The 57329-nt window shown below is 30.9% G+C and carries 62 protein-coding genes, 2 tRNA genes and 1 pseudogene (1 of these 65 running past the window's edge); 44 read left to right on the top strand and 21 right to left on the bottom strand.

Annotated features, from left to right (window positions below):
- From secY to map, 10 genes are all read left to right on the top strand, one after another.
- Positions 1–1258, top strand: partial view of a preprotein translocase subunit SecY gene (secY, locus tag L8X50_RS03185; protein WP_133319135.1) — the 3' portion only. It extends 5 nt beyond the left edge of the window; the window shows 1258 of its 1263 coding nt (coding positions 6–1263); the start codon falls outside the window, past its left edge; it ends in the stop codon at positions 1256–1258.
- A gap of 41 nt (positions 1259–1299) precedes the next feature.
- The gene (gene murI, locus L8X50_RS03180) at positions 1300–2040 is read left to right on the top strand and encodes a glutamate racemase (protein ID WP_263660381.1); all 741 of its coding nucleotides are present in this window, start codon (positions 1300–1302) and stop codon (positions 2038–2040) included.
- A 114-nt stretch (positions 2041–2154) separates the two neighbouring features.
- On the top strand, positions 2155–3186 hold the full coding sequence (locus L8X50_RS03175) for a type II asparaginase (protein WP_263659249.1): 1032 nt from the start codon (positions 2155–2157) through the stop codon (positions 3184–3186).
- Between the two features lie 85 nt (positions 3187–3271).
- Positions 3272–3919: a ferritin family protein gene (locus L8X50_RS03170; protein ID WP_220567003.1), complete on the top strand. Its 648-nt coding sequence runs from the start codon at positions 3272–3274 to the stop codon at positions 3917–3919.
- Positions 3920–3973: 54 nt separating this feature from the next.
- Positions 3974–4447, top strand: coding sequence for a DNA-deoxyinosine glycosylase (locus L8X50_RS03165; RefSeq protein WP_263660380.1), 474 nt, complete (start codon positions 3974–3976; stop codon positions 4445–4447).
- Positions 4447–4998 carry a ribonuclease HII gene (locus L8X50_RS03160; protein ID WP_263660379.1) on the top strand — a complete coding sequence of 184 codons (552 nt, stop codon included), beginning with the start codon at positions 4447–4449 and terminating at the stop codon, positions 4996–4998. Before L8X50_RS03165 ends, L8X50_RS03160 begins: the two co-directional genes overlap by 1 nt.
- Before the next feature lie 160 nt (positions 4999–5158).
- Complete coding sequence (locus L8X50_RS03155; protein WP_220567006.1) at positions 5159–6187, top strand: tRNA-dihydrouridine synthase; 1029 nt, start codon at positions 5159–5161, stop codon at positions 6185–6187.
- 98 nt (positions 6188–6285) lie between these two features.
- Positions 6286–7569 (top strand): aromatic amino acid transport family protein, encoded by a 1284-nt coding sequence (locus L8X50_RS03150; protein ID WP_133319191.1) that lies wholly within the window; start codon positions 6286–6288, stop codon positions 7567–7569.
- A gap of 11 nt (positions 7570–7580) precedes the next feature.
- A complete protein-coding gene (locus L8X50_RS03145) occupies positions 7581–8948 on the top strand; it encodes an L-serine ammonia-lyase (protein ID WP_133319140.1) in 1368 nt (455 codons plus the stop codon).
- A gap of 89 nt (positions 8949–9037) precedes the next feature.
- Positions 9038–9793 (top strand): type I methionyl aminopeptidase, encoded by a 756-nt coding sequence (gene map, locus L8X50_RS03140; protein ID WP_263660377.1) that lies wholly within the window; start codon positions 9038–9040, stop codon positions 9791–9793.
- A gap of 16 nt (positions 9794–9809) precedes the next feature.
- On the opposite strand, the gene L8X50_RS08310 is transcribed toward map, so the two are convergent.
- The 4 genes and pseudogenes from L8X50_RS08310 to L8X50_RS03125 form a co-directional block, all read right to left on the bottom strand.
- The gene (locus tag L8X50_RS08310) at positions 9810–10436 is read right to left on the bottom strand and encodes a methyl-accepting chemotaxis protein (protein WP_263665375.1); all 627 of its coding nucleotides are present in this window, start codon (positions 10434–10436) and stop codon (positions 9810–9812) included.
- 501 nt (positions 10437–10937) lie between these two features.
- Positions 10938–11612, bottom strand: a pseudogene (locus L8X50_RS08305) (DAHL domain-containing protein); the annotation flags it as partial.
- Positions 11596–12519, bottom strand: coding sequence for a cytochrome-c peroxidase (locus L8X50_RS03130; RefSeq protein WP_243705637.1), 924 nt, complete (start codon positions 12517–12519; stop codon positions 11596–11598). The pseudogene L8X50_RS08305 and the gene L8X50_RS03130, both read right to left, overlap by 17 nt.
- Positions 12520–12573: 54 nt before the next feature.
- A complete protein-coding gene (locus L8X50_RS03125) occupies positions 12574–13863 on the bottom strand; it encodes an MFS transporter (RefSeq protein WP_263660375.1) in 1290 nt (429 codons plus the stop codon).
- Positions 13864–13998: 135 nt separating this feature from the next.
- Here L8X50_RS03125 and infA point away from each other — a divergent pair, with 135 nt between their 5' ends.
- From infA to flgE, 16 genes are all read left to right on the top strand, one after another.
- Entirely contained in the window at positions 13999–14217 is a 219-nt protein-coding gene (gene infA / locus L8X50_RS03120; protein ID WP_012660842.1) for a translation initiation factor IF-1, read from the top strand.
- Between the two features lie 173 nt (positions 14218–14390).
- Positions 14391–14504, top strand: coding sequence for a 50S ribosomal protein L36 (rpmJ, locus tag L8X50_RS03115; protein ID WP_002781429.1), 114 nt, complete (start codon positions 14391–14393; stop codon positions 14502–14504).
- 3 nt (positions 14505–14507) lie between these two features.
- The gene (gene rpsM, locus L8X50_RS03110) at positions 14508–14873 is read left to right on the top strand and encodes a 30S ribosomal protein S13 (RefSeq protein WP_012660843.1); all 366 of its coding nucleotides are present in this window, start codon (positions 14508–14510) and stop codon (positions 14871–14873) included.
- Between the two features lie 9 nt (positions 14874–14882).
- Positions 14883–15275: a 30S ribosomal protein S11 gene (gene rpsK / locus L8X50_RS03105; protein ID WP_133319145.1), complete on the top strand. Its 393-nt coding sequence runs from the start codon at positions 14883–14885 to the stop codon at positions 15273–15275.
- A 30-nt stretch (positions 15276–15305) separates the two neighbouring features.
- On the top strand, positions 15306–15932 hold the full coding sequence (rpsD, locus tag L8X50_RS03100) for a 30S ribosomal protein S4 (protein WP_263659172.1): 627 nt from the start codon (positions 15306–15308) through the stop codon (positions 15930–15932).
- 14 nt (positions 15933–15946) lie between these two features.
- Positions 15947–16960 (top strand): DNA-directed RNA polymerase subunit alpha, encoded by a 1014-nt coding sequence (locus tag L8X50_RS03095; protein ID WP_039627711.1) that lies wholly within the window; start codon positions 15947–15949, stop codon positions 16958–16960.
- 3 nt (positions 16961–16963) lie between these two features.
- The gene (gene rplQ / locus L8X50_RS03090; RefSeq protein ID WP_012660847.1) at positions 16964–17317 is read left to right on the top strand and encodes a 50S ribosomal protein L17; all 354 of its coding nucleotides are present in this window, start codon (positions 16964–16966) and stop codon (positions 17315–17317) included.
- A gap of 116 nt (positions 17318–17433) precedes the next feature.
- Entirely contained in the window at positions 17434–18333 is a 900-nt protein-coding gene (gene hisG / locus L8X50_RS03085) for an ATP phosphoribosyltransferase (RefSeq protein WP_115644829.1), read from the top strand.
- A gap of 9 nt (positions 18334–18342) precedes the next feature.
- Positions 18343–19623: a histidinol dehydrogenase gene (gene hisD / locus L8X50_RS03080; RefSeq protein WP_263660373.1), complete on the top strand. Its 1281-nt coding sequence runs from the start codon at positions 18343–18345 to the stop codon at positions 19621–19623.
- Complete coding sequence (hisB, locus tag L8X50_RS03075) at positions 19620–20687, top strand: bifunctional histidinol-phosphatase/imidazoleglycerol-phosphate dehydratase HisB (protein ID WP_263660371.1); 1068 nt, start codon at positions 19620–19622, stop codon at positions 20685–20687. The genes hisD and hisB overlap by 4 nt, the downstream gene beginning before the upstream one ends.
- Complete coding sequence (hisH, locus tag L8X50_RS03070; RefSeq protein ID WP_263660370.1) at positions 20684–21265, top strand: imidazole glycerol phosphate synthase subunit HisH; 582 nt, start codon at positions 20684–20686, stop codon at positions 21263–21265. The genes hisB and hisH overlap by 4 nt, the downstream gene beginning before the upstream one ends.
- A 6-nt stretch (positions 21266–21271) precedes the next feature.
- A complete protein-coding gene (locus L8X50_RS03065; protein ID WP_263660369.1) occupies positions 21272–22003 on the top strand; it encodes a 1-(5-phosphoribosyl)-5-[(5-phosphoribosylamino)methylideneamino] imidazole-4-carboxamide isomerase in 732 nt (243 codons plus the stop codon).
- A complete protein-coding gene (locus tag L8X50_RS03060) occupies positions 21988–22953 on the top strand; it encodes an HTH domain-containing protein (RefSeq protein WP_047207868.1) in 966 nt (321 codons plus the stop codon). The genes L8X50_RS03065 and L8X50_RS03060 overlap by 16 nt, the downstream gene beginning before the upstream one ends.
- Positions 22954–23721, top strand: a complete 768-nt coding sequence (hisF, locus tag L8X50_RS03055) for an imidazole glycerol phosphate synthase subunit HisF (RefSeq protein ID WP_263660368.1) — start codon at positions 22954–22956, stop codon at positions 23719–23721. It begins immediately after the preceding gene.
- An 11-nt stretch (positions 23722–23732) separates the two neighbouring features.
- A complete protein-coding gene (gene hisIE / locus L8X50_RS03050) occupies positions 23733–24359 on the top strand; it encodes a bifunctional phosphoribosyl-AMP cyclohydrolase/phosphoribosyl-ATP diphosphatase HisIE (RefSeq protein WP_133319155.1) in 627 nt (208 codons plus the stop codon).
- 223 nt (positions 24360–24582) lie between these two features.
- Entirely contained in the window at positions 24583–27054 is a 2472-nt protein-coding gene (gene flgE / locus L8X50_RS03045) for a flagellar hook protein FlgE (protein WP_263660367.1), read from the top strand.
- A gap of 345 nt (positions 27055–27399) precedes the next feature.
- Here flgE and L8X50_RS03040 read toward each other — a convergent pair whose 3' ends face one another.
- Positions 27400–28641: a multidrug effflux MFS transporter gene (locus tag L8X50_RS03040; protein ID WP_263660366.1), complete on the bottom strand. Its 1242-nt coding sequence runs from the start codon at positions 28639–28641 to the stop codon at positions 27400–27402.
- 122 nt (positions 28642–28763) lie between these two features.
- Here L8X50_RS03040 and L8X50_RS03035 point away from each other — a divergent pair, with 122 nt between their 5' ends.
- The 12 genes from L8X50_RS03035 to L8X50_RS02980 are packed head-to-tail and all read left to right on the top strand — an operon-like array spanning position 28764 to position 38765.
- Positions 28764–29033, top strand: coding sequence for an iron-sulfur cluster biogenesis protein NfuA (locus L8X50_RS03035; RefSeq protein ID WP_039619526.1), 270 nt, complete (start codon positions 28764–28766; stop codon positions 29031–29033).
- The gene (locus L8X50_RS03030; protein WP_133319159.1) at positions 29020–29559 is read left to right on the top strand and encodes a histidine kinase; all 540 of its coding nucleotides are present in this window, start codon (positions 29020–29022) and stop codon (positions 29557–29559) included. The genes L8X50_RS03035 and L8X50_RS03030 overlap by 14 nt, the downstream gene beginning before the upstream one ends.
- The gene (locus tag L8X50_RS03025) at positions 29543–30826 is read left to right on the top strand and encodes a UDP-N-acetylmuramoyl-L-alanyl-D-glutamate--2,6-diaminopimelate ligase (protein ID WP_263660365.1); all 1284 of its coding nucleotides are present in this window, start codon (positions 29543–29545) and stop codon (positions 30824–30826) included. The genes L8X50_RS03030 and L8X50_RS03025 overlap by 17 nt, the downstream gene beginning before the upstream one ends.
- Complete coding sequence (locus L8X50_RS03020; RefSeq protein WP_039667857.1) at positions 30827–31132, top strand: YbaB/EbfC family nucleoid-associated protein; 306 nt, start codon at positions 30827–30829, stop codon at positions 31130–31132.
- The gene (locus tag L8X50_RS03015) at positions 31129–32208 is read left to right on the top strand and encodes a PDZ domain-containing protein (RefSeq protein ID WP_133319161.1); all 1080 of its coding nucleotides are present in this window, start codon (positions 31129–31131) and stop codon (positions 32206–32208) included. The genes L8X50_RS03020 and L8X50_RS03015 overlap by 4 nt, the downstream gene beginning before the upstream one ends.
- Complete coding sequence (locus tag L8X50_RS03010) at positions 32208–33053, top strand: polyprenyl synthetase family protein (protein WP_263659247.1); 846 nt, start codon at positions 32208–32210, stop codon at positions 33051–33053. The genes L8X50_RS03015 and L8X50_RS03010 overlap by 1 nt, the downstream gene beginning before the upstream one ends.
- Positions 33054–33056: 3 nt before the next feature.
- The gene (tkt, locus tag L8X50_RS03005) at positions 33057–34961 is read left to right on the top strand and encodes a transketolase (protein ID WP_263660364.1); all 1905 of its coding nucleotides are present in this window, start codon (positions 33057–33059) and stop codon (positions 34959–34961) included.
- Position 34962: 1 nt separating this feature from the next.
- Positions 34963–36063, top strand: a complete 1101-nt coding sequence (locus L8X50_RS03000; protein WP_393921358.1) for an MlaE family lipid ABC transporter permease subunit — start codon at positions 34963–34965, stop codon at positions 36061–36063.
- Entirely contained in the window at positions 36060–36782 is a 723-nt protein-coding gene (locus tag L8X50_RS02995; protein WP_263659156.1) for an ABC transporter ATP-binding protein, read from the top strand. Before L8X50_RS03000 ends, L8X50_RS02995 begins: the two co-directional genes overlap by 4 nt.
- Positions 36782–37609 carry an MlaD family protein gene (locus tag L8X50_RS02990; RefSeq protein ID WP_263659155.1) on the top strand — a complete coding sequence of 276 codons (828 nt, stop codon included), beginning with the start codon at positions 36782–36784 and terminating at the stop codon, positions 37607–37609. The genes L8X50_RS02995 and L8X50_RS02990 overlap by 1 nt, the downstream gene beginning before the upstream one ends.
- 1 nt (position 37610) lies before the next feature.
- The gene (locus L8X50_RS02985) at positions 37611–38201 is read left to right on the top strand and encodes a hypothetical protein (RefSeq protein ID WP_133319167.1); all 591 of its coding nucleotides are present in this window, start codon (positions 37611–37613) and stop codon (positions 38199–38201) included.
- 42 nt (positions 38202–38243) lie between these two features.
- Positions 38244–38765, top strand: coding sequence for a flagellar FLiS export co-chaperone (locus tag L8X50_RS02980; RefSeq protein ID WP_133319168.1), 522 nt, complete (start codon positions 38244–38246; stop codon positions 38763–38765).
- 28 nt (positions 38766–38793) lie between these two features.
- Here the strand turns inward: L8X50_RS02980 and L8X50_RS02975 are convergent, their stop codons facing one another.
- Positions 38794–39333, bottom strand: a complete 540-nt coding sequence (locus L8X50_RS02975) for a superoxide dismutase family protein (RefSeq protein WP_133319169.1) — start codon at positions 39331–39333, stop codon at positions 38794–38796.
- A gap of 109 nt (positions 39334–39442) precedes the next feature.
- On the opposite strand from L8X50_RS02975, the gene L8X50_RS02970 reads away from it, so the two are divergent.
- Positions 39443–40324, top strand: a complete 882-nt coding sequence (locus tag L8X50_RS02970; protein ID WP_133319170.1) for a helix-turn-helix domain-containing protein — start codon at positions 39443–39445, stop codon at positions 40322–40324.
- Between the two features lie 66 nt (positions 40325–40390).
- The gene (locus tag L8X50_RS02965) at positions 40391–41227 is read left to right on the top strand and encodes an ATP-binding protein (RefSeq protein WP_263660362.1); all 837 of its coding nucleotides are present in this window, start codon (positions 40391–40393) and stop codon (positions 41225–41227) included.
- Positions 41228–41247: 20 nt separating this feature from the next.
- On the opposite strand, the gene L8X50_RS02960 is transcribed toward L8X50_RS02965, so the two are convergent.
- From L8X50_RS02960 to L8X50_RS02935, 6 genes are all read right to left on the bottom strand, one after another.
- On the bottom strand, positions 41248–41502 hold the full coding sequence (locus L8X50_RS02960; protein ID WP_133319172.1) for a zf-TFIIB domain-containing protein: 255 nt from the start codon (positions 41500–41502) through the stop codon (positions 41248–41250).
- Positions 41503–41550: 48 nt separating this feature from the next.
- On the bottom strand, positions 41551–42240 hold the full coding sequence (ung, locus tag L8X50_RS02955) for a uracil-DNA glycosylase (protein ID WP_220567033.1): 690 nt from the start codon (positions 42238–42240) through the stop codon (positions 41551–41553).
- Between the two features lie 8 nt (positions 42241–42248).
- The gene (locus tag L8X50_RS02950; protein ID WP_133319174.1) at positions 42249–43556 is read right to left on the bottom strand and encodes a sensor histidine kinase; all 1308 of its coding nucleotides are present in this window, start codon (positions 43554–43556) and stop codon (positions 42249–42251) included.
- The gene (locus L8X50_RS02945; protein WP_263660361.1) at positions 43546–44232 is read right to left on the bottom strand and encodes a response regulator transcription factor; all 687 of its coding nucleotides are present in this window, start codon (positions 44230–44232) and stop codon (positions 43546–43548) included. Before L8X50_RS02945 ends, L8X50_RS02950 begins: the two co-directional genes overlap by 11 nt.
- Position 44233: 1 nt before the next feature.
- The gene (locus L8X50_RS02940; RefSeq protein WP_258108242.1) at positions 44234–44659 is read right to left on the bottom strand and encodes a DUF1104 domain-containing protein; all 426 of its coding nucleotides are present in this window, start codon (positions 44657–44659) and stop codon (positions 44234–44236) included.
- A gap of 62 nt (positions 44660–44721) precedes the next feature.
- On the bottom strand, positions 44722–45474 hold the full coding sequence (locus L8X50_RS02935) for an SIMPL domain-containing protein (RefSeq protein ID WP_263660360.1): 753 nt from the start codon (positions 45472–45474) through the stop codon (positions 44722–44724).
- An 89-nt stretch (positions 45475–45563) separates the two neighbouring features.
- Here L8X50_RS02935 and mutY point away from each other — a divergent pair, with 89 nt between their 5' ends.
- Both mutY and L8X50_RS02925 read left to right on the top strand, forming a co-directional pair.
- On the top strand, positions 45564–46592 hold the full coding sequence (mutY, locus tag L8X50_RS02930; protein WP_263660359.1) for an A/G-specific adenine glycosylase: 1029 nt from the start codon (positions 45564–45566) through the stop codon (positions 46590–46592).
- Positions 46582–47433, top strand: a complete 852-nt coding sequence (locus L8X50_RS02925) for a radical SAM/SPASM domain-containing protein (RefSeq protein ID WP_263660358.1) — start codon at positions 46582–46584, stop codon at positions 47431–47433. Before mutY ends, L8X50_RS02925 begins: the two co-directional genes overlap by 11 nt.
- Here L8X50_RS02925 and L8X50_RS02920 read toward each other — a convergent pair.
- From L8X50_RS02920 to L8X50_RS02905, 4 genes are read right to left on the bottom strand one after another with little or no spacing between them, the layout of a single operon-like run.
- Entirely contained in the window at positions 47423–48100 is a 678-nt protein-coding gene (locus tag L8X50_RS02920; RefSeq protein ID WP_263660357.1) for a class I SAM-dependent methyltransferase, read from the bottom strand. The two genes, L8X50_RS02925 and L8X50_RS02920, sit on opposite strands and share 11 nt — an antisense overlap.
- A 1-nt stretch (position 48101) precedes the next feature.
- On the bottom strand, positions 48102–48977 hold the full coding sequence (locus L8X50_RS02915; RefSeq protein WP_259443361.1) for a CsgG/HfaB family protein: 876 nt from the start codon (positions 48975–48977) through the stop codon (positions 48102–48104).
- Positions 48971–49591, bottom strand: a complete 621-nt coding sequence (gene lpoB / locus L8X50_RS02910; RefSeq protein ID WP_263660356.1) for a penicillin-binding protein activator LpoB — start codon at positions 49589–49591, stop codon at positions 48971–48973. Before lpoB ends, L8X50_RS02915 begins: the two co-directional genes overlap by 7 nt.
- A gap of 9 nt (positions 49592–49600) precedes the next feature.
- Positions 49601–50947 (bottom strand): hypothetical protein, encoded by a 1347-nt coding sequence (locus L8X50_RS02905; RefSeq protein ID WP_263660355.1) that lies wholly within the window; start codon positions 50945–50947, stop codon positions 49601–49603.
- Between the two features lie 53 nt (positions 50948–51000).
- Between L8X50_RS02905 and L8X50_RS02900 the strand changes: the two genes are divergently transcribed.
- Positions 51001–51088: transfer RNA gene (locus tag L8X50_RS02900), tRNA-Ser, on the top strand.
- Here the strand turns inward: L8X50_RS02900 and L8X50_RS02895 are convergent.
- Positions 51089–51739, bottom strand: a complete 651-nt coding sequence (locus tag L8X50_RS02895) for a putative metalloprotease CJM1_0395 family protein (RefSeq protein WP_220567041.1) — start codon at positions 51737–51739, stop codon at positions 51089–51091.
- Between the two features lie 126 nt (positions 51740–51865).
- On the opposite strand from L8X50_RS02895, the gene L8X50_RS02890 reads away from it, so the two are divergent.
- Positions 51866–51942, top strand: a tRNA-Met gene (locus L8X50_RS02890).
- Positions 51943–52187: 245 nt separating this feature from the next.
- Here the strand turns inward: L8X50_RS02890 and L8X50_RS02885 are convergent.
- The 4 genes from L8X50_RS02885 to L8X50_RS02870 all read right to left on the bottom strand — a co-directional run bounded on the left by L8X50_RS02885 (position 52188) and on the right by L8X50_RS02870 (position 57028).
- The gene (locus L8X50_RS02885; protein WP_133319183.1) at positions 52188–52829 is read right to left on the bottom strand and encodes a potassium channel family protein; all 642 of its coding nucleotides are present in this window, start codon (positions 52827–52829) and stop codon (positions 52188–52190) included.
- Positions 52826–54169, bottom strand: a complete 1344-nt coding sequence (locus L8X50_RS02880) for a TrkH family potassium uptake protein (RefSeq protein WP_263660354.1) — start codon at positions 54167–54169, stop codon at positions 52826–52828. Before L8X50_RS02880 ends, L8X50_RS02885 begins: the two co-directional genes overlap by 4 nt.
- 93 nt (positions 54170–54262) lie before the next feature.
- Positions 54263–55597 (bottom strand): anaerobic C4-dicarboxylate transporter, encoded by a 1335-nt coding sequence (locus L8X50_RS02875; RefSeq protein ID WP_133319185.1) that lies wholly within the window; start codon positions 55595–55597, stop codon positions 54263–54265.
- A gap of 18 nt (positions 55598–55615) precedes the next feature.
- Complete coding sequence (locus tag L8X50_RS02870) at positions 55616–57028, bottom strand: aspartate ammonia-lyase (protein ID WP_220567042.1); 1413 nt, start codon at positions 57026–57028, stop codon at positions 55616–55618.
- Positions 57029–57329: the final 301 nt, after the last annotated feature.

Genomic DNA, 57329 nt, shown 5'->3' with positions numbered 1-57329 from the left:
TAAAGCATTGACAAATAAAATTCTCATAACATTAGCTTTTTTATTTGCTTATAGAATATTAGCTTATGTTCCAGTTCCGGGGGTTAATGTCAGTGTTATCAAGGAATTTTTTGATTCTAATGCATCTAATGCATTAGGCTTGTTTAATATGTTTAGTGGGGGTGCTGCTGAAAGACTTAGCATCATCTCTCTAGGCATTATGCCTTATATTACTGCTTCGATTATTATGGAGCTTTTAGCGGCAACTTTTCCTAACATAGGAAAGATGAAAAAAGAACGCGATGGTATGCAAAAATATATGCAAATTATCCGTTATGCTACTATAGCTATCACTTTGATACAAAGTATAGGCGTTTCTATAGGCTTGCAAAGTCTTCATGGGAAAGCAGGTCAGTCAGCTATTATGATTGATATGAATACTTTTATTGCACTTTCTGCTATTTCTATGCTTGCAGGTACCATGCTTTTAATGTGGATAGGTGAGCAAATCACTCAACGCGGTATAGGAAATGGTATTTCTTTGATCATCTTTGGCGGTATTGTTTCTACAATTCCAGGTGCAATTAGTGGAACAGTAAATTTGGTAAATACAGGTGAGATGAATTTCTTGACTATCATTGCTATTTTAGTTGTAATTTTACTTACTATTTGGGCTATTATAGTAGTAGAGCTTGGAGAAAGAAGAATTCCTATTTCTTACTCAAGAAAAGTAATCATGCAAAATCAAAACAAACGCATTATGAATTACATACCTATTAAAATAAATTTAAGTGGAGTAATTCCTCCTATTTTTGCAAGTGCGATTTTGATGTTTCCAAGCACTATTTTGCAAACAAGTACAAATGAGTATGTGTTAAAAATTTATGACTTTTTAAATCCAAATGGATTTTTCTTTCATTTTTTAACATTCTTACTTGTTATTTTCTTTGCGTATTTTTATGCATCAATTGTATTTAATGCAAAAGATATAGCTGAAAATCTTAAAAGACAAGGCGGTTTCATACCAGGTATTAGACCAGGTGAAGGAACTGCAAATTATCTTAATGAAGTAGCATCAAGACTTACCTTGTCAGGTTCTATTTATTTAGGGCTTGTAGCTACATTACCATGGCTTATTGTGAAGTTGTTTGGTGTGCCTTTTTATTTTGGTGGAACTTCTGTTTTGATCGTAGTTCAAGTAGCGCTTGATACAATGAGAAAAATTGAAGCTCAAATTTATATGAATAAATACCAAACCTTAAGTGCAGTAGGCTTATAAGAAAGTAGATTTTCTACTTTCTTCTCTTTTTAAGGATTTTGATGAGACTAGGCGTTTTTGATAGCGGTGTAGGTGGGCTTAGTGTTTTAAAATCTTTACTTCAAGCAAAACTTTTTAAAGAATATATTTACTATGGAGATACCGCAAGGGTACCTTATGGGGTTAAAGATAAAGAAACTATCATTAAATTTTCCCTAGAAGCTTTAGAGTTTTTCAAAGAAAAAAAAGTCGATATGCTTATTATTGCGTGTAATACAGTTAGCGCGCATGCTTTAGAAATTCTAAAAGCAAATGCACCATTTCCAGTTCTTGGAGTTATAGAAGCAGGGGTTTTAGCGGTTAAAAACTCTTTAGAAGATAAAAACTCTAATATATTAGTCATTGCAACACAAGCTACCGTGGATTCTCACGCTTATAAGCAAGCTTTAATCAAAGAAGGTTTTTTAAAAGTGGAAGAAAAAGCAACTGGGCTTTTTGTACCTATGGTTGAAGAAGGGATTTTTCAAGGAGATTTTTTAAAAGCTGCTTTTGAGTATTATTTTAATAAGCTTAAATTTCATCCTAATGCTCTAATCTTAGCATGCACGCATTTTCCTTTAATCGCCCATTCTTTGGAAGAGTATTTTGGCAAAAATACAAAACTTATTCATTCAGGCGAGGCTATAGCTTTGCAATTGCAACAAGAATTTAACTTAACATCAATCCAAGAAGAAGCTAACATTCAATTTTATGCTTCAAGCGATGTGGAAAAACTAAAAAAAATTGCAAATTTATGGCTTTAATTAATGAATATTTACTAAAGTATTTTTTATATTAATAATTTATTTTTATTTAAACATAGTTGCATTATAATTTTTATCATTTCTAATGAAAGGACTAACATGAAAAAAATGTTAATGTGCGCAGCTATGGCACTAAGTTTAGGAGCAGGAATTTTGGAAGCAAAACCAAAAGTTGCAATTTTAGCTACAGGTGGAACTATTGCAGGCTCGATTGATAGTTCGGTAGCTACAACAGGTTATACAGCGGGTGTTTTAGGGGTTGATGCTTTGATTAAAGCAGTGCCTCAAATTCAAGATTTAGCAGTAATTAGCGGGGATCAAATTGCAAATATTGATAGTAAAGATATGACAAATGAAATTTGGCTAAAACTTGCTAAAGAAGTCAATAGGCTTTTAAAATCTGATGTAGATGGAGTTGTGATTACTCATGGTACTGATACCATGGAAGAAACTGCATATTTCCTAAATTTAACCGTAAAAAGCGATAAACCTGTTGTTTTAGTTGGTGCAATGCGCCCATCAACTGCAATTAGTGCAGATGGTCCTAAAAATCTTTACAATGCTGTAGCGTTAGCAGCAGATCCACAAGCAAAAAATAAAGGTGTAATGGTGGCTATGAATGATAGAATTCAAAGCGCTAGAGGCGTTATGAAAACTCATAGTTTAAATGTAAATGCATTTAGTTCACCGGATATGGGTGATGTGGGTTATATAGTAGATGGAAAAGCATTCTTCTACAATACTAATACAAAATTACACACCAAAAAATCTCCATTTGATGTTAGCAAGCTAAAAGAATTACCAAAAGTAGATATTCTTTATAGTTATGCAAATGATGGTAGCGGTGTTGCAGCAAAAGCTTTGTTTGAAAATGGAACTAAAGGTATAGTTGTAGCTGGAACAGGTGCTGGCAGTATTCATGATTATCAAAAAGATGTATTAAAAGAATTGCTTAAAAAAGGTCTTAATGTAGCGGTAAGTTCACGCGTAGTAGCTGGTAGAGTTGCAGTAAGTGATGCTGATGCAAAACTTGGTTTTATTGATACAGGTGATATGAGTCCTCAAAAAGCTAGAGTATTATTAATGCTTGCTTTAACTAAAACAAGTGATCCTAAGAAAATTCAAGAATATTTCTTAAAATACTAAAATCTTTTAGCGCCCAAATGCTACAATAACATTTGGGTGAGTTTTTCAATCAAAATCTTACTTAAATTAATCACAAGGATATTAAATGAGACAATATGAAAGCTATAAATGCCAAAAATGCGGCAATGAAGTAGAAGTGCAAAATGTAGGTGGTGGAAAGCTTAGTTGCTGTGGTCAAGAAATGGAGTGCATTACTAAAGATTTAACAGCCATAAATTTGATGAAAGCTTTCGCAGGTGAATCTATGGCAAGAAACAAATATGATTTATTTGCAGATATTGCTCAAGAAGAAGGTTGGCATGCTATTGCAAAGCATTTTAGAGAAGCTGCAGAAAATGAAAAATGGCATGCAAGAGCTGAGTTTAAAGCTTATCATGAATTAGTAGATGGTAAAGCTTTAGAAGAAACTGCTAAAAATTTAATCTGTGCAGCAGAGGGTGAAAATTACGAGCATACTACCATGTATCCAAATTTTGCACAAATTGCAGAAGATGAAGGCAAGAAAAACATAGCAAGATTATTTACTGCTATTGGTAAAGTAGAAATTGAGCATGAAAGAGAATATTTAGCACTTAAAAAAATGCTTGAAGAAGAAGATTTCTTTAATTCAGAGGTAGAAGAATTATGGGTTTGTGAAGTTTGTGGGCATATACACCGTGGTAAAAAAGCACCAAATGCCTGTCCTTTGTGTAAAGCTCCAAAAGAATACTTCAAACGAGAATTTTTAGGATAATTTTAAAAATCTTGATAAAAATGATAAAATATTTTATTTTTATCAAGGCCTAATATGCAAATTCTAACTCATCCTTTTGAACCTTTTTTTGATGAAAACTCAAAAGTTTTGATACTAGGTTCTTTTCCATCTATTAAATCAAGAGAAGAAAATTTTTATTATCAACATAGTAAAAATCGTTTTTGGCGTATTTTTGAAATATTATTTGAGCGTGAGTTAAAAACAGTGCAAGAGCAAAAGGCTTTTTTAAAAGCAAATCATATAGCACTTTGGGATGTTATAGCAAGTTGTAAGATAAAAAATTCAGATGATAAAACTATTTCTTATGCCAAAGCAAATGATATAAGTATTATTTTAGATAAGGCAAATATAGAAAAAATTTGTGTATTAGGTAAAGTTGCAAGTAAATATTTTGCTAAATTTTATCCTGAGCAAGAATTTTTTGAACTTCCTTCAAGCTCACCTGCCAATATAAATTATTCTTTAGAAAATTTAGTAGAAAAATATACTATTATAAAGGAAAAATAATGGCTTTAGTTGGAGTAGATGAGGCTGGGCGTGGAGCTTTAGCTGGAGATATGCACTTGGCAGCTTGCAAGCTTTTAAAAAATATTGATGGTTTAGCTGATTCTAAAAAATTAAGTGCAAAAAAAAGAGAAGAATTATATGAGCAAATTCTTTCTAATTCAAATTTTTTAATCCTTGCTTTTTCACCTTTGCAAATTGATATTTTAGGACTTAGTCAGTGTTTAAATTTGGGCTTAAAGATAATAAAAAAACATTTTAACCAAGATGAGATTTTATATGATGGAAATTTAAATTATGGTGTTTTGGGTATTAATACTATGATTAAAGCTGATATGAAAGTGCAAGAAGTTTCAGCCGCTAGTATATTAGCTAAGGTAAGTCGTGATCAAAAAATGTGTTATTTTTCTAAATTATATAATAATTATGATTTTGATAAACACAAAGGTTATGGTACAAAAGCTCATATAGAAAAGATTAAAGTATTTGGTTATTCACCTTTGCATCGCAAAAGCTTTATGTTAAAGTGTTTTGAGAAAAGCTTATTTGATTAGATTGTGTTTTGTAGTTTTAATAATGAAAAAATATAATTAAAAACTATTTTTTTAATAATAATCTATTAAAAATTATAATATTGGTCTAAAATACTCTATGTTTTAAGAAAAATTAATTTTTTTCTATTATAGTAATATAAAAAATATTTTAAGGGGTATTATGTCTTTACTTTTGAGTGAGCTAAAGATTGGAAATTTTTATGTAAAAAATCGCATCGTAATGCCTCCTATGGATATGTATGAAACACAAGTTTTAGATGGTAAGATTAATCAATTTCACTTGATACATTATGGAGCTAGAGCTTTGGGTGGTGTTGGGCTTATCATAGTTCAAGCTTGTGCGATTAATGAAAATGCAAAAATTGCTGATAATGATATAGGCCTTTGGGGAGATTTTCAAATTCGAGGACATAAGGAGCTTGTCGATCTTTGTCATCATTTTGGTGCTAAGGTTGCTATCCAACTAAATCATAGTGGTCGTAAAAATTCATGCAAACAAGCTATATCAAAAGCCCCAAGTAATATCGCTTTTAGTGAAAAATTTTCTAAACTTCATGTTTTAAGTAAAGATGAAATTTTACAAATTGAACAAGAATTTATCCAAAGTGCTAAAAGAGCTAAAGAAGCAGGCTATGATGCGATAGAGCTTCATAGTGCTCATGGGTATTTGCTTAGTTCATTTTTATCTCCTTTATCAAATCAAAGAGATGATGAATATGGTGGTAGTTTTGAAAATAGAGCGCGTCTTTTGTGTGATATCATTAAGCGTATAAAAAAAGAAGTTGATATTACTTTATTTGTAAGAATTTCAGCTACAGAGTGGCAAGAGGGTGGTTGGAATTTGGAAGATAGTAAAAAACTTGCCTTGATTTTAGAAAATTTAGGCGTTGATATGTTAGATATTTCAGCAGGAGGAAATATCAACAAACCTTCTTTAGTGCCAAATATAGCACCACTTTATCAAGCTCCTTATGCTAAGGCTTTAAAAGAAGTTGTTAAAATTCCTATATCTTGTGTGGGTCTTATAAATAGTGCTAGCGAAGGTGAGGCTTTGCTTTTGGGTGAGGTGTGTGATTTAGTTTGTTATGGTAGAAAATTATTAAGAAATCCAAATTTTGCAAATGAAGCCGCAGTTGCTTTAAATGAAAGGGAAAAAATCACGCCAAACTACTCAAGAGCATATTTGTAAAATAATACAAAAAGTTTTTAGGTAAAAGCTTTTTTTATTATTTTATACAAGGAGAAAATGTGGATAATCTTAAGTGGAATTCTTTTGATACGCGTTGGATGCTTTCTCTTTTTGGGACTGCAGTTGGTGCGGGGATTTTATTTTTACCTATTAAAGCAGGTGTTGGTGGTTTTTGGCCAGTTGTTGTAATGGCTTTGATTATTTTTCCAATGGTGTATTTAAGCCATAGAGCCTTAAGTCGTTTTGTATGTCAAGCAAATGGTAATGATAAAGATATTACTCATGCGGCTGAAGAGTATTTTGGTAGAAAAGTAAGTATTTTTATTTCTGTGCTTTATTTCTTTGCAATTTTCCCAATTTGTTTAGCATATTGTGTAGGTATAACTAATACTTTTGAGAGTTTTATTTATAATCAATTCTTACCACTTTTAGATCCAAATGGTTCTTTCGCAAACGCAATTAGTGCTATGTATCAAACAAGTGTAAATGAGCAAGGAAAAACTATAGCTAATTTACTTCCTTTTTATAGAGCGCTTTTTGCTTTTGTTTTAGTAAGTATTTTTATGCTTATTATGCTTTTTAGTGAAGAATTAATTACCAAAGTATGTGAGTGGCTTGTATATCCTTTATGTGCTATTTTATTTTTATTTTCTTTATATCTTATCCCGCAATGGTCGTTTGAAAGTTTTAGTGCTATTCCTGGAACAAAAGAATTTATTACTATAGTATGGCTAACTTTACCGGTTTTAGTGTTTTCATTTAATCACTCACCAGCGATTTCTACTTTTTCTTTAAGTGTAAAAAGGCAATATCCTGAAAATTCAGTACAAAAAGCAAATCAAGTGTTATTTAGAACTTCTGTAATGTTACTTGCTTTTGTAATGTTTTTTGTGGTATCTTGCGTGCTTTCTTTAACTCCTGCAGAACTTGCTGAAGCTAGAGCACAAAACATACCTGTACTTTCTTATTTTGCTAATAAACTTGATAATCCATTTATTTCTTATGGTGGTCCACTAATCGCATTTTTAGCAATTTCTAGTTCATTCTTTGGGCATTATTTTGGTGCTAGGGAAGGTGCTTATGGTATAGTTAGAAAATGTTGTAAATTAGCAGGTAATGATAATCCGGATTTGAAAAAAATCGCAGTTTATTCAACTTTGGTAATGTATATTGTTATGTTAATTACTGCTTATGTAAATCCAAGTATTTTAGGTTTTATTGAAAGCTTAGGTGGTCCAATCATTGCCGCAATCTTATTTTTAATGCCTATGATTGCAATTTACACTGTATCTAAAATGAAAAAATTCCAAAACAAAGCTTTAGATGCATTTGTGTTTATCACAGGTATTTTGACAATCATCACTGTAATTTATACTTTTTAAGGTGCTGATGAATGAGTAGTAATTTAAGTATATTTAAAGTTGGTGTCGGTCCTTCATCTTCTCATACTTTAGGACCAATGCTAGCAGGGAATATGTTTTGTGAAAAAATCAAAGATAAAATCACACAAATTACAAAAATTCAAATCAAACTTTATGGCTCTTTATCGCTTACTGGTAAAGGCCATTTAAGTGATAAAGCTATTATATGGGGGTTGAGTGGCTTAAGAGCAAAAGAATTAAATATTGCTTTGCAAGATCGTGTGTTTAATAAAATTTTGCAAGATAAAATTTTGGTTTTAGATGCTCAAAAAGAATTAAATTTTGATTATGATAAAGATTTGATTTTTGAAAAAGACTTTTTACCTTTGCATGAAAATGGATTGAAAATAAGTGCTTATAATGAAAATGGAGAAATCATTGCTGAAGAAATTTATTATTCGGTAGGCGGTGGTTTTGTTATGAGTGAAGCTGAACTTCAAAAACACAAAGATGGAGCTTGTGAGCAAAAACATACTAAATTAGAACTTGATATTAATAATGCAAGCGATGCTTTAAGAATTTGCGAAGAAAATTCATGGGATCTAGCAAAACTCTCTTATGAATATGAGCTTCAATTTCACACTAAAGAAGAAATTAGAGCTTATTGTTTAGAAATTTGGGAAGTAATGCAAGAAGTTTATTATAATGGTATTCATCCAAGCTCAGATTTTCTTCCAGGGAATTTACATTTAAAACGCCGCGCCAAAGGACTTAATGAGCGTTTGGCTATGACAAGTGATCCTTTAGGAATTATTGATTTTATTTCTTTATATGCTATTGCTATTGCAGAGGAAAATGCAAGTGGAGCTAGAGTGGTAACTGCACCAACTAATGGTGCATGTGCTGTTGTGCCTGCTGTAATGCTTTATCTTAAAAATCATACTATTGGTTTTAACGATGAAAAAGCCATTAATTTTTTACTTACTGCTATGTTAATAGGCTCTTTTTATAAGAAAAATGCAAGTATAAGTGGTGCTGAAGCTGGCTGTCAAGCTGAAATTGGTAGTGCAAGTTCTATGGCAGCAGGAGCTATGGCTACTGTAATGGGTTTTGATGCAAAGATAGCTTGTAATGCTGCTGAAATTGCAATGGAGCATCATTTAGGTTTAACTTGTGATCCAGTAAGTGGTTTAGTGCAAATTCCTTGTATAGAAAGAAATGCCTTTGGAGCGATTAAAGCAATTTCAGCTGCTAGAATGGCAATGAGTAGAAAATCAACTCCAAAAGTAAGTCTTGATGAGGTTATAAAAACTATGTATGAAACCGGCAAAGACATGAATTCAAAATACAAAGAAACTTCTTTAGGTGGCCTAGCTACTAATCTTACAAGTGTATGTTAAAACCTTAAGTTTTAAAACTTAAGGTTTTTCCTTAAAGCTTTTAAAAGCGCATAAATGCTAAATTTTTAAAAATTTTAAGGAAAATATAAATGATAGAAATCAAAAAACTAGCAGAAATAGAAAAACTACGCAAGGCAAATGAACTTGTAGCTAGAACGCTTGACTATCTAGAGGGCATTATAGTTCCGGGTATGAGTTTAAAAGAAATTGACATTAAAGCAGAAGAATTTATACTTGATCATGGTGCAAAACCATCTTTTAAAGGCTTATATGGTTTTCCAGGCAGTATTTGTATCTCGCTTAATCAAGCTTGCATTCATGGTGTAGGGGATGAGCGTATTTTAAAAGAAGGCGATATTTTAGGGCTTGATGTGGGTACTTGCATAGATGGATATTATGGAGATGCAGCAAGGACTATACCTATAGGTCAAATTTCAGCCACTGATGAGGCTTTGATTGCTTGTGCTAAAGATGCTTTGTATTATGCTATAGATATTATCAAAGAAGGTATGCGTTTTAAAGAGCTTTCATATGAGCTTGGCGAGTTTATCACTAAAAGAGGATTTGTACCTTTGAAAGGTTATTGTGGTCATGGTATAGGTAAAAAGCCACACGGTGAGCCTGAAATTCCAAATTATTTAGAACCAGGTGCTAGTGCAAAAAGTGGACCTAAAATCAAAAATGGCATGGTATTTTGCATAGAGCCTATGGTATGTCAAAAAGATGGCACACCGGTACATTTAAAAGGTAATTGGGAAGCAGGAAGCAAAGATGGATTAAATGCTGCTCATTATGAGCATTGTGTTGCAATTATAAATGGCAAAGCAGATATTTTATCTAAGTAAGAAAGTTTAAACTTTCTTACTCAAATGTTTTTAGTTTTTCTGAAAGTTTAGAAGCATTTTCTAAAACATCTTGTGAAATTTGTGTTAGCTCGAGTGAATAGTTTTTAACACAATTTGCAAGTTCAGTCACTTTTTCTACATTTTGTTCTAACTCATTCATTTTAGCTTTTGACTCATCACTTTTTTCTTCCATAATTTTAGTAGAATGGATACTTGTTTTTAATTTTTCTATAGAAGCACCGACTTCACCTTGTAAGATATTAGCTTTGTTGGAAGTATCACTCATGGATTGATGAATTCCATCCATCAAGCTTTTGTTGTCATTGATTTGTTGTACTATGGTTCTTACAGTAGTTTCTATAGCGACTAAAGATTTTGTAGTTTTATCAGCTAAGTTTCTAACTTCATCAGCAACAACAGCAAAGCCTCTACCATGTTCTCCTGCACGAGCTGCTTCAATAGCTGCATTTAAAGCTAGCAAGTTAGTTTGATCGGCTATATCTTTAATAGCTGCTGTAACTTCTACAATACTATCAGCACTTTGTACTAGTATATCCATAGCACTTAAAACACTTTGTTCTTTTTCTCCACTTAGTAATATAAGCTCTACTAGCTCTTTAAGCGTTTTTTCAACTTCTCCCATAACTTCTTGCATATCATGCATATCTTTTATAGTATTTTTAGCTAGATTTTGAGTTAAGTCTATATGACTTTCTAAAACAGAACTTATTTCATGGACATTAGAAATTTGCTCATGCTGTAAAAGTGAACTTTGCTGTAAAATTTCAGCATTTTGGGAAAGTTTTTGTGAGCTTTTGTGGCTTGAATTTGCAGTTTGTATGGCTTCTAAAACTGAATTTTGCACTATCTGTATGAAAGAATTAATATAGCTAGCACTTGTAGCTAATTCACTTTTTTTATCAATGTCTAATCTTGCACTTAAATTCGCATGTTCTCCCGCTAGATTTGCACTTAGTTTTTCAAGTAAAGATATAGGTATGATTACTTTTTTTAATGTTAAAAGTATGAAAAAAATCAATACAACTAAGGTAAATAGGAAAATTCCTATAGCTGTATAAAGATTATATTTATTTTGTAGATTGATATTTTTAGCAATTAAATTTTGGTGTGCTAGAATTTGTTTTTGCAGTTCTTGATCAAGAAAACTTTGAGAATTGTCTTTTAATATTTTAATTTGACTTAATATCATCTTACAATGTGTATTAAAAAGCTCAAATAACTCTTGTGGTAATTGAGAATCTTTTGCGTTTAAATTTGTGACAAGATTTTGTAATCTATTTTGTGCTAAAGGTTCTAATATATCCATAGTTCCTATAATGCTTAAAATATTTCCTATATATTCTATTTGTTTAGCCTCTTGAGTAGTGAGTGCTAATTGATTTGTTTGTTTGATGATTTCTTGTTGAATTTCGTAAAGATAAAGCTTTGAATTTATAGCAATAGAATTGGCTGATTTAAAATGTTGTAGTTGTGTATTTTTTTTCTGAAAAATTGCTTCTAGCTTTTTAGTATCTATTTCATTGGCTTTTAAAATAGCTAAAGTATTTTCAAAATCTCTTACTAGTTTGACGCTGATGTCATAGTTTTGTAGATTTAGTTTATTTTTAAAAATTTCATCTATTTTAGTATCTAGAATTTCTAATTTTTGAAAAGAATCCATAATAAGTGAATTTCTTTTGGTGGTATTATAAGTATTAAAAATAAATAAAGTCAAAGTTAAAAGCAATACCAAAACCACTATGGATAAAGTGATGAATTGTTTTAAAAAAGAGAAAGTTTTTTTATTTGAGTGGATCATGGTATTCTCCTGTTAAAGAATTTAAAAATGCAACTATATCATCAACTACATCTTGCTCTAAAAATTTACCAAGCTGATAATACGCCATAAATTGTACGCAAGCATCAAGTGTTGGCATAGAACCATCATGAAAATAAGGAGCAGTTTTGGCTATGTTTCTAAGACTTGGCACTTTTACTACAAATTGATCGTGAGGATCTTGAGTGATCTCATAGCGTCCTTTCCAATTTGTTCCATTATCATAAGGAACAAATACCCCCATTTTTTGATACATATTTCCACCTATATTTTGTCCTTGATGGCACGCTATACAACCATTTGATAAAAAGGCATTATAGCCTCTTTTTGCTTGTTCGCTTATAGCATTTTTATCTCCCTTTAAGTAGCGGTCAAATGGGGAATTTGGCGTAAGTAAGGTTTTTTGAAATTCAGCTAAAGCATCTGCTATATTATCAAAGGTAACTTCTCCGTAAAGTCTTTTAAATTCTTTTTCATAAATTGCGTTAGTTTTTACTATTTGCACCACTTCATCTGCATCTTTTAACCCCATTTCTTTAGGGTTTAACAAAGGATGTTTGGCTTGTTCTTGTAAATCTTTTGCATTGCCTCTCCAAAATTGTGCTAGGCTAAAAACGGCATTAAAATTTGTAGGAGTATGGAATGGCTCATCTATTATGCCATTAATACCTGTTGAAAAAGTTTTATTATCTACTCCAAAATTTGCAATATCATGACAACTATTGCAAGATACTTTTTTATCTTTTGATAAACTTGTATCCATATAGAGTTTTTTTCCTAAAATAGCTTTTTCTTTATTATAAGGAATGCTTTCTGGTATAGGTGTAATCATTTCAAATGCTAAAAGTGGCAACAAAGAAAGTATTAAAACAATAAAAATTTTCATAATCATTTTCCTTTAATTTTATAAATTTTTAATTAATAATTTTTTTTAATTATAACATTAAAATCTTAACCTCTTATAAGTAAATATGGTAGTTATCAGTGTTATCAGGGATAAAAACAAAATATAAATAAAAATTCCATACACGAAAGGATTTTCAGGTTTTATAGCCAAAGAATGTAATGCAAATACAAGTTGAGGAGTGAAACCACCCGCTATTGCATAAGCTATATTATAAGAAAAAGAAATTCCACTAAAACGAATACTTGGCTTAAAAATTTTACACATTAAAATAGGTGCTAAAGCATTAATACCACCAAAAAAACACGCTATAAAATAAAAATATATACTCAAATGCAAAATTTGAGCATAGAAAAAATAAAAATAAAAAAAGCACGATAAACTAAATCCTATGGTAAAAATTAAAGCGGTAACTAAAAAACCAAATTTATCAACCCAAATTCCAGCAAGTAAAGTTCCACAAGATAAAATTACTATTGCAAACATTTGGATTAAAATCGCATCTGTTTTATCAAGAATCAAAACTTCTGATATAAAATTGGGCATAAGTAAAATAAGTATTATCACGCAGGCTGTGAGCATCCAAGTTAAAAGCATAGAAGCAATGATGTCTAGATAAATATTTTTTTCTTTAAAAAGTGTTTTTAAAGGAAATTTTTCCAAATCATTTTCTTGTCGCATTTTTTGAAAAACAGGTGTTTCTTCTAAAAATTTTCTAAGATATATAGAAATGATACCAAAAAATCCACCTATAGCAAATGGAATACGCCAAGCATATTCATAAATTGCTTCTTGATCAAAGTAATGATTAATCGCTAAGGCAACAATACAACCTAAAAGAATTCCAAAAGCCATAGAAGCATTAATAGCGCTAATATAAAAACTATCTCTTCCATCGGGTGCATGTTCTTTTACAAATACCCAAGCACCAGGGAGTTCTCCGCCTATAGCTATACCTTGAGCTATTCTAACAAGTAGTAAAAAAATAGGAGCAAAATATCCTATAGTTTCAAAAGTAGGTATAAAAGCTAGAGAGAAAGTTGGAAGCACCATGAGTAATATACTAAGCATAAACATCTTTTTGCGACCCATTTTATCTCCAAAATGTGCCATAATTATACCACCGATTGGTCTAGCTAAATATCCTGCTGCGAAAGCCCCATAAGTGTTTAAAAGTTTCCAAAAATCACTTAAATCACTAGGAAAAAAATTTCTTGAAATATAATTAGCAAAAAATACAAAAATAACAAAATCATAAAATTCTAAAGCTCCACCCAAAGAAGATAAGGAAAGAGTTTTAAAATCACCTCTTTTTAAAGTTTTTGACATCTATAAATACTTTCTTTTTGTAGTAATTTTGTAATTATAGTAAAAATATTATAGTTTGTAAAAAAATATTAAAAATTTAAAAAGAAAAATTGTGATAAAATAATAGCTTTGTATTTTATAGAAAGGAGAGAAATATTGGCAAAAGATGATATTATCGAAATCGATGGTAATGTAATCGAAGCTTTACCTAATGCGACTTTTAAAGTTGAATTAGATAATAAACATGTGATACTTTGTCATATTGCAGGTAAAATGCGTATGCATTATATTAGAATTATGCCTGGCGATAGAGTTAAAGTAGAGCTAACGCCTTATAGTCTTGATAAGGGTCGTATTACATTTAGATACAAATAAGTCTAAGTTGTTTAAAAGCAAAAGTAAAGTATAATTAGCACTTTTGCAGAAATTGCAATAAAACTGTATGAAGAAGTATTTTCAAAATCACCACTTATTTTGAAAATAGTTGGTTGCTCTAAAAACCTGGTGCAGTTGTAAAAAAGTGGAATTTACAATAACAGGAGTAAAGCATGAAAGTTAGACCATCTGTTAAAAAGATGTGTGACAAATGCAAAGTAGTTCGTCGTAAAGGCGTAGTTCGCATTATTTGCGAAAATCCAAAACACAAACAAAGACAAGGATAATTTATGGCTCGTATTGCAGGTGTAGATTTACCAAAGAAAAAAAGAATTGAATATGGTTTGACTTATATTTATGGTATAGGTTTGCATACTTCAAGAAAAATCTTAGATAAAACCGGAATTTCTTATGATAAAAGAGTTCATGAGTTAAGTGAGGACGAAGCAGCGGCTATCCGTAAAGAAATTCAAGAAAACTATATGGTTGAGGGTGATCTTAGAAAACAAGTTGCTATGGATATCAAAGCATTAATGGATCTAGGAAGCTTTAGAGGCTTAAGACATAGAAAAGGCTTACCGGTTCGTGGTCAAAAAACAAAAACAAATGCCAGAACTAGAAAAGGTAAGAGAAAAACCGTTGGTGCAAAATCATAAGGATAGAAAATGGCAAAAAGAAAAGTTGTTAAGAAAAAAATAGTTAAAAAAAATATAGCTAAAGGTATAGTTTATATCAGTGCAACATTTAATAATACTATGGTTACTGTAACTGATGAAATGGGAAATGCTATTGCATGGAGTAGTGCAGGTGGTTTAGGATTTAAAGGTTCTAAAAAATCAACTCCTTATGCGGCGCAACAAGCAGTAGAAGATGCTTTAAATAAAGCAAAAGAGCATGGTATTAAAGAAGTAGGCATTAAAGTACAAGGGCCAGGAAGTGGTCGTGAAACAGCAGTTAAAAGTGTAGGTGCTATGGAAGGTATCAAAGTAACTTTCTTAAAAGATATTACCCCATTAGCTCATAATGGTTGTAGACCACCAAAACGTCGTCGTGTCTAAGAATAAGATATAAGATTTAGGAGAATTATAATGGCAAGATATAGAGGACCAGTAGAAAAATTAGAAAGACGACTTGGCGTAAGCTTGGCAATGAAAGGCGAAAGAAGATTAGCAGGTAAAAGTGCTTTAGATAAACGCCCTTACGCACCAGGTCAGCATGGACAAAGAAAAGCTAAAATTAGTGAATATGGACTTCAATTAAGAGAAAAACAAAAAGCTAAATTTATGTATGGTGTTAGTGAAAAACAATTTAGAAGATTATTTAGTGAAGCTGCTAGAAAAGATGGCAATACCGGTGCGCTTTTGATCCAGCTTTTAGAACAAAGACTTGATAATGTTGTTTATAGAATGGGTTTTGCTACAACACGCCGTTTTGCTAGACAACTTGTAACTCATGGACACATTTTAGTAAATGGTAAAAGAGTAGATATTCCTAGTTATAGAGTAGAAGCAGGCCAAAAAGTTGAAGTGATTGAAAAAAGCAAAAACAATCCTCAAATTTCAAGAGCGATCGAACTTACTGCTCAAACTGGTATAGTTGCTTGGGTTGATGTAGAAAAAGATAAAAGATTTGGAATTTTTACAAGAAAACCTGAAAGAGAAGAAGTTATCATTCCAGTTGAGGAAAGATATATCGTTGAGTTGTACTCTAAATAATAAAGGTTTTTGATATGAGACATATTACAACTTCTGCTTATACACCAACAGAGTTTAGTATTGAAAATATCAGTGATACAGTAGCAAAAGTAAGTGCATGGCCTTTTGAAATTGGTTATGCTATTACTTTGGCGCATCCTTTGCGTCGTTTGCTTTATTCAAGCACAGTAGGTTTTGCTCCAACAGGAGTTAAAATCAAAGGCGTAGCACATGAATTTGATAGTATGCGTGGTATGCTTGAAGATGTAGCATTGTTTATTATCAATCTAAAAAAATTAAGATTTAAACTAAAAACAGATTCTGAAAAAGAAATCGTAACTTTTAGTTTTAAAGGACCAAAAGAAATTTGCGGAAAAGACTTAGACAATGAAGTTGTTGAAGTTGTGAATGCAGATAGCTATCTTGCAACGATTAATGAAGATGCAGATTTAGAATTTACTTTAATCATTGAAAAAGGTATAGGTTATGTGCCTTCTGAAGAAATTCAAAATTTCTTAGATCCTGAATTTATAGCACTTGATGCGTTCTTTACTCCGGTAAAACATGCGGTTTATGATATAGAAAAAGTGCTTTTTGAAGATAATCCAGATTATGAAAAAGTTGTTTTTACAATCACAACTGATGGTCAAATTTCACCAAGTGACGCTTTTAAAAATGCTTTAGAAGCAATGTATAAACAATTATCAGTGTTTGATAAAATCACTAATGCACAAAGCGTTGTAAGAAGTCAAACACCAAATAATGAAGTAGAACATGTAAAATTACTTCAAAATATAACTGAGTTAAATTTAAGTGCAAGAAGTTTTAACTGCTTAGAAAAAGCAAATGTAGTTTATATTGGTGAACTTGCCTTAATGAGTGTTAGCGAACTTGCAGATTTAAAAAATCTTGGTAAAAAATCTTTAGATGAGATTAAAAGTGTAATGGAATCTATAGGTTTCCCTATAGGAAATTCAAAACTCAGTGATAGTGCAAAAGAAACGCTAAAGAAAAAAATTACAGAATTAAAAGCACAAAATGAAGGATAATCAATGAGACATAGACATGGATATAGAAAGTTAGGTCGCACTTCTACTCATCGTGCAGCCTTATTAAAAAACCTTACCATTGCTATTATTAAAGCAGGTAAAATAGAAACAACATTACCTAAAGCAAAAGAATTAAGAGGTTATGTTGAAAGATTGATCACTCGTGCAAGAAAAGGTGATTTCAATGCTCACAGAGCAGTTTTTGCTAGCTTGCAAGATAAAGAAGCTACAAATAAACTTGTAACAGAAATTGCACCTAAATTCGCAGATAGAAATGGTGGTTATACAAGAATTATCAAAACAAGAATCCGCCGTGGCGATGCTGCAGAAATGGCTTTCATCGAATTCGTAGCTTAATTTTTAGCCTTTTAAAGGCTAAAAACTTCTTATTTTTATTTATTTACTTACTATTTTTTGTATTTTTATCCATTTTTTGCTACTATTAATCTTTTTAACTACAAAAAAGGAAAAAAATGCAAGAAAATTCAAGATTACGCATAGCTATACAAAAATCAGGTCGTTTAAGTAAAGATTCTATTGCCTTGCTTGAGTCTATAGGCGTAAAACTTCGCATACACGATCAAAGTTTAATTGCTTTTTCTACAAATTTACCTATTGATTTACTTAGAGTAAGAGATGATGATATACCAGGGTTAATTTTTGATGGAGTAGTAGATCTTGGCATAGTTGGGGAAAATGTTTTAGAAGAAAATGAGTTAGAAAGAAAATCAAAAAACGAAAATGCAGATTTTATAATGCTTAAAAAGCTTGATTTTGGTGGGTGCCGCTTGTCTTTAGCATTACCAGAAAATAGTGAGTATAAAGGTATAGAAAGTTTTAAAAATTTACGCATAGCAACTTCTTATCCACAGCTTTTAAAGCGTTTTATGGAAGAAAATAGCATTCCTTATAAAACTTGTATGCTAACAGGCTCAGTTGAAGTAGCACCAAGTGCAAATTTAGCTGATGGAATTTGTGATTTAGTTTCAAGTGGAGCTACTTTAAAAGCAAACGGACTTAAAGAAGTTATGGTGATTTATAAGTCAAAAGCTTGCATTATCCAAAGAAAAGAAAGTTTAGCTTCACACAAACAAGAATTAATCGATAAATTACTCATTAGAATTCATGGAGTTATGCAAGCAAGAGAGTCAAAATACATCATGTTGCATGCTCCTATTGAAAAGCTAGAAAAAATCACAGCCTTGTTGCCAGGTGTTGAAAAACCTACAATTTTACCTTTAGAAAATGATAAAGCTAGAGTGGCATTACATATGGTAAGTCAAGAAAATTTATTTTGGGAAACTATGGAAGCTTTGAAAAAAGAAGGTGCAAGTGCGATTTTAGTTTTACCTATTGAAAAAATGCTCTCTTAAAGGATAAAAATGCAAATACTTGATTTTGAAAAATTAAACCAAAGCGAACAAGAATTAGCACTCAAGCGTCCTGCTATGAGTGCTAATGCGCAGGTTAAAACCATAGTAGAACAAATCATTGAAGATGTCAAAACAAATGGCGATGAAGCTTTAAAACAAATGGCTATAAAATTTGATAAAGTAGAGTTAAATTCCATCAAACTAAGTGATGAAGAGCTTAGTAATTTAGCAGAGCAAATTGATGATGAGTTAAAACAAGCTATCAAAATAGCTTATGAAAATATCTATAAATTCCACAAAGCTCAAGAAAGTCAAACCATAGAGGTTCAAACCTTTGAAGGGGTAACTTGCAAGGTGCTAACAAGAGCCATTGAAAAAGTAGGGCTTTATATACCAGGAGGCTTAGCACCACTTTTTTCAACCGCACTTATGCTAGCTATCCCTGCTAAAATTGCAAAATGTAAATTCATAGCCTTAGCTTCCCCAGCGCCATTACATCCTGCCATTGCTTTTGTGGCAAAACTTTGTGAAGTTGATGCAGTGTATCAAATAGGTGGAGCAGGAGCTATAGCAGCGCTTGCTTATGGAACGCAAAGTGTGCAAAAAGTAGATAAAATTTTTGGCCCAGGAAATGCTTTTGTAACTGAAGCCAAAAAGCAAGTTAATAATCATGGAGTAGCTATTGATATGCAAGCAGGGCCTTCTGAAGTGTTAGTTTTAGCAGATGAGTTTGCTAATGCTAAATTTATAGCTTCAGATTTACTCTCGCAAGCTGAACATGGAGCAGATTCTCAAGCGATTTTAGTTTGCACAAGTGAAAAATTAGCTAAAGAAGTAGATAATGAAGTTGCTTTACAGCTTGAAAAACTCTCGCGTAAAGAAATTGCTTCAAAATCTTTAGCACACTCTAAAATCATTCTTGCAAAAGATATAAAACATGCCATAAGTATTTCAAATGACTATGCACCCGAGCATTTGATCATTCATACACAAAATCCATCTAGCTTGCTTGATGATATTATGCATGCAGGTTCGGTATTTTTAGGTGAGTATTCTCCAGAATCTATGGGAGATTATGCAAGTGGAACAAATCATGTATTGCCAACTTATGGTTTTACCAAGTCTTATTCTTCACTAGGGCTTGCTGATTTTATGAAAAGAATGACTGTACAAGAACTTAGCAAAGAAGGCTTTAAAAAGCTTGGTCCTGTGGTGGAAATTTTAGCAGCAGCTGAAGGGCTTGATGGGCATAAAAATGCCGTGAGTTTAAGATTAGAAAGTCTAAAATGAGTGCAAAAATTTTATTTATCGATAGAGATGGCACGCTCATTGATGAGCCAAAAGATGATTTTCAAATCGATTCTTTGGAAAAACTTGAGTTTGAAAAAGGTGCTATCAATGCGCTTTTAAAGTTAAAAAATTTTGGTTTTAAATTTGTTATGGTAAGTAATCAAGATGGTCTAGGCACAAATTCTTTTCCTAGGGAAAATTTTGACAAGGCTCATGAAAAAATGCTAAGTGTTTTTCAAAGTTGTGGCATAGAATTTGAAGATATTTTTATATGTCCGCATTTTGAGCATGAAAATTGCGCCTGCAGGAAGCCAAAAACTGCCATGCTTGAAAACTACATCAAAAATAAACTTTATGACAAAAATAAAAGTTTTGTTATCGGCGATAGAGACAGCGATATGCTTTTGGCACAAAATCTTGAAATTCAAGGTTTAAAATATGACAAAAACGACTTTAATTGGGAGCAAATCGCTGATTTTATTTTGCAAAATTACCGCAGCGCCTGTATAGAGCGTAATACCAAAGAAACTCAAATTCAAGTTAAAATAGCTTTTAATGAAAAAGCAAAAGCTAATATAAAAACAAATATCGCATTTTTTGATCATATGTTAGAGCAAATTGCTACGCATGCAAATATATCTTTAGAGATAAAATGCAAAGGGGATTTAGAAGTTGATGAACATCACAGCGTAGAAGATATCGCACTTGCTTTGGGCGAGGCTATTAAAAATGCACTTGATCAAAAAATAGGTATTGCAAGATATGGCTTTGTTTTACCTATGGATGAGTGCTTGGCAAGTTGCGCGATTGACTTTTGTAATAGACCGCATTTAGTTTATAAGGCTAAATTTAAAAAAGAAAAGCTTGGAGAATTAAGCACAGAAATGATAGAGCATTTTTTCTACTCACTAAGCTATGCTATGGGTGCGAGTTTGCATTTAAAAGTTAAAGGCAAAAACGATCATCACAAAGCCGAAGGGCTTTTTAAAGCCTTTGCAAGAGCTTTAAAAATGGCTATAAAAATAGAAAATGAAAATCTAGCAAGCTCAAAAGGAGTGATATGAAACTAGCTATTATAGATACAGGTTGTGCGAATTTAGCTTCACTTGCTTTTGCACTCGAGCGTTTAGGACAAAAAAGTATTATCACGCATGATTTAAAAGAACTCTCACAAGCAGATAAGCTTTTACTTCCTGGGGTTGGCACAGCAGCTAAAGCAATGGCTAATCTACAAGCACTTAATTTAGAAAATTTTATCCAAACTACCACGAAACCACTTTTAGGCATTTGTCTTGGTATGCAAATTTTGGGTAAATTTTCAGAAGAATTACACCAAAAAACACTTGGTATTATGCCTTTTGAGACACAAAAATTCCAAGAAAAAACAAATTTTACTTTCCCGCATATGGGGTGGAATCAAGTCTTTAGCTCTCATGAGCTTTTTAAAGGCTTAGATGGAGCTTATTTTTATTTTGTGCATAGTTATTGTGTGAGTTTAAATGAATACACCATCGCAGAGTGTGAGTATTCTGCTAAATTTAGTGCAAGTTTAAATAAAGACAATTTTTATGGCGTGCAGTTTCACCCTGAAAGAAGCGGCGAAGCGGGCGAAGTATTATTAAAAAATTTCATAAATATGTAGGTAAAAATGCAAACTCAAATCATTCCAGCATTAGACTTAATAGATGGTAAAGTAGTAAGGCTTTATAAAGGAGATTATACTAAAAAGCAAGAATACAGCTTTGATCCTTTGGCTAAATTTCAAGAGTATGAGGCTCAAGGCATTGCTTGGCTTCATTTGGTGGATTTAAGTGGTGCAAAAGATCCTAGTAAAAGACAACTAAAACTCATAGAAAACCTAGCTTCTAAGATTAGAGTAAATCTTCAAGTAGGTGGAGGAATTCGCACTAAAGATGAGGTTAAAGCTTTGTTTGATAGCGGTGTTAAACGCGTAGTTATAGGCTCTTTAGCGGTTAAAAATAAGCCCCTTACACAAGAGCTTTTAAATGAATTTGGTGTAGAAAGTATAGTCTTAGCGCTTGATAGTATTTGCGTTAAAGATGAGTTTTTTGTGGCTGTTGATGCATGGAGTAAAACAAGCGATGAGAGTTTGTTTGGGCTTTTAAATTTTTATAAAGATGTAAAACATATCTTATGCACAGATATTTCTAAAGATGGCACGATGAGTGGAGCAAACATCACTTTATACAAAGCTTTGCATGAGAAATTCCCACATTTGCAAACCCAAGCAAGTGGAGGCGTGGCGAGCTTAGAAGATTTTAAAAAGCTAAATGGCATAGTAAGTGGTATCATTGTAGGTAAAGCCTTGCTTGATAAAGAATTTAGCATAAAGGAGGCAATGAGATGTCTAATAAACTAACTTATAAGGATTTGATTTTAGAAGTTTTAAAACATGCTAAAAAACCTTTAGGAGTAAATGAAATTTGGAAAGAAGCTTGTGATAAAGGCTTAGATAAAAAGCTTCCTAGTGTAGGACAAACACCCATAGCTACATTGGGTGCTAGAATTTATGTGGATATAAAAGAATTTCAAGAAAATTCTCTATTTATTAAAATAACAAAAAAACCTACTACATTTTGGTTAAGAGAAAGACAAAATGAGCTTTTGAATATTGATTTTTCAAATCAAACTGAAAAAGACTTAGAAAAACAAGAAAAAAACAAATTTTATGAAAGGGATTTGCATCCTTTACTTGTAAAATACTTATATGAAAATTCTGATTTTAGATTAAATTGCAAAACAATCTATCATGAAAAAAGCAAAAAAAGCGAAAGCGGTAAAGATAAATGGAACTATCCTGATGTAGTGGGGGTATATTTTCCCTATGATGATTATCAAAAAGAAACATTAGGACTTTTGGAAGGTCTTAAACAAAACAGCTATAAAATATTTTCTTTTGAACTTAAAATAGGTATTAATTTTTCAAATTTAAAAGAATATTATTTTCAAGCTGTTAGTAATTCTAGTTGGGCAAATGAGGGTTACTTGGTAGTATTAAAAGAAATCGATAGTGAGGTTTTAAGTGAGCTTAGAAGGCTTAATCAAAGTTTTGGTATAGGTGTAATAAAGCTTGATAGTGAAGATATTTTAAATTCAAAAATTCTTCTTAATGCAAAAGAAAAAGAACTAGATATACAAACCATAGATATGCTTGTAGAAAAAAATGAAAATTTCAAAGATTTTATTGATGATATTAATAAACAAATAAAAGTTGGGGTAGAGGTAAAAATTCATGCAAAATTTGATGAGGTTAAGAATGATGATCAAATGCAAAAATATCTTAAAGAAAAGTGTATTTTGGAGAAATAAATGCTTACAAAACGCATAATCGCATGTTTAGATGTAAAAGATGGTAGAGTAGTTAAAGGGGTACAGTTTAAAAATCATGAAGATATGGGAGATGTTATAGAACTTGCTAAATTTTACTCACAAAATGGCATTGATGAGCTTGTGTTTTATGATATTACAGCTTCAACCAAGAATGAGCGTATCAATAGAGCTTGGGTAAGCAAGGTAGCACAAAATATCTCTATACCATTTTGCGTCGCAGGGGGTATAAAAAGCGAAGATGACGCAAAAGAACTTTTAGCAAATGGTGCTGATAAAATTTCTATTAATTCCCCTGCTTTAAATGATCCTGATTTAATCTCACGCCTTGCAAAAAGCTTTGGAGTTCAATGCGTAGTCGTAGGTATAGATACTTTTAAAGATGAAAACAACGAGCTTTTAGTCTATAAATACACTGGAGATGAGAGCAAATCTCATCATAGTGGTAAAAAAACACTAGAGTGGGTAAAGCAAGTATGCGAGCTAGGAGCTGGCGAAATCGTGCTAAATATGATGAATCAAGATGGCATGAGAAAGGGTTATGATCTAGATCAACTTACTAAGGTTAGACAAATTTGTCCTGTGCCTTTAGTGGCAAGCGGTGGTGCAGGAGCTAAAGAGCATTTTTTGGACGCTTTTAAACTTGGTGTTGATGGAGCTTTAGCAGCTTCAGTGTTTCATAAAAAACTTATAGATATTAAAGAATTAAAACTATTTTTAAAAGATCAAGGCATACAAATTCGTATTTAAAAGGAAAAACTATGGGTATAAATGAAGAAGAATTTATAAAAAGCATAAATTGGCAAAAGGTAAATAACCTTATCCCCGTGATAATCCAAGATTATCATTCTTGTGAAGTTTTAATGCAAGGTTTTATGAATGAACAAGCTCTAAGAGAAAGTTTTAAGCACCAAAAGGTTGTATTTTACTCACGCACTAAAGAGCGTTTGTGGATGAAAGGTGAGCAAAGCGGGAATTTCTTGCATATCATAGATATGGGACTTGATTGTGATAGAGATTGTATTTTAATCCTTGTAAAAGCTCAAGGCGCTACTTGTCATACAGGTGATACTTCTTGTTTTGAAACGCTTTCTAAAAAAGCTGATTTTGTGTTTTTATCGCGTCTTGAAAGACTTATCAACTCACGCAAAAACACTTGTGCAAGCTCTTCTTACACGGCTGAACTTTTTTCAAAAGGCACTAAACGCATAGCACAAAAAGTAGGTGAAGAAGGCGTTGAAACTGCTTTGGCTGCTACTATTAAAGATAAAGATGAGTTGATAAATGAAGCTGCTGATTTACTTTATCATTTAGAAGTGTTATTAGCTGATGCGGATTTGAGTTTAAATGATGTGATTGCTAAATTAAAAGAAAGAAATAAAAGTTAAGCGTGATTTCTCACGCTTAATTAAGCAATATTTTTGAAAAGATTCACTGACTATATCGAGTAATTTTAAAAAAACTTTACACATTAAAATCTAATTTTTGATTTATTTTCTACTTTTTAATTTTATTTTATTTACATTTTTGGAACACTTATTGCTTTGTCTTGGCTAAGCAATAGTAGATTGTGAAGTAATCACAAAGCAATATTTTTTAAAGGATTTAATTATGATGAGATCTCTTTGGGCTGGGGTTTCAGGACTCCAAGCACACCAATACGCAATGGATGTAGAAGGTAATAACATAGCCAATGTTAATACATTTGGTTTTAAATATTCTCGTGCGGATTTCTCAACGCTTATGAGTCAAACTTCTAAGATAGCTACAGCTCCAGATGGCAACCTAGGTGGTAAAAACCCTATGCAAGTTGGACTTGGTGCAGGTGTAAATTCTACTACTAGAATTCACTCTCAAGGTAATATCCAAACTACAGATAAAAACACCGATATGGCTATCAATGGTGATGGATTTTTCATCGTTTCAAATGATGGTGGCACTACGCAGTTTTTTACCCGTGCAGGGGACTTTAAAACAGACGCAGTAGGAAATTTCGTAGATAATAACGGCTACACCGTTCAAGGTTGGAACTACAACCAAGAAACGGGTCAAATTGACTCTTCAACTTCAGTGCAAGATATAGTTATCCCACCTGGTATGAGTATGCCTGCTAGAGCAAGTACTTCAGTAAGCCTTACAGCAAATTTAGATAGTGGTAACACCTTGGGTATGAATGCTTCTGCTAAGCGTCCTATCTATGCACTAGATTCTTTACATGGTGGTAGAAAAGATACAGGAACAACGATAGACGAAAATGATACTGGCCATACTGAGTTTTATACTACTTCAAAAAGTGGAGCCCAAGTAACCGAAAAAGGTGTGGATATGGGCGTAGTGTTTAACGCTCAAGGTGAGGGTTTGAACTTAAGAGATGGTCAAGGTATGTGGGTGAGTTTTGCTGATGCTAAGCATACTTCTAATATTACCATGAGCACAGATATGCCAACAGAGAGAGGGCAGTTACAAGGAAATACGCAATATACTTTTTGGGGTATAAAAGATGGGGAAACAGTTCATAATGCTAGATTAGATATTACTATAAATGGTGTGCATATTACCGCTGAAGGTGTTGGTAAAGATGTATTTTTAAATGCTATCAATGCTAAGACAGCTGAAACTGGCGTGGTAGCTTCCATAGTAGATGGTAAAATGACTTTTACTAATGACAATAGCACAGGAACAACTGCCAAATCAAAAAATTTAAATATCACCATAAATAATAACAATACAGCTGGATCTCAAGTTCAAACAAATCAAAATCCAGCTCAAGGTAATTTAAATACTGTTATAACCGCTAATGGAAATAATGCTAATACAAGAGCTTGGCTTGGAACTCAAAATGGACAAGCAGATGGACAAGTAAAAACAAATGTTCAAGTGGTAACTGCTCATGAGTATATTTATAGTAAAAATAATGTAGATATAGGAGCAAATCCTAATCCTAATGCAGCAAATGCTAGAGAAGCAAATATGCCTGATATGAATAGTAAAAGATTTTTCCATACTACTGAAGATTTAAGAGAGCTTTTGCAAAGAGATGCAAGATGGGGTGTGGATTATGATGGCGATGGAACATTAGAAAACTGGGGTAATGGAAATAATGGTTCTCCCGGACAAGCAGATGCTAATGCTGGTGTTGAAGTAGTGGTGGAAAGTGATGGTAGATTTAAAATCACTAATCCTAAGAGCAATACTTCTAAAGATATGACTTTTAAAGTTACAGGTTTTTCAGATGAAACCAATAAAATTGCCACCAATGATAAATTCACAGCGATGTTTAGTGCTTTAGATGGAAATTTCAACGCAGGTAATAATGAAAAATATTCTCAAGATATGTACTTATCAGCTCATACTGCTAGTATAGAAATCTTTGACTCATTAGGAACTAGACATGAGCTAACCGTGCAATTTACCAAACAAACTAAAACAGCAGATGGTGGGGCTGAATGGTCTATCATCATTTCAGTGCCTGAACCTGCAGAGATTAATTTTAGTGGTGATGGAGCTCCTGGAAATATAGTAGTAGGAAATTTAAGATTTGGTAATGATGGCTCACTTCAAAGCTATACACCAAATGTATTAAATTTTACCGGAAATAACGGCTCAAAACCTGATCAAGTTATAAAACTTGACTTTGGAACAACAGGTGGTTTTGATGGTTTAACAAGCTATGATAAAGACTCATCTACTACTAAACAAGAAACAGATGGTTACACAGGGGGTAATCTAAAGCCAGATGCATTAAGAACTGATGAGAATGGTTATATCTATGGAGAATTTACAAATGGTAAAACTCTAGCTCTAGCTAAGGTTGCTCTAGCTACTTTCCCAAATAATATGGGTCTTGAAGAAATGGGTAATAACCTTTATAAAGCGACAGCAAACTCAGGAACAGCTACCATAGGTCATGCAGGCGAAGGCGGTAGAGGGGGCTTAAAAGGCTCAGCCATAGAAATGTCGAATGTGGATTTAAGTCGTGCATTAACAGAGCTTATCGTAATCCAAAGGGGTTATCAAGCAAACTCAAAAACGATTACCACAAGTGATCAGCTTTTAAATACTTTGCTTCAATTAAAACAATAATCTTAACCCAAGGTTTTAAAAACCTTGGGATCAAGCTTTACAAGGTTATCGAGGTAGCCTTGTAATACTTGATAGCCTTGAAGCCTTCAATCTATTGCTAACTCACTTCTTTCTTGCCTTAAGGAGTGAGTAGCATGATTTGCATATCGACAAGTTAAAATAAAAATTTATAAAGCTAATCATCTATTAATAGTTTTGATCATTGCAAATTTAAAATATTTTGTTTTGCTATTATGATCAAAAACACTAAAATTATCAAGAAAAATATAAATATTGTTTATTGATATAAAGTTTTTTGAAAAAGGTTCGATATAGTTAGTGAATCTTTTCAAAAATATTGCTTAATTAAGCGTGAGAAATCACGCTTAACTTCTTTTTGATTTTATTTAACTTTCTTTTATTAATCAAACTCAGATAAGAAATCAAAGATAAAAATGTGCAAGTTCCTAAAATAAGTGATAAAAATATAGGTGTATTAGCATTTAAAAGACTTACTAAAAATGCCATTACTCCCGCCATAGCAAATTGTGCTGCACCTAAGAGTGCTGAAGCACTGCCTGCATTTTGTTTTGATCTTGCCATAGCTAAGGTTGTGGTATTTGGCAGGATAAAACCCAAACTTGCTATGATAAAACACAAAGGAATTTCAAAAGCCCAAAAACCTAGCTCAAAAGTTGCACCCAAGATGAGTAAAAAAGTTAAAAAAGTAATTACCATAAGCGCTCTAGGGAGTATATAATAAGGAGAAAATCTAAGGACTAATCTTGCATTGATATTTGCACATATAACAAAGCTTAGAGCATGAGCTCCAAAAAGGGCTGCGTATTGTTGCTCGCTTAATCCAAAAACGCGTGTAAAAACAAAAGATGAGCCGGTTAAATAAGCAAAAAAACCTGCAAATATTAAATTTCCACAAAGCAAATATACTACAAAACGGCGATCTTTTAAAACTTTTTTGTAACTTTTTGTAACCTCTTTGTGATTGAATTTTTTTCCTTTGGTGTTGTGATTGCTTTCTTTTAGAACAAAAATAACAAGTAAAAATAAAATAAAGCCTAAGATAAACAATGTCAAAAATATACTACGCCAAGAAAAAAATTCAAGTAAAATTCCACCAAAAGTAGGAGAAAGCATAGGCGCTAAAGAAGTAAAGACCATCATCAAAGCATAAACTCCTGTTGCTTCTTTAAGCTCAAAAACATCATTTACTATAGCTCTTGCTACGACTACACCCACGCAACCCCCTAAAGCTTCAAAAAAACGCAAAGCTATAAAAGCATGAATGGAATCAACTAAAACACAAGCAATACTTGAAGAAATAAAAATAAAAAGTCCTATATATAAAGGTTTTTTTCTGCCATATACATCACTTAATGGTCCATATAAAAGCTGACCTAAAGAAAAGGCGATGAAAAAACTTGCAAGAGAAAGTTGAGTGTAAAAAGAATTTGTTTGAAAGCTTTTTTCTACTTCATTTAAAGCAGGCAAATACATATCAGTTGAAAGTGGTGCTATGGCAGATAAAAAGCCTAGTATGATAATGAGTTTGAGTTTTTCAAAACCTTTTATTTGGGTGTGTTTTTGCATAAAATTTCCTAAAGTCTTTTTACCATTGTATAGCAAAAAGTCTAAAATAAACAATAATTTACATTTTTTAAAGGCAAATAAGATAAAATTAAACTAAAAATAATCAAGGAAAAATTATGAATATGCCTTTTAGTGATGAGGAATTAATCGAACCTGTAAAAGCCAGTCTAGCTAAAACTATGCATATTTTAGAAAATGATGGCGGAGGGCTTGATTTTTTGGGTGTGAAAAATGGTGTAGTTTATGTGAAGCTAACCGGAGCTTGTCATGGCTGCCCAGCTAGTGGGACGACTTTGAAATATGGCTTGGAAAAACAACTTAAAATCGATATACATCCAGATATTACTATAGTAAATTTAGCAGGTGGGGAAAGCGAATTTGCAAAATTATAAAAAAATAGCCATAGAATGTTTTTACAAAAAAGATTTTAAAAATGCTAAGATGTATTTTTCTCTTGCTTATGAAAAGCGTAAAAATAAAAGACTTTTAACTTTTATTAATATTTGTGATTTGGCTTTAAAAAGCCCTGAAGAAGCTTTTGTTTTTTTTGAATTTTTTATGCAAAATTATAAAAATACTAAAGTAGATAAAGACTTAGAAAAACTCATTAATCTTAGCCAAAGTGTGCAGTTTGAAGAAGATAGCGAAGATTTTGAGGGCTTGAGTTATCAAGATTTTTTACTTAGCGAAGCAAAAGTTGGGTTTAAACAAGCTTTAGAAAATGTTATAATATCTAATAAACTTATTATTAACGATAAAGAAGATTTTGTGGATTTTTTAGAAAAGCTTTTAGAACATGGTTATAAAGATATGCTCGTAGCTTATATGGAAGATGTTTCAGCGCATTTTTATTCTAATTATAGATTTATTAAGCTTAGTGAGAAAATCAAGGAATTAAATTATGATAGTAAAGATTGAAAATACTTTCATTTGTGATAATTCTAATGAATGCGAAAAAGATTGTTTTTTCTTAAAAACTACTCAAAATGAAAAATTTCTTCATCAAGCTTTAGAAAAACAAGCAAAAGTTATTGGCATTGGCGAATGCAAGAAGCTTTTAAATATAGATGAAAATATTAAAATCATAGGCATTACAGGCACAAATGGCAAGACAACTACTGCGGGAGCTATTTACTCTATCTTGCTTGATTTAGGTTATAAATGTGCTTTAATGGGAACTAGGGGTAGTTTTATAAATGATAAAAATATCACTCCAAAAGGCTTAACTACTGCTCCTATTTTACAAACCTTAGAGCTTTTATCTTTAGCAAGTAAGGAAAAATGTGAATTTTTGATTATGGAAGTAAGCTCGCATGCTTTGGTGCAAAATCGCATTGAAGGGCTTGAGTTTAAGGCTAAAATTTTTACTAATATCACTCAAGATCATTTAGATTTTCATGGGGATTTTCAAAACTACCAAGCGGCAAAAGAAAGTTTTTTTACCGATGAGTGTATGAAATTTATCAACAAAGATGCAAAAGCTATAAATTTTAATGTCAAAGGTGCTTTTACTTATGGAGTGGAAAATCCAAGTTATTATCACATTAAAGCTTATGCTTTAAAAAATGGCATTGAAGCTGTGGTAAATTTTGGTAAAGAAACTTTTATGATTGATTCTTCTTTGGTGGGGCTTTTTAATCTTTATAATCTTTTGGCTGCAAGTGCTTGTGTAAATGAACTTGTTAAGCCAAATTTAAAAGAGCTTGAAAAGGCCATTAGTAATTTTGGTGGCATTGAGGGTAGAATGCAAGTGGTTGCAAAAGATGTGATTGTAGATTTTGCTCATACGCCCGATGGCATAGAAAAAGTTTTAGATGCTTTAAAATATCGTGATTTGATTGTAGTTTTTGGAGCAGGGGGAGATAGAGATAAAACTAAGCGTCCGTTAATGGCTAAAGTTGCCAAACACTATGCTAAAAAACTCATCATCACAAGTGATAATCCGCGTTCAGAAGAGCCAATGGATATAATTAATGATATTTTAAATGGTATAGAAAAAGATGAGAGTGTTTTTGTAGAATGTGATAGAAAAGAAGCGATCAAAAAAGCATTAGAGCTTAAAACAAAAGATGATTTTGTAGTGATTTTGGGTAAGGGCGATGAGACTTATCAAGAAATCAAGGGTGTAAAATATCCTTTTAATGATAAAGAAGTAGTATTAGAGATATTAAAAGAAGGAAAATAAATGTTTGAAAATATGGATTTTTCTAAAATGGGCGAGCTTTTAACTAAGGCTCAAGAAAAAGCAAATGAATTAGAGCAAGAAGCTTTAAAAAAAGAATTTAGTGCAAAAAGTGGTGGTGGTTTAGTAAAAGTTAGTGCTAATGGAAAAGGTGAAATCATCGATATAAACATTGATGATTCTTTGTTAGAAGATAAAGAGTCTATGCAAATTTTACTAATAGCAGCGATTAATGATGTGATGAAAATGGTAGAACAAAATAAAAAATCAATGGCTAGTAATTTATTTAGCGGAATGGGAATGCTATGAGAATTTTACTTTGTATTTTGGGTGTAGTTTGCACACTTTTTGCTGTGCCAAGACCGACTTTTAATGATTTTTTGGGTTGTTATGAAAAAAATAAAGCTAGTATGTTGATTTATGAGGGCTTACCCGCCTTTGCTTTAAATGAAAATACTTTAGCAGTAGTTAAAACTAAAAACGCGAAATTAAACAGCTATACTAAATATGATCCCTTTTTAAATTTGTATTTAGTAAAAACAGATTTTAGTTTAATTCCTGCACCTATGGGAAATGAAGAAGATTTAACACGCAATAGTTGGGTGGGAATTTTAGATAGCAATAAAAGCTATATAGGACATTTGAAGTATTTTGGGCAAAGTTTGACAGAGCGTGATCAACTTGACTTTGCTTCTAAAATCGGAGAGCTTAACTCGCCGTGTTGTAAAATGCTTGGTATAAGTTTAGAAGATGGCAAACTTATAGGTAATCGTTATTTAAAACACTTTGCAAAATATCCTGATGCTTATTGGGGTGATATAGGTGTGGATTTTGATATGCGTGATGGCAAAATTTATGTTAAAAATGTGCGTAAAAATGGACAATTTTTACTTAATGATGAGCTTGTGAGTGTTGATGGACAAGCTTATGATGATTTAAGAAAACTAAATGAAAAAATTTTATTTGCTGATCGCGGTGCAACTTTATACTTTAATGTATTAAGAGATAATAAAGATGTTAATATCTCCACTATGGTTTTTGATAAAGACTTGGGTGTATTTGCTAAGCCTAAAAAAGTGGTTCAAGCTAAGCCAAGTTCTTTTTATAGCAATCTAGGATTGCGCGTAGATATGAAAATGAATGTTACAGAAGTTACTCCAAATTCTAAAGCACAAATGGCTGGATTTTTAAAAGGGGATAAGATTTTAAGAATTAATAATCAAAAAATCAACAATTTTAATGAACTTCAAGCTGTTTTAGCTCAAGCTAATACTTTTGATATTCTAGTCTCAAGACAAGCAAGCAATATCCCTTCAGCGAAAAATAATGACTTTGAGCATTTTAATAAAGGATACTTTGACTTTTTTATAAGGCTAAATAAGTGATTTTAGAAAAATTCAAACAGCATTTAGAGCAAAATTTTCCTAAAACTCAAAGTTTTCATCCATTTTTTAATGAAGCATTAAAATGGATGTTAGAAGCTGGTGGGAAGCATTTTAGAGCCCAACTGCTTTTGGGTATAGTTAATGCTAAAAATCCTGCTTTGTTTGAAAAGGCTTTAAATGCAGCTTTGGCTTTGGAATTTATCCACACTTACTCTTTAATACATGATGATTTACCCGCTATGGATGATGCTTCTTTGCGTAGAGGAAAGCAAACTTTACACAAAAAATATGATGAAACTACGGCTATTTTAGTGGGCGATGCTTTAAATACTCAAGCTTTTTTACTTCTTTCTAAGCTTGATTTAAAAGAAAATGTTAGATTAAAACTCATAGAAATTCTAGCCTTTAATGCAGGGCTTGGCGGTATGATTATCGGGCAAGCTATTGATTGTTATTTTGAAGATATGCCTTTAAATTTAGAGCAAGTTGAGTTTTTGCACATTCATAAAACTGCAAGATTGATTGCAGCGGCTTTAAAAATGGGTTGTGAAATTTGTGAGTTAGATGAAAAAGAATGCGAGCAAATTTATGAAATAGGGCTTTTGATAGGATTAGTTTTTCAAATCAAAGATGACATTATCGATGCGACTTTAGATACTCAAGAAGCAGGAAAGCCAACTCATAATGATTTGCATAAAAATTCTTTTGTTAAACTTTTAGGTTTAGAAGGTGCTAAAAAGGCAAAAGATGATAAAATTGCTTTATGTGAAGAAAAAATGAAAAATTTAGACTCTAAGCTTGCTAATGAGCTTCAAATTTTGATTGATAAATATTTAAAAGGTTAAACAATGTTACAAAAACAAGCCAACACTATAAGATTTTTATGTGCGGATATGGTGCAAAAAGCAAATTCAGGCCACCCAGGTGCTCCAATGGGTTTAGCAGATATTATAAGTGTTTTAAGTACTCATTTAGTGCATAATCCAAAAGATCCTACATGGTTAAACCGCGATAGATTAGTCTTTTCAGGTGGTCATGCTAGTGCTTTGCTTTATAGCTTTTTACATTTGAGCGGTTATGATGTAAGTTTAGAAGATTTAAAAAATTTCCGTCAATTACACTCTAAAACCCCAGGTCATCCTGAAATTTTCACTCCAGGTGTTGAAATCGCCACAGGACCTTTAGGACAAGGCATTGCAAATGCGGTTGGTTTTGCTATGGCAGCTAAAAAAGCAAGTTTGCTTTTGGGTGAGGATATTATCAATCATAAAGTATATTGTTTATGCGGTGATGGAGATTTACAAGAAGGAATTTCTTATGAGGCTTGTTCTTTAGCAGGTGTGCATAATCTTGATAATTTAATCATCATTTATGATAGCAATAATATTTCAATTGAAGGTGATGTGGCCATTGCTTTTAATGAAAATGTAAAAGAGCGTTTTAGAGCGCAAAATTTTGAAGTACTTGAGATAGATGGGCATGATTTTGAGCAAATTGATTTAGCATTAAAAACTGCTAAAGAAAGCAAAAAGCCTTGTTTGATTATCGCTCACACTACTATAGCTAAAGGAGCTTTAGATCTTGAGGGAAGTCATCATTCTCACGGAGCACCTTTGGGCGAAGAGCTTATAAAAAAGGCAAAAGAGGCTTTAGGTTTTGATCCACAAAAAACTTTTGAAATCCCAGAAGAAGTTAAAATTCGCTTTAGCGGGGCAATAGAACTTGGGGATTTAGCACAAGCTAAATGGAATCAAAAAGTGCAAAATTTAAATGCAGAGAAGCAAGCATTGCTAAAAGAGCTTTTAGAGCCTGATTTTTCAAAAATACAATTTCCTGATTTTAAAGGACAAGATTTAGCTACTAGAGATAGCAATGGTGTGATTTTAAATGTTATCGCTAAAGCCTTACCGGGATTTTTAGGTGGTAGTGCAGATTTAGGTCCATCAAATAAAACTGAACTCAAAGATATGGGCGATTTTCCAAATGGAAAAAATATCCACTATGGTATAAGAGAGCATGCAATGGCTGCTATATCAAATGCTTTTGCAAGATATGGTTTGTTTTTGCCTTATTGTGCTACCTTTTTTATATTTAGTGAGTATTTAAAACCTGCTGCAAGAATAGCAGCTTTGATGAGGGCTAAACACTTTTTCATCTTTACTCACGATAGTATAGGTGTAGGTGAAGATGGCCCAACACACCAACCTATAGAGCAGCTTAGCACTTTTAGAGCTATGCCAAATTCATTGACATTTAGAGTAGCTGATGGGGTTGAAAATGTAAAAGCATGGCAGATTGCACTTAAAACTAATATGCCAAGTGTTTTTGTTTTATCGCGTCAAAAGTTAAGTGCTTTAAGCGAGCCTGTTTTTGGAGATGTTGAAAATGGGGCTTATTTGTTAGAAGAAAACGCAAATGCGCAATTTACACTTTTAGCAAGTGGTAGTGAAGTGTCATTATGTGTAAAAACAGCTAAGATTTTAAAAGAAAAAGGTGTGATTGCTAATGTGGTTTCTATGCCTTGTTATGAGTTATTCATCGCTCAAGAAAAATCTTATAAAGAAAGAATTTTACAAGGTAAGGTTATAGGTGTTGAAGCTGCAAATTCAAACGAGCTTTATAGAATTTGTGATGAGCTTTATGGTATAGAAAGTTTTGGTGAGAGTGGTAAAGATAAAGATGTATTTGAGCATTTTGGATTTAGTGAGGAGAAATTAAGCTCATATATTTTAAGTCTATGTAATGAAAAATAAAATAATCAAAGATGTTAAAAATCAAGAATGCATTTTTAGCGTCTTTGGTATATGGGATAAAACAAGTGTAGGAAAATTGGAAAAATTAGATTTTCCTACTCAAAAAAATATTATTTTTGATTTTGCAAATTTAGATTTTATAGATACTGCTGGGATTAGGTATTTTCTAGCTTTAGAAAATGAATTTAAGCAAAAAGGTTTTGAGCTTAGTAGGATAAATCTTAAAAGCGAGCATGCTAAGCTTTTTGAACTTTGTCAAAAACACTACAAAAGCTTTTGTGATTCTTATGAAGATAAAAAAACAATCAAAGATTTTTTTGAAAATTTAGGAAAGAAAGTTGCAAATTCTTTTACAATTTTAGTGCAGTTTTTAAATTTCATAGGACTTATTATTTATACTTGTTTTAAAACACTTTTAAACCCTAAAAAACTTCGCTTTAAGGCATTTTTATATCATGTAGAAAATAGCGCTATTAATGCTTTACCTATTATTATGCTAACTTCATTGCTTGTGGGTGTGGTGCTTGCTTATCAAGCTGCGTATCAGCTTGCACAATTTGGAGCTAATATTTATATTGTTGATTTAATGGGAATTTCTGCCACTAGAGAGCTTGCACCATTAATTAGTGCTATTGTTATTGCAGGCAGGAGTGCAAGTTCTTATACAGCTCAAATTGGAGTAATGAAACTTACTGATGAAATTGATGCGATGAAAACTATGGGTTTTAAAGAAAGTGAATTTATCATTTTGCCTAGAGTTTTAGCTTTAGCACTTGCTATGCCTTTGGTAGTAATAGTAGCTGATATTTTAAGTATTATAGGTGGAATTGTAGTTGCTTGGTTTAGTTTAGAAATTAGTGCGAGTGAGTTTATGAGTCGTTTTAAAGAAGCAGTGGAGCTAAAACATATTATCATAGGACTTATAAAAGCACCTATTTTTGGATTTTTGATTGCTTCTATTGCTTGTTTTAGAGGATTTTTTGTACAAAAAACTACCGAAAGCATAGGTGTTTATACGACAAAAAGTGTGGTAAATGCTATTTTTTGGGTGATAGCTTTTGATGCGATTTTCTCTGTATTTTTGACAAAGGCTGGATTTTGATTATAAAGGCTAAAAATATCAGCACTTATTTTGGAAGTAAATGTGTACATGAAGATATTAGCTTTGAAGTGCAAGATAATGAAATTTTTGGCATTTTAGGTGGTAGTGGTAGTGGTAAATCTGTGCTTTTAAGACAAATGTTAATGCTTGAGCATTTTGATAAGGGAGAGTATGAAATTTTAGGTAAGAGATTACAAAATATAAGCGATGAAGATGCTTTGTTTTTGCAAAAACAATGGGGTGTTGTTTTTCAATATGGAGCATTATTTAGCTTTTTTAATATACTTGAAAACATTAGCATACCTTTGGTTGAATACACAAAACTTAGTAAAAACGACATTAAAGAAATAGCTATGATGAAGCTTAAGATGGTAGGGCTTGATGAGAGCGTGGCTAAGCTTTATCCAAGTGAGTTAAGTGGGGGTATGAAAAAAAGAGTGGCCATAGCTAGAGCTTTGGCGCTTGATTCTAAATTACTTTTTTTAGATGAGCCAACTTCAGGGCTTGATCCTTATAGCTCAAGAGAATTTGATGAGTTACTTTTGAGTTTAAAACAAAGCTTTAAATTATGTGTAGTCTTAATTACTCATGATAAAGAGAGTATGAAAAATGTTTTAAACCGCTTTTTGATTATAGAAGAAAAAAAAGTTGGTTTTTTGGGAAATGTCGAGGCTTTGCAAGAGCAAAATCCAAGACTTTATGAGAGGTTTATGCAATAATGGAAAACAAAGCAAATTATATTTTGATTGGAATTTTTGTTTGTGTGTTATTTTTTATCAGTTTGTTTTTTATAGTGTGGTATGGAAATTTAAAAGATGAAAAATCATTCAAATATTATGAAATTTATATGGAAGAATCAGTTGCAGGACTTAGTGTAAAAGCTCCAGTTAAATTTTTAGGAGTAGATGTTGGAAGTGTTGAAAACATCAGTATAGATAGCTCAAGTAAGCAACTAAGAGTAAAAATTTTAGTTAAGCTTGATTCTAGTTTGGCTGTTAAAACAGATACTTATGCAAGTTTGCAAATTCAAGGCATAACAGGATTTAAATTTATTCAGCTTGCAGGAGGTAGTGAGGAAGCTAGTGTTTTGAGAGCAGGTGATGATGTTTATCCTATTATAAAATCAAAAGAAAGTTTTTTTGCAAGCATAGATAAGCAAACTTCAAATTTATTAGAACTAATCACAAGTTCAAAAATAAAATTAGAAAAACTCTTAAGTGATAAAAATTTAAAAAATATAGAGCAAATTTTGCAAAATTCATCAGAATTTTCTGCACATTTAAATGCTAATGTACCAGTATTCTTAGCAAATTTAAATAAAACAAGCTCTAAACTTGGCAAAAGTGCAGATGAATTTTCAAATTTTTTAAACAATGCTAATGACCAACTTAATGAGCTTAATAAAAGTAGAATGCTTTTAAATGAAAATTTGGATATTTTAAGAGTTTTGTTTTTAGATTTTACGCAATTATTAAATATTTTAAAGCAAAATCCTTCAGATATAATTTATAAAGATAAGGCTACTCAATATGCTCCAGGAGAATAAAATGAGATATTTATATATTAGTTTAATAGCTATTTTTTTTAGCGCTTGCTCTTTGATTAATCCAAGTCAAACTTTACCTGCAAATAAATATTTTAGTATTAATTTAGAAAAGCTAGAGCAAAGTCAAAATAAAAAAAATGCAACTATTATAGTTTCCTTACCTAAAGGCTTAGCTTATACTAATGAAATTTTTTATAAAAAAGATTATACTATCAATACCTATGCCTATCATTTTTGGAAAGAAAATCCTGCTTTAATGATAAAATCTTTTTTGGAATTTCATTTGCAAGATTTAGGGGTATTTAAAGCAGTTTTAAATCAAGATAGTCTAGCTAGTGCTGATTATGTTTTAGAAAGTAAAGTGGATATTTTAGAGCAAGATTTTAGTGATGAGTTGCATTCTAAAATAAAGTTTGGTATTAATTTAAATTTAGTGCAAATAAACACTAAAAAACTTATAGCGAGTAAGTACTTTTACTATGAAAAAGAATTAAATGATAATAATCCTCAAATTTTAATCCAAAACTATGATGAGGTTTTTTTGCTTTTTGCTAAAGATTTTAGAGTTTGGGTAGATCAAAATTTGGAATAAAAAATGCTTTTCTTGTTATAGCAATAACAAGGAAGGTGTATTATGAGAGATGAATTAGAAATCTTACAAAAACATTTAGGACAAGTAGGTTCAAGTATAGATGGTGCAAATTTAAAACATCAAACGCAAAAATTTAGTGAAGATATTACTGATGCTAATGACTTTATAGGTGCTTTGCAAATTTTAGATTCCTCATTGAAAAAAATTTCAAAACTTCTAGAAGATAAAAACTATGAAGATGTGCAAGATAAAGTTTTAATTGCTAGTGAAAGTTTAAAAATAGTAGATAATTGCTCATTTTTAGGTAATGCTTTATTTGATAATAATTATAATGTAAATGTTGGTTCAAAGGCATTTGCTTTTGAAATTTATAATCCTTTAAAAATTTTAGAAACTAGTGATTATGAAGGTATGAAAGCTTATATAGTCGATAAAAGAGAAGAAATAGCTTCTATGCTTAGTGAGCTTGCAGTGGCTATTGCTACTTATAGTCCTAGTCAAAGTTTTGGCGGATCAAGCCATGATTTTATGGGTGATTTTGATTTTACTAAGCTTTTTAAATAACACTAAAGGCTAAAAAGCCTTTAGATTTTTATTTTATAACACCACATGCCATTCTAGCACCGCCACCGCCAAGTGCTGCAGGATGATCGCTGTGATTGTCTCCTCCAAAATGTATCATTAGAGCATGATTTTTAAGCTCATCAAGAGTTTTGATTTTTGGTGCTAATACAGGGTTAGTTGCTTTACCATCTTTTTCTACATAAAGTGGTGGTAAATCCCCTTTGTGACCTTTATCATCCCATGGGCTTGAGTGAGCATCTGTTTTTTCAGGATCCCAGTGTCCACCTGCTTTCATACCTAAACCTTTATCAGTTGCTCCACAATCAGCATTTGCATGAACATGAAAGCCATGAATTCCACTTTCTAAACCTTTAAGATTTGGATAAAATGCTACCCCATAAGGAGTTTGTACTGCTACAACTTCGCCTGCATCTTTATTAGCTTTTTTATCAAGAATTTCCATTTTGATAACTAAATGATCTTTTTGTGCTTTTGGATTAAAATTTTCTAAATTTGCTCCAAATAAAAAGCTTGATGCTAGTAAAGAACCTAGAATGATTTTTTTCATTTTTTCTCCTTTTTTAATTGAAATTAATTATATTGTAACATAAATTCTTAATAAAAAATATTTTTTATTGTATTATATAAATAATCAAAAAACTTATAAAAAGGTATATATGTTAATTTTTCCAAAAGATCTTGAAAAAATCAGTCAAAATGTTTTGAAAAATACTTTTTTTTCTTTATGTTGGTATCAAAAAGATTTTTCAAATGATAAAAATCAAGAAGTTGTATTTAAAGATTATGCTTTAGTATTTATTTTAAAAGGTTCTAAAAGTATTTATACTATGGATAATCAGTTTAATGTAAAAAAAGATGAGCTTGTGTTTTTTACAAAAAATTCTTTTTCCATTAGAGACTATTTAAATGATGAAAATATATATGAATCTATTATTTTGTGTTTTAAGGAAAGTATTTTAATAGAACTTATTTTTAAATATCAAGAATTAATTTGTAAATTAGATTCTCCAAAATATGCTAAAAGTTTATTTAGCTTAAAAACTAATCTGATAACTAAAGGTATTTTCGAGTCTTTCTTACCTTGTATAAATGAATTTAATGAGAAAAATGAATATCTGCTTAGATTAAAATTTGAAGAATTGTTTTTGTCTTTATTATATAGTGAAGATAATGCAGAGTTTTTAGCTTTTTTAAAAGCCATTTTAAGTGGTTTTAAATTAGAGCTTTATAAGATGTTTGCATATTGTCAAAATGACTTTGAAAGCGTAGCTTCTATGGCCAAATTTAGTAAAATGGATATAGCAAGTTTTAGTCGTAATTTTAAACAAAGTTTTGGTATTACTCCTAAAGAATGGCTTGATAACAAGCGTTTTGAAAGAGCTAAATTTTTACTTGAATTTTCTACAAAAAATATCACTCAAATTTGTTATGAACTTGGATTTAATTCTCCTGCTTGGTTTATAGCAAGATATAAAAAAAGATATGGCATTACCCCAAAACAAGAACAAAAGTCAAAAAACTTATATTTTTTATCTTAAAAATGATAGATTTTATTTTGGTTTTTTATTAGAATTTGTTAATAAAATTTAAGAAAGGTAACAATTATGAAAAAAAGTATTTTAACTTTGGCCTTATTTGCATTTTGCGGTGCAAATGCTTTAGAGGTTCAAGAATTTAAAGGTTTTGCACATCCTGAAAGTGTATATGTAGATAAAAATGCAGTTTATGTATCTAATGTAGGAAAAGAGCTAACTCCATTAAATAAAGACAATGATGGTTTTATTTCAAAATTAGATAAAGATGGAAAAATTTTGGAATTAGAATTTATAAAAGGTCTTAATGCTCCAAAAGGTATGTCTAAAATAGGTGATGTTTTATATGTGGTTGATATTGATATTTTATATGGCTTTGATATAAAAAATAAAAAAGAAATTTTCAAACTTCCTATAAAAAATGCGGTATTTTTAAATGATATTGCTGTGTTAAATAATGACACATTATTAGTTAGTGACACAGGTACAGGATACATCCACAAAGTATTTTTAAAGGATAAAAAATATGAAAACTTTATCCATTTAGATTCAAAATATGGTGGCCCAAATGGATTGTTAATAGATAAAAATACTTTATTTGTAGCAGGTTATGATCCAAGTGATAAAGCAGGTGGGAAAATCATTAGTATTGATTTAAATTCAAAGAAAATTCAAGAATTAAGCAAAAAAATAGAACAATTTGATGGCATTGTGTATGATAAAAATAAAAATCTTTTAGTGTCAAGTTGGGGTAAAAATCTTCAAGGATATATTTATACTCTAAAAGATAATAAAGAAATAAAACTTGATTTGGCTTCTATAAAAGGTCCTGCAGATATGTTTTTTGATGGTGAGTATTTATGGGTGCCAAAAATGGCAGAAAATGCTTTAATTAAAGTAAAAATATAAAAACTTTTAAGCCTTTGGGCTTAAAAGTCAAATAATTCCCCAAGCCAACTTTCTTTTTTCTTGTATTTATAGCCGTTATTATGATGGTAGTTTGCTTGTTGGTTATAATTTTGTTGTTGAGGTTGTTGTGTACTTTGAGAAGAATTTCTTTCTATGATTTTATCAAGCTCACCACGATCAAGCCAAACACCACGGCATTTTGGACAATAATCAATTTCAACTCCATTTCTTTCGCTCATCAATAAGTCAGTATTTACACAAACTGGACAAGTCATTGTATTCCTTTTTTGAAAATTTTTGAAAGTATATAAGTTTTAAGTAAATTAAGGGTTTAAATTCCAATCAATAAGACTTTTACCAAGTTTTGATAAAATTTCATTACTTTTTGAAAAATGCTTGCAACCTAAAAAAGCATTTCTTGCTAAAGGCGAAGGATGTGCTGCTTCTAGGATAAAGTGTTTTTGAGGGTTGATTAAATTTTTTTTATTTTTAGCATAATTTCCCCAAAGTAAAAATATCAATCCTTCTTTTTCATTGCTAAGTTTTGATATAACCGCATCGGTAAATTTTTGCCAACCAAAATGTGCATGTGAAGCAGGTTTATTTGCTTCTACACTTAAAATAGAATTTAAAAGTAAAATTCCTTGTTTAGCCCATTTACTTAAATCACCATGTTTTGCTATAGGGATGTTCAAATCATCTTGCAATTCTTTATAGATATTAAGTAAAGATGGGGGAATTTTAACACCCATTGGCACGCTAAAGCTCAAACCCATGGCTTGATGAGGGTTGTGGTAAGGATCTTGTCCTAAAAGTATGATTTTTAAATCTTGTAAAGGGGTTAGATTAAAAGCATTAAAGATTAAATTCGCGGGTGGATATATAGTTTTTCTTTCATTTAAAGCATTGATATAATGAGTTTTTATTTCTAAAAAATAAGGTTTTAAAAACTCTTCTTTTAAAAATTCCTTCCAAGCGTTATCTATTTTAATTTTTTCTAAGCAAATTTCCATTTTTATCCCTACCAAGAAAGTATAAATTCACTTCCTTTATCTTTTTTACTCAAAACTTTTATGTTGATATTGTTTTTATCGGCTATTTGTTTGACTAAATTTAAGCCTATGCCAAAACCACCTTGGTCTTGATTAAAGCGTTTGTAGCGTGTAAAAATTTGAGTAATTTCTTTAGTGCTCATACCTTGACCTTCATCTTTAATACTAAGTGTTTTTTCTTTTAAACAAATAAAGATTTTTTTATTAGTATTGGTGTATTTTATGGCATTGCTTAAAAGATTGTCAAGTAAAATTTGCATTTCTTCTTTATTTGCATAGAAATTTTGCTCTAAAAGCTCTTTTTCAATGATGAGATTTTTTTGAGAGATTAAAGTGTCAAAGTATTCCAATCTTTGTTCTAAAAGCTCTTTTAAATTTATATCTTCTTTTGTATTTTCTTTTTGTAAGAAAAAATTTAAGGCTATGAGGTTTTGATAGATATGATTTAAATTTTTACTTGCTAGTTTGATATGATTTAGTTTTTTAGTGTTATTTGGATTTAAATTTGTATCATCAAATTTTTTAATACTAGCTAAAATCACGCTCAAAGGCGTGTTAATTTCATGTGTGGTATCTTTAATAAAATCATTGAGTGTTTTAAATTGTTCTTTGATATTTTTAAAAACAAGCAAGATGAGTATATAAGCAATTATAGCAAGTAGTAAAATACATATAAGTGTATAAAAAATAGTTTTTAATTTTAGTTTCCAAAGTTCATTAGCATAATCGTTAATATCTAAATTATTGTAGTTATCTTTGCGGTATTGTTCTTTTTTAAAGCCAAGATCTTCCGTTTCTATAATGATATGGATATTTTTATGTCTCAAAAAATGAGAATGGTGTTTTGGCTTTCTTAAATTACTCGTATCTATATAAGTATTAAGATTTCTAATCCTTGAAAAATCTATGAATAATCTTTTGTTTTCGTTGTAAATAAAGTTGTTTTCTTTAAGCTGTGTTAATATTTTTAAAGCATCAAAAGTTAAATTACTAAAAATGATTTGATTGTTTGCAACAATAGCAAATTGAGTATTTATTTTTTTAGAAATATAAGAAAAATCATCTTCGTTTAATAAATTTTTATCGTGTCTTGCTTCAATGATATTTTGTAAAATATAATTATAGTGAGTGTATGAGTGTGTGATTTGATTTAATCGTATATAATTTGCTTCTTTTTGATAAAAAGTAATAAAAAAAATCGTTAAAAATATGCCACTTGTGATGATATAAAGGGCTAGAATTTTAAAAATGGTATTATTAAAGTTTTCACTTTTCATTTTCTAGCCTAATGGCATAGCCTATATTTCTTTGATTGATGATAAGGTCTTTACCAAGAATTTTTCTTAAATTTTTGATATACACCCTAAGGCTCATAATCACAGGCTCTTCATCTAAACTCCAAATTTCGTCAAAAATAGTTTCTATATTTACAAAATGAGGGCGTTTTTTTAAAAGTAAAGCTAGGAGTTCTTTTTCTTTATTAGTTAGGTTGATAATTTCTCCATTTTGATAAAGGGTTTTATTGATAGGATCAAAAGAAATATTTTTTGAAGAGCTAAGTAAGATTAAGTCTTCCTTTTGATGACTAAAATTTCTTTTAATGATATTTTTTACACGGATAATTAACTCATCAACATCAAAAGGCTTTTTAATATAATCATCACAACCTGATAAAAATCCTTGTTTTACATCATCAAGCATGGATAAAGAAGTTAAAAATATAGCAGGAGTGTTTTTAGCACTTTCTCTTAATTCCTTTAATACTTCAAAACCATTGCCTTTTGGAACTTTAACATCAAAAATCCAAAGATCAAAATTTTCTTCATAAGCTTTTTCTAGTGCCTCTTGTGCATCATATACACAAGAGACTTTAAAACCTTCATCGCTTAAGGCTTCATTGATGATTTCATTTAAGCTTAAATCATCTTCTAAGAGTAGAATTTTTGCTGCCATTTTATCTCATTGAGCAATTTCCATGATTTGCACCATGCCCTTGATGATTCATTTTATGGGCTTTGTGTTCATTTTTATTATAATGATGTAAATTTAAATCTCGTATTTCTTTGCCACTCATTTCATCGGTTAGTTTTTGCATATCTTCTTGAACGATAGCCTTTCTTTGACTTCTTTCTTGAGGAGAAAGTTTAGAGATGTTTTCGCGTAAGTTACTTTTAAATTGTTGATGAAAAACTTTTGCGTCTTTGTATTTCATCTCATTCATTCTCTTTTTCATTTCTATAATTAAGTCAGCTTGATCTTGTGCTTTTACGCTTTTTGCAAGATTTAAAATTTCATCATTGCTTTTTTTGGAAAAATCAGCACTAAATGCTAAAGAGGCTGCTAAAGAACCCATAATAAATAAACCTATAATTTTTTTCATTTTTTCTCCTTTAAATTAATGATGAGAAATTATAAAAACCCAAGATAAAGCCAAAATAAAATTTATTGACAAACAAAAAGCACATTAGCTTTTAAGCTTTGCTTTTCATTTTTAATAACAGGAAGCACTACACTATCTGCACTAGCTGCTAAACTTGGAGAATTGTATTTGATATTACAACTATCAAAATGAACATTTTTTACTATGCAAGTTTTTGTTAAAGTTTTAGAATAATATTGAGCTTTTTCAAAAGCTTTTTTAAGCGCAAGATCGTATAAATCTTCTTTGTTTGCTTCTAAGGTTGCTTCGTCAAATCCTGCTTGCAAGGCTTTAGTATTAAAAGAAATTAAAGTATTAGTATTGCTGATATTTTCTATATCTTTTATAAGATTTTCATAGTCTTTATTTTTATTTTGTGGGATTTGACAAGTGAAATTAGAATACAATCTATACCCATTAAGTGTTTTTACTCCTTGATAATAATTATAACTTGGCTCTAAAGTATAACTTCCACCTTTACAATAGTCTTCTTTGGCAATACGATCTGAAATTTCTTTGAAAGTTTTAGCAATATGATTTTTTTCATCACTAGAGATGATAGTTTTTTTACTAAGTTCTTCGCTCGCGCTAAAATTTAAAACAGCATTAAAAACATTTGGCATGATTTCATTTGATACTTCTATATTTCTTGAAAATTCTACATTTTGTTTATTATGATTTTTTAAACCTAAAAATTCAGTATTAAAAACTACTCCTAGTACAAACAATACTAAACAAAGTAATCCTAATCCTAAACCTTTTAAAAAACTTTTCATTTTTACTCCTTTTTAAAAATATTTTTTTAATTTTAACATAAAGCTTTTAAGAATAGATTGTATAATTTTTAAAAACAAAGAAAGTTTTAATGCGAAAAATTCATGAAAGTATTTTAAAATGGTATAACGAGAATGGTAGAAAAAACCTTCCTTGGCGTATTTTGCATAAAGAATATAGAAAATATGGTAGCGAGGATGATTTAAAAAAGCTAAAAAATATTGACAATGCTTATGCTGTTTATATTAGCGAGATTATGTTACAACAAACTCAAGTAAAGAGTGTTTTGCAAAATTATTATTTTCAGTTTTTAGCTAAATTTCCTTCTTTAAAAGCGCTTTCTATGGCAAGCGAAGATGAGGTTTTAAAAGCTTGGCAAGGACTTGGGTATTATACTAGAGCTAGGAATATACATAAATGTGCAAAAATTTGTGTGCAAGAATTTAATGCAAAATTACCATTTGACATAAAAGAGCTTCAAAAACTTCCTGGTATTGGAGAATATACAGCTGGTGCTATAGCTTGTTTTGGTTTTTTACAAGCTAAAGCTTTTGTGGATGCAAATATTAAAAGAGTTTTGAGTAGATTTTATAGTTTGCAAAATCCAAACTCTAAACTTTTAACGCAAAAAGCAAAAGAGTTTTTAAACTATGATAATGCATTTGATCATAATCAAGCTTTGTTGGATATAGGGGCTTTGATTTGTTTACCTAAAAATGCAAAATGCAAGCTTTGCCCCATAGAGAGTTTTTGTAGTGGAAAAAATGAATATGAAAAATTTCATGTATCTAAAAAAACTCAATATGAAAATATTATTTTAAATATACTCATAGTGCAAAAAAATGAGCAGTTTTTGCTTATCAAAAGCAAAGAAAAGCTATATTTTAATATGTATAATTTTTTAGAATACAATAAAGAAAAAAATGCAAAATTTATAGGTGAATTTAAACACTCTTACACCAAATATAAAATTAATGCCAAGGTGTATTTTTTAAAAGATGATGATTTTGAAGATTTAAAAGTAAAAGCATTTTCTTATAAAGAATTAGAACATCTTGCACTTTCAAAACTTGCCCTAAAGGCGTTTGAGCTTTTTAAAAAGAGTGATTATGCATTTTGAGAAAATTTATATAGAATTAAGTGATATTTGTGGATTAAAATGTGATTTTTGTCCTAGCCAAAAAGCGCAAAGAAAACAAATGAACCTTGAAAATTTTGAAAAAATTTGCAAAAGTGTGCATAGTCATGCCAAGCTTTTTACTTTTCATGTGCTTGGAGATCCTTTAAGGATTTTAAATTTAAAAGAGTATTTAAAAATAGCTTTTAAATTTAATATGCAAATAGAACTTACTACAAGCGGGTTTTATTTTGATGATGAGAAAATAAAACTTGTTTTAGATTCTAAAAACATACGACAAATCAATATTTCTTTGGGTGCTTTTTTATCTCAAAGTAGAATGAGTTTAAAAGAATACTTTGAGCCTGTTTTAAAACTTATTTTTTTGCACTTGGAAAATAAAAACAATTCTTTTATCAATTTAAGACTTTGGAATTTAGATAAAAATTTCAACCCACCTTTAGAAAATGAGAAAATTTATGATTTTTTAGAGCAAAATTTTAAAGTAAAAATTCAAAAGCAAAAAACTAAAAATCGCCTAGAAAGGCATGTTATATTACACCAAGCTAGGCTTTTTAAATGGCCTTCTTTGAAAGATGAGGTTATTAGGGAGAATGGGTGTTGTCATGCTTTAAATGGACAAATTGCTATTTTAAGCGATGGAACTTTAGTGCCTTGTTGTTTGGATACTAAAGGGGATATAAAACTTGGAAATTGTTTTGAAAAAGATTTTAGCGAGCTTTTAAATTCGTCTTTATATATAGAATTAAAAGAAGGCTTTAAGCAAGGAATTTTAAAAGCTGATCTTTGCAAAAGATGTGAGTTTTTGCAATTTAAAAACTGATTTTCCTTGCTCGGACAATTATAATTTCAGGAAATTCTTCATCTAAAAAAGGTTCTTCAAAAAATCCATCTATAATAAAACCATTTTTAAAACAAGTGTTGAAAATTTCTTCCAAAGAACGGTGGTAGTAGTGATGTTTTACAGGTTGTTTTTCAAATACATACCCAAGATAATTATGCGGACTAAGATATTTTTTAGTTAATGTTACAAAACAAGGATGTTGAGTAGCAAAAACAAAAATTCCATTTTCTTTTAGTAGAAAATAAAGACTTTTAAATAAGGGCTGGATATTTTCCATATCCATGATAGCCATATTTGAAACAGCTTTGCTAAAGGTGTGTTTTTTAGCTAAATTTTGCAAAGTCAATTCATCGCTAGCGTCTATGGTTTGAAAATGAATTTTATGTAGAAAATTTTTCCATCTTTGTTTTGCTAATTTTATCATTTGATCACTATAATCAAAAGCATAAACATTTATGTTGTATTTTTTGCACATATAAGCGGAAAAATTTCCATTTCCACAAGCAATATCTAGAATATAATCATCATCTTGTATGTTTAACAATTCTTCAACTTTAGGACGCACAACTTTTTTATGAAATTCATTAGAATCATCTCCCATTTGTATATCCCAAAATTTTGCATTAATATCCCATGCTTTTTGCATTTTAAAAACCTAAATTAACTCCACCTTCATTGTTGATTTGATAGTTTGCATCCAAACCATGTTCTATTTCTTCTTCTTTGTCATTGTCTTTAGAATGTTTAAAAATATCTTCGGTAATTTTTGTAGCTATACCTCTAAGGGCTTTTTGTTTGCTTGATTTGCTTGTAGAACTCATTTTAAATTCTAGGGTATTGGAAGCTTTGATTTGAGTTGTAGCAAATTCTATCAAACGATAATCAATGTTAATATTATAAGTTTGAGTGTTAATTTCATTTTGTGTTTGTGTTATTTTAGGGTTTAAAATAAGTAAAAAATCAGCCCCTAAAACATTATAAAGCTTAACAAGTTCATCATCGCTTGCATTTTTTATAAGTAAAGATTTTTCTTGATTATAAAGATCAAGATTTGCTCTATCTAAAATTCTAAATTTTTTACTTTGGAGCAAAACGCTTAAAAGCTCTTGTTCAAATTTAGCCGAAAGTTCATCTTTAACTTTATTGATGATAATTAGCGAACTTTTATCTTCAAGATTTTTTTCACTATAAAGTTTTTTGTAAATCACAACTTTTGCATGGAATTCATTTTGATTTGTTTGAGTTAAAGATTTAATATCATAGCTATTAAAAACTCCATTGCTAACTAAGTCTATTTCTTCATCATAACCTATATTGAAATTTCCATTAAAGCTAAATTCGAATTTTTTAAGCTTAACTTGTTTTAAGCCCTCCATTTTCCCAAGAGCTTCATTGATAGCATTTTTTATTGCTTCACTTCTTGTATTTCCAAAACCCTCACCATAACTTTCTTTGTTTAAAGCGCTTTGTGCTTGACAAAAACAAACAAGAGCAAAAAAAAGAATTAGTAGTTTTTTTACCATGTTACACTCTTGCTTTTACCTGTTTTATCAATAGTTTTTTCATCTTCCCAAAAAGCTAAACCGCTAGTTAAATCTGTAAGAATTAAATGGAAAAAATATTCAGTTTGGATTTTGCCATTATAAAGTTTAACGGTATCTTGTCTGATTTTACCAGAAAGTGAGAAATTTGGGGCCAAAAGTGTGCCTTTTTTGGCTATGGAATTTTGATTAAATTCTTCATTGTCTCTTAAATCTCTTACATCATGAGATAAACTATCTTTTGCTCCACCTGCTGCTACAGCGGTTGTTAGTATAAATTTACCAGATTTTCTTAATGCTATGGTAATTTTTGAAGTGAGTTTATCTGTGTCTATTCTTTGCGGAGTGTCATTGATGATTTTTCCTATGGCAATAACTTTTCTATTAGAGCTATTTAAATTTGCAAAAGCAGGATCACTAAGCAAGCTTTGTATCATATCTTCAGCAGTTTTTTCAAAATCTTCTCTATCAAGTCCTAAAGTAAGTGCGTTTCCTTGAACTTTTTGCGAAGCTTTACCATCAGTATATTTTGGTTGTGAAGAACAAGCGCTGAAAATCAAAATCGCAAAAACCATAAAAAATAAACTTTTTTTCATTTTATCTCCTTATTTTTCTTTAATTTTGTAAATAATATTTGAATTTGGCACAAAAGATCTTATAAGCACAATATAATTTTTATCTTTTTCCAGCTCATCTTCAAAGATTATTTTTTCTTTATCATTATAAATTTTAACTAAACCTTCATTTTTTAGCATTAAAATACTAGCACTTTTTGGTAAAGCTTGCCACATTCTAAGATCTGCTTTATTGATTAAAGCAGTGCTAACAGTGCTAATAAATGATAAAAATCCACTAGAATCATTATTAGCTATGGCTAAATTAATTGAAGTTTTAAGAGCGCTTGAGGCTAGGGTTTTCATCACCATAGAGGGTAAAAGAGTTTTAAATTCACTTGCTATAATATCATCAAAATAAATTAAATTTTGTGTTTTTTCATCTTGACTTTGCAAGAATTTATAAGAAGCATTTCTTGATTTTAAATAAGCAAAAGCTACACTAATATTTGCAAGATTATCATTAAAAACAAATGGCAGGGTAAGATCAAATTCTTCTTTTGTAGCACTAAAACCATCTTCATAAATGATAAAAATATATTTTTGTTGAGGGAAGGATGTTTTTAAATGAGTGAATTTTTCAAATACTTGAAATTGTTTTTGAAGTTGTTTGTTTTTTACATCGCTTAATGCTACTTCTTTTAAAAGATCATAAGCTTTAATATAATCTTTATCAAAAAAGAAAAATAAAGCACTAAGATAACTAGCATAGATATTAGTATAATTTTTATTTGCGCTAAATGTGCTAAGAAGATTGTCATATTGTTTATAGATAGGGTTTAAATTTTGCTTAAAACTCGCATATGTTTTTTTATCTTTTTGAAGCTCTTTTTGGTATTCTTCTTGAGCTTTTTGTATATAATCATAAAAATATTCTTTCATTCTATCTTGTCTGTATAAAGCTCTGTTAAACTCTACTCTTGCATTTTTAAAATCTCCCAAGCTCATATAATTTAAACCTTTGTAGGTATTTAGCATAATCCTTTCATAAAAATAACCTTGATAATCATTGATGGTGTCATTAAGTAAAATTTCGCTAAAATTTCTTGTGGCTTTCTGAAGCCCGTTTTGTAAATCTACATCATATTTGTAAGCCTCTTCTGCTTTATCAAAAAAAGCATTACTTTTTTCATAATCTTTACAAACTCTTGCTAAAGAGGCTAAATTTAACCCTGTGTATATAGTGTCTTTGTCTGCATTTTTTAAAGTTAAAGTATTTTCATCGCATTGTTTGTTTACAAAGGCTTTTTCATAAGATAAATTAACATTAGCATGATTTGAACAAGCACTTAAAAAAAGTAAAATAAAAAGATAAAAACAAGAGTAAAAAAGCTTCATAAAATCCCTTTTTTAGTATAAATTTAAAAAAATAAGTTATAATTTTCATTTTTAGAGAGGTGTCCGAGTGGTCGAAGGAGCACGCCTGGAACGCGTGTGTGGGGTAACTCACCGAGGGTTCGAATCCCTTCCTCTCTGCCACTATGCACTTTTATTATACTGACTTCCTATGTAATCTTGTGATGAATTTTGTGTGTATGATTTTATGGCTTTAGAATTTGGATTTGCTTTTTTATCGTCTTCGTCTTTATTTTTATCGTTTTGAGCTTTTGATTCTTCTGCTTTTATTTTAGCTTGCTCGGTGCGTGCATCATTTTGCATTTGCATAGCATTAGCTGCTACTTTATAATCTTGGGGACTAGGATCAGCTGGTGCCATAGCTGCAGCAATTACTTGCATAGCATTGGCTATAGTTTCTTCAGGAGTATTGCCTTTTTGCATTCTTATAGGCACTTCTCCTTCAACTGCATACATTTTATTATCAGGACCTCTTGTATAGCCAAAACTTGCAGCTCCTGCTAAGGCTCCACCTGCTGCTTGGTGGGCTGCTTCATGAGCCCTTACTTCTCTGTCGATTTTTTCAAGCTCTCGTACCTGTTTTACTTCTTCACTACTTAAGTCTTTACCATTAACTTTTTGAGTTTTTTCATCTTTTTCTTGATCGTTTTTATTTTCTTTTGTTTGCTGTGGGTTTTCTTTTTCAGAAATATTTTCTTTTGTTTGTTCTTTGTCTTTGTTTTGATAAGGATTTTGCGTATAAAAGGCACCGCCATAACTTGAGCTAATTTGCATTAAAATCCTTTTTAAATATAATTTCATATTTTTAGCACAAAAAAGTTAAAAAATATATAAAATTTATAAAATAAGTATTTTATAAAATGTTAAGCAAAATAAAGTATAATTTTAACTTCTTTTTATGTCAGGGTAGCTCAGCTGGCTAGAGCGCTGGTCTCATAAGCCGGAGGTCGGGAGTTCAAGTCTCCCCCTTGACACCACTTAAAATATCTTTTTAATGTTATATTTATTTTTTATATTTTGTAAATTAGCTTTCAAGAATGCTTATAAGTATAGTTTTTTGATTATATTTAATTTATTGTATGGTTTTAATGCCCTTATTTTACAAGGACATTAAAAATTTAGTGACCTAGTATATGGATTGGGTCTGTGTAGCCGTGCACTAGAGTTTCTTTTCTAGATTTATCATATTGATAGTGCAAAGTAAAAGTAGCATTTAAAATCTTCAATAATCATATTGATTAAGTTCTTCTTGAGTGCCAAGTAGCATTAATATATCGTTTAAATAAGCGGTATTTTCTAGATTTGGCATAATGCTCCAAGTATCATGTTGTTTGTGTGCAATGACTTTTAAATTTTGTCCAATGGATTGCAAAGTTTTCCCCGCTAAATTCTCATCGATTAAAAGTTTTGCTACCTTTATGGTGTTGGCTGAAAGATCTATGATTTCAAAATTTGGATTAGTGATAAGAATTTTAGCCAAACGCTTTGCAGATTCTTTTTCAGGATAGATGACTTTATTAACCCCAAGTTTTGAAAGAATTTGTCCATGTGTAGAAGAATTTGCTTTAGCTATGATATTTTTTACCCCTATTTCTTTTAAGGCCATGAAGGTAAGTATGCTTGATTCTAGATTTTCACCTATACTAAGTATGACAACATCAGCATTTGAATAGCCCGCTTCTTTCAAAGCTATGGTGTGAGTAGAATCTAAGATATAAGCAAAATCCGCATGATCTTGCAACTCTTTAACAGCTTCTTCATCAATATCTGAAACAATAACTCTTTTGCCTTGGTCAATAAGTTCTTTTGCTAAAACAGAGCCAAATCTTCCAAGTCCTATAATACCATAAGTTTCTTTTTTCATAGTATGATTTTTCCTTTTGGGTAATTTAAATATTTTTCTTTTTCTTTAAAAAATATACTAAATAAAAACGCAAGCACGCCCACTCTACCGCTAAGCATTAGTAAAATAACAATAAGTTTGCTTTCGGAGCTAAAAAGCGCACTAAGTGATAAGGTCCCACCATCGCCAACTGAAACACCTACTGTGGCAAATGCTGAACTTGTTTCAAAAAGCAAAGGTAAAAAACTTTTATCATCTTCAATCAAAGATAAAAGCAACACGCAGGTAATAATATAAACAATTGAACTTACTGCTATAATGAAAGCTTTATTAATAGTTTCGCTTGGAATTTCAAAGTTAAAAATTCTTGTATTACTATCTTTAATACTCCAATATGCATAAATTAATAGTACCGCAATAGTAGTTACTTTAATGCCCCCTGCAGTTCCACCTGGTGCACCACCTACAATCATAAACAAAGATCCAAAAAATAAGCTTGCATCCTTAAAGGTGCTAAGATCAAGAGTGTTAAATCCTGCAGTTCGGTAATTTACCGCTGTAAAATATGCACTCATAATTTTATCAAAAAGAGAAAATTCTCCTATGCTTTTTGGGTTGTGATATTCAAATAAAAACACAATCAAACTTGCAAAAATGATTAGTATAATAGTGGAAATTAAAACAAGCTTTGTATGCAGACTTAGACTAGCAAAGCGTTTTTTTGAAAAAAAGTATAATTCTAGCAATACAAAATAGCCCAAACCGCCAATAATAATCAAAGAGGTAATGATAAAGTTAATCCAAAAATCATCCCTATAAGGCATTAAGCCACTTTCAAATATGCTAAAACCTGCATTATTAAAAGCAGAAATGGAGTGAAAAATACTAGCCCATAGAGCATCAGTTAAATTCATATCTAATTTAAATCTTAAAAATAATAAAACAGCACCAACAATTTCAATAGCAAATACAAAAAATAAAACCTTTTTCAAAAATCCTACAAGCCCATCAGCACCAGGATAAATTAAGGATTCTCTTAAAAGATTTTTTTCCCCAAAACTCATCTTTTTCCGTACTAAAATATATAAAGCCATGGCTATACTCATATAACCTAAACCACCTATTTGGATAAGTAGTAAAATAACAAGCTGTCCATAAAAACTAAAATCTAATGAAGTATTTAGCACAATGAGTCCTGTCATACTTACAGCTGAAGCACTAGTAAAAAATGCATCTAAAAAAGATATTGGTTTAGTGTGCATAATGGGTAGCATAAGGATGAAAGTGCCAAAAAGAGCTATAAGTATATAACCTATAAATAAGATTCTTATATTATTTCTATCTAAAGATAATTTTGCCATTTTATTTCTTTAAAAATTAAAAAAATATTCTACTTAAAATTAGTTAATAAGTAAAAGAAGAAAACTTTCCGCTAAAAGCGGAAAGTAAGAGCATTAAAGCATTCCTACTGCTAAAAATCCTAATGAAACAGCAATAGCAATAGCTAATACACCCGGGATAAAGAATGCGTGATTAAATATAAATTTTCCAATTCTTGTTGTACCTGTATCATCCATTTGAACTGCACCTAATAAAGTAGGATAGGTTGGAAGTACAAAAAGTGCTGAAACAGCAGCAAAACAAGCAACTAGCATATAAGAATCTGCAGGATTTGTAGCTGAAATTCCTAATGCAGCAACGATAACTGGAACAATAGCTTTTGCAGTAGCTGCTTGAGAGTATAAAAGCATACTAGCAAAGAAGAAAGCAACTGCAAGCATAGCAGGAGTTTGTTTAACCCATTCACCCGCTACTTCTTTAATACCTGCTTCATGGCCTGCAACGAAAGTATTTCCAAGCCAAGCAACACCAAATACACATACACAAGCCGTCATACCTGATTTAAATACACTTGTATCTAAAATTTTTGCAGGTTCAACTTTACATAAGAATGTAATTAAAGTTGCAGCAGTTAATAAAAAGCTCATAATTGCAGCATCTCTTGGGATAACTACAGGATCAATCCATTTAATATTATTAGAAATTGCAGTAGCATAAAGAACAACTGCTAATACCGTAAATAAAAATATAGCAACTGAAAGTTTTGCACCCGGTTTATCTTCACTATGTAAAACATCTGAAGCACTTTTTACAAGACCAGCTTTTAAGCGTTCTTGATATACAGGGTCTTTGCTAAGATCCATTGGAGTAATTAAACTTACAATAAAAGCTGTAATCATACAAGCAGCAAAAGTAGTTACAATCCAAATTCCAATTAATGCAGGATAGTTCCAGCCAAGTGGCTCTAATACACCAGTCATATAAACAACAGCAGCACTAACTGGAGAAGCTGTAATACCAATTTGTGAAGCAACAACCATTAATGAAAGTGGAGCTGATGGCTTAATATTTTGAGATTTTGCAACATCAATAACAACAGGCATTAATGAAAATACTGCATTACCAGTACCTGCTAAAATAGTAAGCAACCAACCGCAAGCTGGTGCAAGATAATTAATGAATTTTGGGTGTTTACGCAAAATTCTTTCAGTAACTTTTACCATGTAGTCTAAGCCACCTGCTTGTTGCATTGCAGAAATCGCAGCAATAGCAGCAGCGATGATTAAAATAACATCCCAAGGAATATTACCTGGCTTCATGCCTAAAACAAGACCTAAAATAACAACACCCAAACCTCCGGCATAGCCTATTGCTATGCCGCCAAGGCGGATACCTATGAATATTGCTCCAAGGAAGACAACAAGTTGTAAAATAATCATAATATCCATGATTAAACTCCTAAGTTATTAAGCTTTTCTTTTTTCTGTCATATGAGGATTTAACATATTTTCTGGTGTTAAAATCTCATCAATTTTTTCTTTTGGTAAATAGCCTTTTTCAAGACAAATATCACCTACTGCTTTTCCAGTTTCTAGAGCTTCTTTTGCAATACTTGCAGATTTTTCATAACCTAAAATAGGATTAAATGCAGTCACGATTCCGATTGAATTTAATACAAGTTTTTTGCAGTTTTCAGGATTTGCTTTTAATCCTTTAATAGCTTTTTCAGCTAAAGTTTTCATTGCATTTTCAAGCAATACGATCGAGTTAAATAACCCATAAGCAATGCCTGGCTCAAAAGCATTAAGTTCAAATTCACCTCTTTCAGAGCAAAGCATAATAGTAACATCATTACCTATAACTTCATAGCAAGCTTCGCCAACTGCTTCACAAATTACAGGGTTTACTTTACCTGGCATAATAGAACTACCTGGTTGCATAGCAGGTAAACTAATTTCAGCTAGACCGCATCTTGGACCTGAATTCATCAACCTTAAATCATTTGCGATTTTAGATAATCTTACAGCTGCAGTTTTTAATGCGCCACTTACATGTACAAAATCAGCTGTATCTTGAGTAGCTGCAATGAAGTCTTCAGCAGGTTTAAAATCAACACCAGTGATTTCTTTTAATTTTTTCTCAACCACAAATTTATAATCAGGGTGGCAGTTAATTCCTGTTCCAATAGCTGTAGCACCTAAATTTAAATAGCTCATTGACTCACGAGCTGCTGTGATCTTTTCAATATCACTTTTAATATAGCTAGCAAAAGCATTGAAAGTGTTTCCTAAGGTTGTAGGAACCGCATCTTCAAGTTCTGTTCTACCCATTTTGATGATATCTTTGTATTCTTTAGCTTTAGCTTCTAATTCAGCTTTTAAGCCTTCCATAGCTTTTAAAAGATCACTAAGTTTTGCATAGGTTGCTACTTTGATTGAGCTTGGATAGGTATCGTTTGTAGATTGACCTAAATTTGTATGATCATTTGGGTGAAGGTATTGATATTCTCCTTTTTTATGACCCATACTTTCAAGAGCAATATTTGTGATAACTTCGTTAGTGTTCATATTTGTGCTAGTACCAGCACCACCTTGGATCATATCCACAACAAATTGATCTAAAAATTCACCAGCAATCAATCTATCGCAAGCTTTAGCAATAGCATCAGCTTTATCTGCATCAAGAACTCCAACTTCTTTGTTAGCTAGAGCAGCTGCTTTTTTAACTTGAGCAAAAGCTTTTACAAAATAAGGATAATCTTGCAGTCTTCTACCACTCATATTGAAGTTTTCTAGTGCTCTAAAAGTTTGCACTCCATAATAAACTTCATCAGAAATTTCTAACTCACCAATAAAGTCGTGTTCTTTTCTTGTTCCCATGATGTACTCCTTGTGGGTTTTATTTAAGTTTCGTTTATGAACTTAATAGGTATTATATAACAATTTTTTATAAAAGTTTCATAAAATTTTCCAATTTTTTCTAATTTTAATAAAAATATATAAAATAATATAAAGTATTGATATTCATTTTCTAAATAGTGGATATTTTATAAATAATTTTATTTATAATGATATTAATTATATTTATTTTTTGTATATTTTTTTGAAGTATTTGTTGAAGTTATGATTGTAATGGGTATGATTTTTTAGATAATTTGATTATAAGCTATCATCTTAACAC

The sequence above is a fragment of the Campylobacter sp. CNRCH_2013_0898h genome (genome assembly GCF_025772965.1).
GTDB lineage: Bacteria > Campylobacterota > Campylobacteria > Campylobacterales > Campylobacteraceae > Campylobacter_D > Campylobacter_D lari_D.
Note: the sequence above shows the minus strand (reverse complement) of the source record. Positions and strands in the feature narration are given on the sequence as shown.

Bases quoted from the DNA above. Each gene is read 5' to 3' on its own strand.
- L8X50_RS02885 (WP_133319183.1), bottom strand. From the start codon at position 52,829: ATGAAAAAAGAAACTTATGGTATTATAGGACTTGGAAGATTTGGCTCT.
- L8X50_RS02965 (WP_263660362.1), top strand. From the start codon at position 40,391: ATGAAAAAAAGTATTTTAACTTTGGCCTTATTTGCATTTTGCGGTGCA.
- L8X50_RS03170 (WP_220567003.1), top strand. From the start codon at position 3,272: ATGAGACAATATGAAAGCTATAAATGCCAAAAATGCGGCAATGAAGTA.
- L8X50_RS03065 (WP_263660369.1), top strand. From the start codon at position 21,272: ATGCAAACTCAAATCATTCCAGCATTAGACTTAATAGATGGTAAAGTA.
- map (WP_263660377.1), top strand. From the start codon at position 9,038: ATGATAGAAATCAAAAAACTAGCAGAAATAGAAAAACTACGCAAGGCA.
- L8X50_RS02905 (WP_263660355.1), bottom strand. From the start codon at position 50,947: ATGAAGCTTTTTTACTCTTGTTTTTATCTTTTTATTTTACTTTTTTTA.
- flgE (WP_263660367.1), top strand. From the start codon at position 24,583: ATGATGAGATCTCTTTGGGCTGGGGTTTCAGGACTCCAAGCACACCAA.
- L8X50_RS02975 (WP_133319169.1), bottom strand. From the start codon at position 39,333: ATGAAAAAAATCATTCTAGGTTCTTTACTAGCATCAAGCTTTTTATTT.
- L8X50_RS02960 (WP_133319172.1), bottom strand. From the start codon at position 41,502: ATGACTTGTCCAGTTTGTGTAAATACTGACTTATTGATGAGCGAAAGA.
- L8X50_RS03165 (WP_263660380.1), top strand. From the start codon at position 3,974: ATGCAAATTCTAACTCATCCTTTTGAACCTTTTTTTGATGAAAACTCA.
- L8X50_RS02990 (WP_263659155.1), top strand. From the start codon at position 36,782: ATGGAAAACAAAGCAAATTATATTTTGATTGGAATTTTTGTTTGTGTG.
- hisF (WP_263660368.1), top strand. From the start codon at position 22,954: ATGCTTACAAAACGCATAATCGCATGTTTAGATGTAAAAGATGGTAGA.
- hisD (WP_263660373.1), top strand. From the start codon at position 18,343: ATGCAAATACTTGATTTTGAAAAATTAAACCAAAGCGAACAAGAATTA.
- L8X50_RS02920 (WP_263660357.1), bottom strand. From the start codon at position 48,100: ATGCAAAAAGCATGGGATATTAATGCAAAATTTTGGGATATACAAATG.
- L8X50_RS02950 (WP_133319174.1), bottom strand. From the start codon at position 43,556: ATGAAAAGTGAAAACTTTAATAATACCATTTTTAAAATTCTAGCCCTT.
- L8X50_RS03160 (WP_263660379.1), top strand. From the start codon at position 4,447: ATGGCTTTAGTTGGAGTAGATGAGGCTGGGCGTGGAGCTTTAGCTGGA.
- L8X50_RS02940 (WP_258108242.1), bottom strand. From the start codon at position 44,659: ATGAAAAAAATTATAGGTTTATTTATTATGGGTTCTTTAGCAGCCTCT.
- L8X50_RS02870 (WP_220567042.1), bottom strand. From the start codon at position 57,028: ATGGGAACAAGAAAAGAACACGACTTTATTGGTGAGTTAGAAATTTCT.
- L8X50_RS03145 (WP_133319140.1), top strand. From the start codon at position 7,581: ATGAGTAGTAATTTAAGTATATTTAAAGTTGGTGTCGGTCCTTCATCT.
- L8X50_RS02875 (WP_133319185.1), bottom strand. From the start codon at position 55,597: ATGGATATTATGATTATTTTACAACTTGTTGTCTTCCTTGGAGCAATA.
- L8X50_RS03060 (WP_047207868.1), top strand. From the start codon at position 21,988: ATGTCTAATAAACTAACTTATAAGGATTTGATTTTAGAAGTTTTAAAA.
- murI (WP_263660381.1), top strand. From the start codon at position 1,300: ATGAGACTAGGCGTTTTTGATAGCGGTGTAGGTGGGCTTAGTGTTTTA.
- L8X50_RS02935 (WP_263660360.1), bottom strand. From the start codon at position 45,474: ATGAAAAGTTTTTTAAAAGGTTTAGGATTAGGATTACTTTGTTTAGTA.
- L8X50_RS02985 (WP_133319167.1), top strand. From the start codon at position 37,611: ATGAGATATTTATATATTAGTTTAATAGCTATTTTTTTTAGCGCTTGC.
- L8X50_RS03155 (WP_220567006.1), top strand. From the start codon at position 5,159: ATGTCTTTACTTTTGAGTGAGCTAAAGATTGGAAATTTTTATGTAAAA.
- tkt (WP_263660364.1), top strand. From the start codon at position 33,057: ATGTTACAAAAACAAGCCAACACTATAAGATTTTTATGTGCGGATATG.
- L8X50_RS03150 (WP_133319191.1), top strand. From the start codon at position 6,286: ATGCTTTCTCTTTTTGGGACTGCAGTTGGTGCGGGGATTTTATTTTTA.
- hisIE (WP_133319155.1), top strand. From the start codon at position 23,733: ATGGGTATAAATGAAGAAGAATTTATAAAAAGCATAAATTGGCAAAAG.
- L8X50_RS02915 (WP_259443361.1), bottom strand. From the start codon at position 48,977: ATGGTAAAAAAACTACTAATTCTTTTTTTTGCTCTTGTTTGTTTTTGT.
- L8X50_RS03125 (WP_263660375.1), bottom strand. From the start codon at position 13,863: ATGTCAAAAACTTTAAAAAGAGGTGATTTTAAAACTCTTTCCTTATCT.
- mutY (WP_263660359.1), top strand. From the start codon at position 45,564: ATGCGAAAAATTCATGAAAGTATTTTAAAATGGTATAACGAGAATGGT.
- ung (WP_220567033.1), bottom strand. From the start codon at position 42,240: ATGGAAATTTGCTTAGAAAAAATTAAAATAGATAACGCTTGGAAGGAA.
- L8X50_RS03015 (WP_133319161.1), top strand. From the start codon at position 31,129: ATGAGAATTTTACTTTGTATTTTGGGTGTAGTTTGCACACTTTTTGCT.
- rpsD (WP_263659172.1), top strand. From the start codon at position 15,306: ATGGCAAGATATAGAGGACCAGTAGAAAAATTAGAAAGACGACTTGGC.
- L8X50_RS03035 (WP_039619526.1), top strand. From the start codon at position 28,764: ATGCCTTTTAGTGATGAGGAATTAATCGAACCTGTAAAAGCCAGTCTA.
- L8X50_RS03175 (WP_263659249.1), top strand. From the start codon at position 2,155: ATGTGCGCAGCTATGGCACTAAGTTTAGGAGCAGGAATTTTGGAAGCA.
- lpoB (WP_263660356.1), bottom strand. From the start codon at position 49,591: ATGAAAAAAAGTTTATTTTTTATGGTTTTTGCGATTTTGATTTTCAGC.
- rpmJ (WP_002781429.1), top strand. From the start codon at position 14,391: ATGAAAGTTAGACCATCTGTTAAAAAGATGTGTGACAAATGCAAAGTA.
- rpsK (WP_133319145.1), top strand. From the start codon at position 14,883: ATGGCAAAAAGAAAAGTTGTTAAGAAAAAAATAGTTAAAAAAAATATA.
- rpsM (WP_012660843.1), top strand. From the start codon at position 14,508: ATGGCTCGTATTGCAGGTGTAGATTTACCAAAGAAAAAAAGAATTGAA.
- L8X50_RS02925 (WP_263660358.1), top strand. From the start codon at position 46,582: ATGCATTTTGAGAAAATTTATATAGAATTAAGTGATATTTGTGGATTA.
- L8X50_RS02980 (WP_133319168.1), top strand. From the start codon at position 38,244: ATGAGAGATGAATTAGAAATCTTACAAAAACATTTAGGACAAGTAGGT.
- L8X50_RS02970 (WP_133319170.1), top strand. From the start codon at position 39,443: ATGTTAATTTTTCCAAAAGATCTTGAAAAAATCAGTCAAAATGTTTTG.
- rplQ (WP_012660847.1), top strand. From the start codon at position 16,964: ATGAGACATAGACATGGATATAGAAAGTTAGGTCGCACTTCTACTCAT.
- hisH (WP_263660370.1), top strand. From the start codon at position 20,684: ATGAAACTAGCTATTATAGATACAGGTTGTGCGAATTTAGCTTCACTT.
- L8X50_RS03040 (WP_263660366.1), bottom strand. From the start codon at position 28,641: ATGCAAAAACACACCCAAATAAAAGGTTTTGAAAAACTCAAACTCATT.
- hisB (WP_263660371.1), top strand. From the start codon at position 19,620: ATGAGTGCAAAAATTTTATTTATCGATAGAGATGGCACGCTCATTGAT.
- L8X50_RS08310 (WP_263665375.1), bottom strand. From the start codon at position 10,436: ATGGGAGAAGTTGAAAAAACGCTTAAAGAGCTAGTAGAGCTTATATTA.
- L8X50_RS02880 (WP_263660354.1), bottom strand. From the start codon at position 54,169: ATGGCAAAATTATCTTTAGATAGAAATAATATAAGAATCTTATTTATA.
- L8X50_RS03020 (WP_039667857.1), top strand. From the start codon at position 30,827: ATGTTTGAAAATATGGATTTTTCTAAAATGGGCGAGCTTTTAACTAAG.
- L8X50_RS03025 (WP_263660365.1), top strand. From the start codon at position 29,543: ATGATAGTAAAGATTGAAAATACTTTCATTTGTGATAATTCTAATGAA.
- L8X50_RS02945 (WP_263660361.1), bottom strand. From the start codon at position 44,232: ATGGCAGCAAAAATTCTACTCTTAGAAGATGATTTAAGCTTAAATGAA.
- L8X50_RS02895 (WP_220567041.1), bottom strand. From the start codon at position 51,739: ATGCAAATTAGCTCAAGTTATGGCGGTGCCTTTTATACGCAAAATCCT.
- hisG (WP_115644829.1), top strand. From the start codon at position 17,434: ATGCAAGAAAATTCAAGATTACGCATAGCTATACAAAAATCAGGTCGT.
- L8X50_RS03095 (WP_039627711.1), top strand. From the start codon at position 15,947: ATGAGACATATTACAACTTCTGCTTATACACCAACAGAGTTTAGTATT.